The sequence below is a fragment of the Paraburkholderia terricola genome (assembly GCF_900142195.1).
Classification (GTDB): Bacteria; Pseudomonadota; Gammaproteobacteria; order Burkholderiales; family Burkholderiaceae; genus Paraburkholderia; species Paraburkholderia terricola.
On the sequence record NZ_FRAB01000001.1, the window covers coordinates 173,015 to 230,242 of the forward strand.

The 57,228-nt window shown below is 65.0% G+C and carries 48 protein-coding genes (2 of these 48 only partly in view); 14 read left to right on the top strand and 34 right to left on the bottom strand.

All coding sequences use genetic code 11. The features are described from left to right. From BUE39_RS00740 to BUE39_RS00750, 3 genes are all read left to right on the top strand, one after another. On the top strand, nucleotides 1–1,056 hold the 3' portion of the coding sequence (locus tag BUE39_RS00740; protein WP_073426743.1) for an ATP-binding protein. It extends 294 nt beyond the left edge of the window; 1,056 of the gene's 1,350 nt are visible here — the last part of the coding sequence; its start codon lies off the left edge, out of view; the stop codon is at nucleotides 1,054–1,056. A 192-nt stretch (nucleotides 1,057–1,248) separates the two neighbouring features. Beyond that, entirely contained in the window at nucleotides 1,249–1,797 is a 549-nt protein-coding gene (locus tag BUE39_RS00745; protein WP_073426744.1) for a peroxiredoxin, read from the top strand. 75 nt (nucleotides 1,798–1,872) lie between these two features. Then, nucleotides 1,873–2,391, top strand: coding sequence for a carboxymuconolactone decarboxylase family protein (locus BUE39_RS00750; protein WP_006048914.1), 519 nt, complete (start codon nucleotides 1,873–1,875; stop codon nucleotides 2,389–2,391). Between the two features lie 75 nt (nucleotides 2,392–2,466). On the opposite strand, the gene ispF is transcribed toward BUE39_RS00750, so the two are convergent. Then, nucleotides 2,467–2,946, bottom strand: coding sequence for a 2-C-methyl-D-erythritol 2,4-cyclodiphosphate synthase (ispF, locus tag BUE39_RS00755; RefSeq protein ID WP_073426745.1), 480 nt, complete (start codon nucleotides 2,944–2,946; stop codon nucleotides 2,467–2,469). 39 nt (nucleotides 2,947–2,985) lie between these two features. Then, nucleotides 2,986–3,702, bottom strand: coding sequence for a 2-C-methyl-D-erythritol 4-phosphate cytidylyltransferase (gene ispD, locus BUE39_RS00760; protein WP_073426746.1), 717 nt, complete (start codon nucleotides 3,700–3,702; stop codon nucleotides 2,986–2,988). A 121-nt stretch (nucleotides 3,703–3,823) separates the two neighbouring features. Between ispD and mfd the strand changes: the two genes are divergently transcribed. The 4 genes from mfd to mscL all read left to right on the top strand — a co-directional run bounded on the left by mfd (nucleotide 3,824) and on the right by mscL (nucleotide 10,323). Next, the gene (gene mfd / locus BUE39_RS00765; RefSeq protein WP_073426747.1) at nucleotides 3,824–7,306 is read left to right on the top strand and encodes a transcription-repair coupling factor; all 3,483 of its coding nucleotides are present in this window, start codon (nucleotides 3,824–3,826) and stop codon (nucleotides 7,304–7,306) included. Between the two features lie 151 nt (nucleotides 7,307–7,457). Further along, complete coding sequence (gene argE / locus BUE39_RS00770; protein WP_073426939.1) at nucleotides 7,458–8,696, top strand: acetylornithine deacetylase; 1,239 nt, start codon at nucleotides 7,458–7,460, stop codon at nucleotides 8,694–8,696. A 56-nt stretch (nucleotides 8,697–8,752) separates the two neighbouring features. Further along, the gene (locus tag BUE39_RS00775; protein ID WP_073426748.1) at nucleotides 8,753–9,787 is read left to right on the top strand and encodes a threonine ammonia-lyase; all 1,035 of its coding nucleotides are present in this window, start codon (nucleotides 8,753–8,755) and stop codon (nucleotides 9,785–9,787) included. 89 nt (nucleotides 9,788–9,876) lie between these two features. Continuing rightward, a complete protein-coding gene (gene mscL, locus BUE39_RS00780) occupies nucleotides 9,877–10,323 on the top strand; it encodes a large conductance mechanosensitive channel protein MscL (RefSeq protein WP_073426749.1) in 447 nt (148 codons plus the stop codon). A 109-nt stretch (nucleotides 10,324–10,432) separates the two neighbouring features. Here the strand turns inward: mscL and BUE39_RS00785 are convergent, their stop codons facing one another. The 3 genes from BUE39_RS00785 to BUE39_RS00795 form a co-directional block, all read right to left on the bottom strand. Further along, entirely contained in the window at nucleotides 10,433–12,406 is a 1,974-nt protein-coding gene (locus BUE39_RS00785) for a hybrid sensor histidine kinase/response regulator (protein WP_073426750.1), read from the bottom strand. Between the two features lie 109 nt (nucleotides 12,407–12,515). Next, nucleotides 12,516–13,031, bottom strand: coding sequence for a response regulator (locus BUE39_RS00790; protein WP_073426751.1), 516 nt, complete (start codon nucleotides 13,029–13,031; stop codon nucleotides 12,516–12,518). A gap of 78 nt (nucleotides 13,032–13,109) precedes the next feature. Beyond that, nucleotides 13,110–14,720 (bottom strand): sensor histidine kinase, encoded by a 1,611-nt coding sequence (locus BUE39_RS00795; RefSeq protein WP_073426752.1) that lies wholly within the window; start codon nucleotides 14,718–14,720, stop codon nucleotides 13,110–13,112. Nucleotides 14,721–15,094: 374 nt separating this feature from the next. Here BUE39_RS00795 and BUE39_RS00800 point away from each other — a divergent pair, with 374 nt between their 5' ends. Continuing rightward, nucleotides 15,095–15,586 (top strand): hypothetical protein, encoded by a 492-nt coding sequence (locus BUE39_RS00800; RefSeq protein ID WP_073426753.1) that lies wholly within the window; start codon nucleotides 15,095–15,097, stop codon nucleotides 15,584–15,586. 111 nt (nucleotides 15,587–15,697) lie between these two features. Here the strand turns inward: BUE39_RS00800 and BUE39_RS00805 are convergent, their stop codons facing one another. Next, on the bottom strand, nucleotides 15,698–18,226 hold the full coding sequence (locus tag BUE39_RS00805) for an AsmA family protein (protein ID WP_073426754.1): 2,529 nt from the start codon (nucleotides 18,224–18,226) through the stop codon (nucleotides 15,698–15,700). Between the two features lie 101 nt (nucleotides 18,227–18,327). Here BUE39_RS00805 and BUE39_RS00810 point away from each other — a divergent pair, with 101 nt between their 5' ends. Together BUE39_RS00810 and BUE39_RS00815 are read left to right on the top strand one after the other, a co-directional pair. Further along, a complete protein-coding gene (locus tag BUE39_RS00810) occupies nucleotides 18,328–19,038 on the top strand; it encodes an ABC transporter ATP-binding protein (RefSeq protein ID WP_073426755.1) in 711 nt (236 codons plus the stop codon). After that, nucleotides 19,035–19,841 (top strand): ABC transporter permease, encoded by an 807-nt coding sequence (locus tag BUE39_RS00815; protein ID WP_073426756.1) that lies wholly within the window; start codon nucleotides 19,035–19,037, stop codon nucleotides 19,839–19,841. Before BUE39_RS00810 ends, BUE39_RS00815 begins: the two co-directional genes overlap by 4 nt. 25 nt (nucleotides 19,842–19,866) lie before the next feature. On the opposite strand, the gene BUE39_RS00820 is transcribed toward BUE39_RS00815, so the two are convergent. Both BUE39_RS00820 and BUE39_RS00825 read right to left on the bottom strand, forming a co-directional pair. Continuing rightward, nucleotides 19,867–20,415 carry a DUF6013 family protein gene (locus BUE39_RS00820; protein ID WP_073426757.1) on the bottom strand — a complete coding sequence of 183 codons (549 nt, stop codon included), beginning with the start codon at nucleotides 20,413–20,415 and terminating at the stop codon, nucleotides 19,867–19,869. 260 nt (nucleotides 20,416–20,675) lie between these two features. Beyond that, nucleotides 20,676–21,692, bottom strand: a complete 1,017-nt coding sequence (locus tag BUE39_RS00825) for a zinc-binding alcohol dehydrogenase family protein (protein ID WP_073426758.1) — start codon at nucleotides 21,690–21,692, stop codon at nucleotides 20,676–20,678. A 145-nt stretch (nucleotides 21,693–21,837) separates the two neighbouring features. Here BUE39_RS00825 and BUE39_RS00830 point away from each other — a divergent pair, with 145 nt between their 5' ends. Then, complete coding sequence (locus BUE39_RS00830) at nucleotides 21,838–22,803, top strand: LysR family transcriptional regulator (RefSeq protein ID WP_073426759.1); 966 nt, start codon at nucleotides 21,838–21,840, stop codon at nucleotides 22,801–22,803. A gap of 40 nt (nucleotides 22,804–22,843) precedes the next feature. Here the strand turns inward: BUE39_RS00830 and BUE39_RS00835 are convergent, their stop codons facing one another. The 4 genes from BUE39_RS00835 to BUE39_RS00850 form a co-directional block, all read right to left on the bottom strand. Next, on the bottom strand, nucleotides 22,844–23,143 hold the full coding sequence (locus BUE39_RS00835; protein WP_073426760.1) for a hypothetical protein: 300 nt from the start codon (nucleotides 23,141–23,143) through the stop codon (nucleotides 22,844–22,846). 43 nt (nucleotides 23,144–23,186) lie between these two features. Then, nucleotides 23,187–26,096: a DNA ligase D gene (gene ligD / locus BUE39_RS00840; protein WP_073426761.1), complete on the bottom strand. Its 2,910-nt coding sequence runs from the start codon at nucleotides 26,094–26,096 to the stop codon at nucleotides 23,187–23,189. Between the two features lie 118 nt (nucleotides 26,097–26,214). After that, a complete protein-coding gene (gene ku, locus BUE39_RS00845) occupies nucleotides 26,215–27,228 on the bottom strand; it encodes a non-homologous end joining protein Ku (RefSeq protein ID WP_073426762.1) in 1,014 nt (337 codons plus the stop codon). 130 nt (nucleotides 27,229–27,358) lie between these two features. Continuing rightward, nucleotides 27,359–28,612 carry a cytochrome P450 gene (locus BUE39_RS00850; RefSeq protein ID WP_073426763.1) on the bottom strand — a complete coding sequence of 418 codons (1,254 nt, stop codon included), beginning with the start codon at nucleotides 28,610–28,612 and terminating at the stop codon, nucleotides 27,359–27,361. 370 nt (nucleotides 28,613–28,982) lie between these two features. Between BUE39_RS00850 and serB the strand changes: the two genes are divergently transcribed. Further along, nucleotides 28,983–29,822: a phosphoserine phosphatase SerB gene (serB, locus tag BUE39_RS00860; protein WP_073426765.1), complete on the top strand. Its 840-nt coding sequence runs from the start codon at nucleotides 28,983–28,985 to the stop codon at nucleotides 29,820–29,822. A 248-nt stretch (nucleotides 29,823–30,070) separates the two neighbouring features. Here serB and BUE39_RS00865 read toward each other — a convergent pair whose 3' ends face one another. The 11 genes from BUE39_RS00865 to BUE39_RS00915 all read right to left on the bottom strand — a co-directional run bounded on the left by BUE39_RS00865 (nucleotide 30,071) and on the right by BUE39_RS00915 (nucleotide 43,653). Further along, entirely contained in the window at nucleotides 30,071–31,255 is a 1,185-nt protein-coding gene (locus BUE39_RS00865) for a cystathionine beta-lyase (protein ID WP_073426766.1), read from the bottom strand. A gap of 143 nt (nucleotides 31,256–31,398) precedes the next feature. Next, the gene (locus BUE39_RS00870; protein WP_073426767.1) at nucleotides 31,399–32,091 is read right to left on the bottom strand and encodes a hypothetical protein; all 693 of its coding nucleotides are present in this window, start codon (nucleotides 32,089–32,091) and stop codon (nucleotides 31,399–31,401) included. Between the two features lie 82 nt (nucleotides 32,092–32,173). Then, nucleotides 32,174–33,358: a beta-ketothiolase BktB gene (gene bktB / locus BUE39_RS00875; protein WP_073426768.1), complete on the bottom strand. Its 1,185-nt coding sequence runs from the start codon at nucleotides 33,356–33,358 to the stop codon at nucleotides 32,174–32,176. 67 nt (nucleotides 33,359–33,425) lie between these two features. Continuing rightward, on the bottom strand, nucleotides 33,426–34,373 hold the full coding sequence (locus BUE39_RS00880) for a sugar kinase (RefSeq protein WP_073426769.1): 948 nt from the start codon (nucleotides 34,371–34,373) through the stop codon (nucleotides 33,426–33,428). Between the two features lie 3 nt (nucleotides 34,374–34,376). Beyond that, nucleotides 34,377–35,768, bottom strand: a complete 1,392-nt coding sequence (gene rimO, locus BUE39_RS00885) for a 30S ribosomal protein S12 methylthiotransferase RimO (RefSeq protein WP_073426770.1) — start codon at nucleotides 35,766–35,768, stop codon at nucleotides 34,377–34,379. A gap of 228 nt (nucleotides 35,769–35,996) precedes the next feature. Next, nucleotides 35,997–36,614 (bottom strand): polyhydroxyalkanoate synthesis repressor PhaR, encoded by a 618-nt coding sequence (gene phaR, locus BUE39_RS00890; protein ID WP_073426771.1) that lies wholly within the window; start codon nucleotides 36,612–36,614, stop codon nucleotides 35,997–35,999. 133 nt (nucleotides 36,615–36,747) lie between these two features. Further along, complete coding sequence (locus BUE39_RS00895) at nucleotides 36,748–37,488, bottom strand: 3-ketoacyl-ACP reductase (protein ID WP_073426772.1); 741 nt, start codon at nucleotides 37,486–37,488, stop codon at nucleotides 36,748–36,750. 222 nt (nucleotides 37,489–37,710) lie between these two features. Further along, entirely contained in the window at nucleotides 37,711–38,892 is a 1,182-nt protein-coding gene (locus tag BUE39_RS00900) for an acetyl-CoA C-acetyltransferase (protein ID WP_073426940.1), read from the bottom strand. A 146-nt stretch (nucleotides 38,893–39,038) separates the two neighbouring features. Further along, a complete protein-coding gene (gene phaC, locus BUE39_RS00905; protein WP_073426773.1) occupies nucleotides 39,039–40,838 on the bottom strand; it encodes a class I poly(R)-hydroxyalkanoic acid synthase in 1,800 nt (599 codons plus the stop codon). 698 nt (nucleotides 40,839–41,536) lie between these two features. Continuing rightward, on the bottom strand, nucleotides 41,537–42,394 hold the full coding sequence (gene pgeF, locus BUE39_RS00910) for a peptidoglycan editing factor PgeF (protein WP_073426774.1): 858 nt from the start codon (nucleotides 42,392–42,394) through the stop codon (nucleotides 41,537–41,539). Further along, entirely contained in the window at nucleotides 42,391–43,653 is a 1,263-nt protein-coding gene (locus BUE39_RS00915; RefSeq protein WP_073426775.1) for an RluA family pseudouridine synthase, read from the bottom strand. Before BUE39_RS00915 ends, pgeF begins: the two co-directional genes overlap by 4 nt. A 38-nt stretch (nucleotides 43,654–43,691) precedes the next feature. Between BUE39_RS00915 and BUE39_RS00920 the strand changes: the two genes are divergently transcribed. Further along, on the top strand, nucleotides 43,692–44,552 hold the full coding sequence (locus BUE39_RS00920; protein ID WP_073426776.1) for an outer membrane protein assembly factor BamD: 861 nt from the start codon (nucleotides 43,692–43,694) through the stop codon (nucleotides 44,550–44,552). A gap of 126 nt (nucleotides 44,553–44,678) precedes the next feature. Here BUE39_RS00920 and rlmD read toward each other — a convergent pair whose 3' ends face one another. The 6 genes from rlmD to surE all read right to left on the bottom strand — a co-directional run bounded on the left by rlmD (nucleotide 44,679) and on the right by surE (nucleotide 50,973). After that, nucleotides 44,679–46,109, bottom strand: coding sequence for a 23S rRNA (uracil(1939)-C(5))-methyltransferase RlmD (gene rlmD, locus BUE39_RS00925; protein ID WP_073426777.1), 1,431 nt, complete (start codon nucleotides 46,107–46,109; stop codon nucleotides 44,679–44,681). A gap of 170 nt (nucleotides 46,110–46,279) precedes the next feature. Further along, complete coding sequence (locus BUE39_RS00930) at nucleotides 46,280–47,056, bottom strand: 3'-5' exonuclease (protein WP_073426778.1); 777 nt, start codon at nucleotides 47,054–47,056, stop codon at nucleotides 46,280–46,282. 4 nt (nucleotides 47,057–47,060) lie between these two features. Further along, entirely contained in the window at nucleotides 47,061–48,143 is a 1,083-nt protein-coding gene (gene rpoS, locus BUE39_RS00935) for an RNA polymerase sigma factor RpoS (protein WP_073426779.1), read from the bottom strand. Nucleotides 48,144–48,155: 12 nt separating this feature from the next. Continuing rightward, on the bottom strand, nucleotides 48,156–49,079 hold the full coding sequence (locus BUE39_RS00940) for a peptidoglycan DD-metalloendopeptidase family protein (protein ID WP_073426780.1): 924 nt from the start codon (nucleotides 49,077–49,079) through the stop codon (nucleotides 48,156–48,158). A gap of 5 nt (nucleotides 49,080–49,084) precedes the next feature. Further along, nucleotides 49,085–50,218: a protein-L-isoaspartate(D-aspartate) O-methyltransferase gene (locus tag BUE39_RS00945; protein ID WP_073426781.1), complete on the bottom strand. Its 1,134-nt coding sequence runs from the start codon at nucleotides 50,216–50,218 to the stop codon at nucleotides 49,085–49,087. After that, nucleotides 50,215–50,973: a 5'/3'-nucleotidase SurE gene (surE, locus tag BUE39_RS00950; RefSeq protein ID WP_073426782.1), complete on the bottom strand. Its 759-nt coding sequence runs from the start codon at nucleotides 50,971–50,973 to the stop codon at nucleotides 50,215–50,217. The genes BUE39_RS00945 and surE overlap by 4 nt, the downstream gene beginning before the upstream one ends. Nucleotides 50,974–51,221: 248 nt before the next feature. Between surE and BUE39_RS00955 the strand changes: the two genes are divergently transcribed. Further along, nucleotides 51,222–52,196, top strand: coding sequence for an NADPH:quinone oxidoreductase family protein (locus tag BUE39_RS00955; RefSeq protein WP_073426783.1), 975 nt, complete (start codon nucleotides 51,222–51,224; stop codon nucleotides 52,194–52,196). Nucleotides 52,197–52,372: 176 nt separating this feature from the next. Here BUE39_RS00955 and BUE39_RS00960 read toward each other — a convergent pair whose 3' ends face one another. The 5 genes from BUE39_RS00960 to recR all read right to left on the bottom strand — a co-directional run. Then, nucleotides 52,373–53,197 carry an ABC transporter permease gene (locus tag BUE39_RS00960; protein ID WP_073426784.1) on the bottom strand — a complete coding sequence of 275 codons (825 nt, stop codon included), beginning with the start codon at nucleotides 53,195–53,197 and terminating at the stop codon, nucleotides 52,373–52,375. Nucleotides 53,198–53,288: 91 nt separating this feature from the next. After that, nucleotides 53,289–54,101: an ABC transporter ATP-binding protein gene (locus tag BUE39_RS00965; RefSeq protein WP_073426785.1), complete on the bottom strand. Its 813-nt coding sequence runs from the start codon at nucleotides 54,099–54,101 to the stop codon at nucleotides 53,289–53,291. 109 nt (nucleotides 54,102–54,210) lie between these two features. Further along, complete coding sequence (locus BUE39_RS00970; protein ID WP_073426786.1) at nucleotides 54,211–55,251, bottom strand: ABC transporter substrate-binding protein; 1,041 nt, start codon at nucleotides 55,249–55,251, stop codon at nucleotides 54,211–54,213. 158 nt (nucleotides 55,252–55,409) lie between these two features. Beyond that, on the bottom strand, nucleotides 55,410–56,669 hold the full coding sequence (locus BUE39_RS00975) for a CaiB/BaiF CoA transferase family protein (protein ID WP_073426787.1): 1,260 nt from the start codon (nucleotides 56,667–56,669) through the stop codon (nucleotides 55,410–55,412). Nucleotides 56,670–56,769: 100 nt separating this feature from the next. Then, nucleotides 56,770–57,228: the 3' portion of a recombination mediator RecR gene (gene recR / locus BUE39_RS00980; RefSeq protein WP_073426788.1), read on the bottom strand. It continues 138 nt past the right edge of the window; 459 of the gene's 597 nt are visible here — the last part of the coding sequence; the start codon falls outside the window, past its right edge — the gene reads right to left on this strand; the stop codon is at nucleotides 56,770–56,772.

A 57,228-nucleotide genomic window follows, 5' to 3' on the forward strand; every position in this document is an offset into this window, starting at 1 on the left:
CTCCAGCCCGACGAGTCGCTAAACCGGCTGATCGAACACGACATTCGCGGGCGCCTGGGCGACGACACCATCATTGCCCAGAGCGTGAACGACATCCCCGGCGTGTGGATCAGCTTCAAGATCGACGACGACGATTACTGGGTCGCGCTCGACCGCGACCAGCTCGACAACGCAACGGGCCTGCAATGGGCCGGCTGGGGCGTGTTCGCGCTCGCGCTGTCGCTGTTCGGCGCGGCGTTCATCACGAGTCTCGTGAACCGGCCGTTCGCCAGGCTGGCCATGGCCGCACGCAAGGTCGGCTCCGGCCAATCGCCCGAGCCGTTGCCGGAGCGCGGCATGGGCGTCGCCGCCGAAACCAATCGCAGTTTCAACCAGATGGTGCAGGACCTCGAACAGCTCGAGGCCGACCGCGCGTTGATGCTCGCCGGCATCTCGCACGATCTGCGCACCCCGCTCGCGCGGCTGCGGCTGGAAACCGAAATGAGCCCGTCCGACCAGGCGACCAAGGACGCGATGGTCGACGACATCGAGCAGATGGACATGATCATCGGCCGCTTCCTCGATTACGCGCGCCCGGTGCAGCGGGTGCCCGAACCGGTCGACCTGTCCGTGATCGCGGGAGAACTGGCCGCGCGGATGCAAAGCGAGGACAGCATGCGGCTGATCACGCGCCTCGCGCCCTCGGCGGTGATCGAAGCCGACGAAACCGATATGCGGCGCGTGGTCGGCAATCTGCTGGAGAACGCGCGCAAGTACGGTTTGAGCGACGGCGACGGCATTCCGCACGTGATTCTGGAAACGCGGGTGTCGCACTCGCGGGTCGAACTTTCGGTGGTCGACGAAGGTCCAGGTATTCCGGAGGACCAGCTAGCGCTTGTCACACGGCCGTTCTATCGTGTGAATTCCGCGCGCACCCAGGCGAACGGCACCGGCCTTGGCATGGCAATCGTGCAACGCCTGGTGGGCCGCTACCGCGGCGCGCTGCGGCTGCGCAATCGCACGCCAGGACCGGGGCTCGAGGTGACGATCGAGTTCCCGCTCGCGAAAGGCGTTTGACCCCGTCAAGCCAAGCGCGCTGCCGGAACCGCCGGTCATCCGCGTTGAATAATAACTATCCGGGTTGTTAGCGAAAAACTACTGAACGGATAGTTCAATAGAGCTATAGTTGAAAACCTTGCAACGCGCTCGCGATGACGAGCTGATAGCCTCAAACATGCTGTTTTTTCCAACACACGAAGGAGCATTCGCATGAAAACTGTTGGCGACAAACTCGAAGCGTTCACCGTCACGGCTGCCAAGCCGGGCTTCAACAACCACGAAGAAAACGGCATCTCGGCGTTCGAAGAGATCACGGAGCAGTCGTTTCCGGGCAAGTGGAAGATCCTCTATTTCTATCCGAAGGATTTCACGTTCGTCTGTCCGACGGAAATCGTCGAGTTCGGCAAGCTGGCCAAGGACTTCGAGGAGCGCGACGCGGTGTTGCTGGGCGGCAGCGTCGACAACGAGTTCGTGAAGCTGGCATGGCGCCGCGAGCACAAAGACCTGAGCAAGCTGAACCACTATTCGTTTGGCGACGTCAAGGGCGAACTGATCGACCAACTCGGCGTGCGCGACAAGGAAGCCGGTGTCGCGCTGCGCGCCACGTTCATCGTCGATCCGGACAACACGATCCAGCACGTTTCGGTCAACAACCTGAACGTCGGCCGCAACCCGGAAGAAGTGCTGCGGATTCTCGACGGCCTGCAAACGGACGAACTCTGCCCGTGCAACCGCGCGGTCGGCGGCGCAACGCTGTAAGCCGTGGCGCCGGAAGCCCGCCAAGCTTGGAAAAAGCCGCGGGCTTTTTTATCGACAACTTGATAGGAGATGTCAATGGAATTCTTATCTTCGATTAAGGCGCTCGTGCCCGACTACGCCAAGGACATTCGGCTGAATCTGGACGGGACGATTGCGCGCTCTTCGCTGGAAGGCAACGACGCGGTCGGCGTGGCGCTCGCGGCGGCGTTCGCCGCGAAGAGCACGGTCATCGTGAATGCGATTCGCAACGCCGGGGTTTTATCTCCGGAAGAAACGAATGGCGCGCTGACCGCCGCGGCGTTGATGGGAATGAATAACGTCTGGTATCCGTATGTGGAAATGACGGATAACGCGGATTTGAAATCGCAGCCGGCGCAATTACGGATGAATGCCTATGCGTCGCATGGCGGGGTCGATAAGCGGCGGTTTGAAATGTATGCGCTGGCCGCGTCGATTATCGGCAAATGCCATTTCTGCGTGAAATCGCATTTCGACACACTGGTGGCCGAAGGCATGAGCACCACTCAATTGCGCGACGTGGGGCGTATTGCGGCGGTGATCAATGCCGCGGCGCAGTGCATTGCCGCGGAATAAAAACACGTTGACGACGCGCGGCGCGGCGATTACTTTCGCCGCCGCGCGCCTTCGTTTGAAGGTCTGCCCGGCGGCTCAATTCTTGAGCAACAGAACCACGGCCTGCGCCTCGATCCCCTCGCCTCGCCCGAGATAACCCAGCTTCTCATTGGTCTTGGCCTTGACGTTGACCCGCTCGACAGGCAAGCCAAGGTCAGCCGCGATATTGGCCCGCATGCCTTCGATATGAGGCGCGAGCTTCGGCGCCTGAGCCACCACGCTGCTGTCGACGTTGGCAATGGAAAATCCGGCGGCCGTCACGCGGGCAAAACATTCGCGCAGCAAAACCCGGCTGTCCGCGCCGGCAAACTTCGCGTCGGTGTCGGAGAAATGCCGGCCGATATCGCCCATAGCGGCCGCGCCGAAAATAGCGTCGGTAATCGCATGCAACAGCACGTCAGCATCCGAATGCCCGAGCAATCCGCGCTCATAAGGAATCGTCACGCCGCCGATTATCAGCGGACGCCCCGGCACCAGCGCATGCACGTCATAGCCCTGCCCAATTCTGAAATCCATCTGCGTCGAGTCCGGTAATTGAAATTTGAAGTCGTCGAATCAGGAAGCCGATGCGGGCCGGCAGAGAATCGCCTCGGCCAGATCGAAGTCTTCCGGATAAGTCACCTTGAAGTTGCGCAAGCTGCCCTGCACGAGTTTCGGCGCATGGCCCAGCCATTCGATCGCGCTTGCTTCGTCGGTCAGATCGTGACCGTCCGCGTGCGCGCGCAAAATCGCCTCGCGCAACATGCCGATGCGGAACATTTGCGGCGTCTGCGCCTGCCACAAGCCGTCACGCGCCTCGGTGCGGGCGATCCGCCCGTCGGTCGAGGCGGCGTCGATCCGCTTCAGGGTGTCCGCCACCGGCAAGGCCATGATGCCGCCGACCGCATCGTCCTTCAGCGCGCCGATCAGCGTGCGGATCAGCGAGGGCGTGATGCCCGGCCGCGCGGCGTCATGCACCAGCGCCCAGTCGTCGTCGCGCGCGCCGAATTCCGCGAGCGCATGCAGCCCGTTCAGCACCGACGCCTGGCGCGACGCCCCGCCGCAACGGCGCACCGCGAAGCGCAAGCCGCCGAAGCGGCGGGCGTCGAAGTGCTGGTCGTCGGCGGCGATCACGACCAGCGTTTGCGCAAACTCGCTGCACGCGTCGAACGCCGCCAGCGAAAAATGCAGCATGTCGCGGCCGGCGACGGTGCGATATTGCTTGGGCATCGCGGCGCCGGAACGGCTGCCGGTGCCGGCGCACGGAATCAGGGCAAATAGACGGGAAGTCACGAGTGCGGATGCCGCGAAGTGAAAGTAAAGGACGGATTTTATAATAGGTCCTTCGCATCCACGCCCCGACACGCGTAAACTTGCCGGTCACGTGTGAGCCCAAGGCCGCCTTTTCTCTTCTATGCCAGACATCGCCGCATCATCGCAATACTCCCCGCCCGTCGCGCTCGTCAAGGCCGGCCAGCGTTTCGTCTTCGACGGCACGCACGGCTCGTCCGACGCGCTGCTGATCGCCCGCTACCATCTCGCCTATCGCGAGAAGGTGCCGCTCCTGGCGGTGGTGTGCGAAAGCGCGGTCGACGCGCAGCGTCTGTCGCAGGAAATCGGCTTTTTCGCACCCGAGGCCCGCGTGCGCTTGCTGCCCGACTGGGAAACGCTGCCTTACGACAGCTTTTCGCCGCACCAGGATCTGGTCTCCGAGCGCCTCGCCACGTTGCACGATCTCGGCGAGGGCCGCTGCGACATCCTGCTCGTGCCCGCCACCACGGCGCTCTACCGGATGCCGCCGGCGTCGTTCATGGCGGGCTACACGTTCGCGTTCTCGCAAGGCGAGCGTCTGGACGAAGCGAGGCTGAAGGCGCAATTGACGCTCGCCGGCTACGAGCACGTGAGCCAGGTGGTGCGCCCGGGCGAGTACTGCGTGCGCGGCTCGCTGCTCGATCTGTTCCCGATGGGCTCGCCCTTGCCGTACCGCATCGACCTGTTCGACGATCAGGTCGACTCGATCCGCGCCTTCGACCCCGACACGCAGCGCAGCCTCTATCCGGTGAAGGACGTGCGCCTCCTGCCCGGCCGCGAATTCCCGTTCGACGAAGCCGCGCGCACCGCATTCCGCAGCCGCTGGCGCGAAACCTTCGAGGGCGATCCGAGCCGTGCGTCGATCTACAAGGACATCGGCAACGGCGTGCCGTCCGCGGGCATCGAATACTATCTGCCGCTGTTCTTCGACGAAACCGCGACGCTGTTCCACTACCTGCCCGAAGGCGCGCAACTGGCGTTCGTCGGCGATCTGGACGCCGCGATCCGGCGCTTCACCAACGACACGAAGCAGCGCTACAACTTCCTCTCGCACGATCGCGACCGGCCGATTCTGGAGCCGCAGCGTCTCTTTCTGTCGGATGAGGACTTCTTCACGTTCGCCAAGCCGTTCGCGCGGCTCGCGCTGCCCGGCAACGCCGGCGGCGGCTGGTCGCTGCCGCTGCCGGATCTGGCGATCGACCGTCACGCCGACGATCCGGTCGCGGCCTTGCGCGCCTATCTGGAGACCACGCCGAACCGCGTGCTGTTCGCCGCGGAATCGGCGGGCCGTCGCGAAACGCTGCTGCAACTGCTGGTCGACAATCATCTGAAACCCGTTTCGAGCGACAGCTTCCAGGACTGGCTCACCGGCGACGAGCGTTTCTCGCTGGGCGTCGCGCCGCTCGCGAACGGTTTTGCCGTGCCGCTCGACGGCATCGCGATCATCACCGAGACGGAGCTATACGGCCTGCTCGCGCGCCGCGCGGGACGCCGCCGCCAGGAACAGGCGAGCAACGTCGATTCGATGGTGCGCGATCTGTCCGAGTTGAAGGTGGGCGACCCGGTCGTGCATTCGCAGCACGGCATCGGCCGCTATATGGGTCTCGTCACGATGGATCTCGGCGAAGGCGAAACCGAGTTCCTGCACCTCGAATACGCGGGCGACAGCAAGCTCTACGTGCCGGTCGCGCAACTCCATGTGATCTCGCGCTACAGCGGCGCCGATCCGGAAAGCGCGCCGCTGCACTCGCTCGGCTCCGGCCAGTGGGAAAAGGCCAAGCGCAAGGCGGCGCAACAGATTCGCGACACCGCGGCCGAACTGCTGAACCTGTACGCGCGCCGCGCCGCCCGCGAGGGCCATGCGTTCGCGCTCGAACCGAAGGATTACGTGAAGTTCGCCGAGAGCTTCGGCTTCGAGGAAACGCCCGATCAGGCCGCGGCGATTGCCGCCGTGATCGGCGACATGACGAGCGGCAAGCCGATGGACCGGCTCGTGTGCGGCGACGTCGGCTTCGGCAAGACCGAGGTGGCGTTGCGCGCGGCCTTCATCGCGGTGATGGGCGGCAAGCAGGTGGCGCTGCTCTCGCCCACCACGCTGCTCGCCGAACAGCACACGCAAACCTTCTCCGACCGTTTCTCCGACTGGCCGGTGCGCATCGCCGAACTGTCGCGTTTCAAGTCGACCAAGGAAGTCAACGCGGCCATCCAGCAGATCAACGAAGGCAGCGTCGACATCGTGATCGGCACGCACAAGCTGCTCTCCTCCGATGTGCAGTTCAAGCGGCTCGGGCTCGTGATCATCGACGAGGAGCACCGTTTCGGCGTGCGTCAGAAAGAAGCATTGAAGGCGCTCAGAGCGGAAGTCGACGTGCTCACGCTCACCGCCACGCCGATCCCCCGCACGCTCGGCATGGCGCTCGAAGGTCTGCGCGATTTCTCGGTGATCGCCACCGCGCCGCAAAAGCGCCTCGCGATCAAAACCTTCGTGCGCCGCGAGGAAGACAGCGTGATCCGCGAGGCCATGCTGCGCGAGTTGAAGCGCGGCGGCCAGGTCTACTTCCTGCACAACGAAGTCGAGACGATCGAGAATCGCCGGCAAATGCTCGAAGCCCTGGTGCCCGAAGCGCGCCTCGCGGTCGCGCACGGGCAGATGCACGAACGCGAGCTGGAGCGCGTGATGCGCGACTTCGTCGCGCAGCGCGCCAACGTGCTGCTGTGCACGACGATCATCGAAACCGGCATCGACGTGCCCACCGCCAACACCATCCTGATTCACCGCGCCGACAAGTTCGGTCTCGCGCAGTTGCATCAGTTGCGTGGCCGGGTGGGCCGCTCGCATCACCAGGCGTATTCGTATCTGCTGGTGCACGATCCGCAAGGTCTGACCAAGCAGGCGCAACGCCGGCTCGAGGCAATCCAGCAGATGGAGGAACTCGGCTCGGGCTTCTATCTCGCCATGCACGACCTGGAGATTCGCGGCACCGGCGAAGTGCTCGGCGACAAGCAGTCGGGCGAGATTCACGAGATCGGTTTCCAGCTTTACACCGACATGCTGAACGACGCCGTGAAGGCGCTCAAGGAAGGCAAGGAGCCGGACCTCACCGCGCCGCTCGCCGCGACCACCGAGATCAATCTGCACGCGCCGGCGATTCTGCCCGCGGACTATTGCGGCGACGTGCAGGAGCGTCTGTCGCTGTACAAGCGCCTCGCCAACTGCGAACACAACGATTCGATCGACGGCATTCAGGAAGAACTGATCGACCGCTTCGGCAAGTTGCCGCCGCAAGCGCACGCGCTGGTGGAGACGCATCGTCTGCGGCTCGCGGCGAAGCCGTTGGGCATTTCGAAGATCGACGCGGGCGAAGCCGTGATTGGTTTGCAGTTCATCCCCAACCCGCCGGTCGACGCGATGCGGATCATCGAGATGGTGCAGAAACACAAGCACATCAAGCTCGCGGGCCAGGACAAGCTGCGTATCGAAACGCGCAGCCCCGATCTGGCGGTACGCGTCGCGACGGTGAAGGAAACGCTGCGCGCGCTCGGCGCGCCGAGCCGCGGCACCGCGGCCCCGGTCGCCGCGCGCTGACGTCCGCTTTCGGCGCCGATCGCTCGAAGTTCGGGAATACGCGCCACGTCCCGCGTTTTTGCTCATGTTGCAACGCGCAAACGCGCGCCGCGGCGCACGAAAGGGGCATATTTTGGGATATGATCGAAAGACTCAAATGCCGGAGTCCGTCATGTCCCATGTCGCTGAATCAGCGCAGCCCTCTTCCCTATCCGCTTCCGCACAGAACGCTTCGTCGCCGGTTTCGCTTCCCTGGGTCACCCGTCTCGTGTCGATGGACACGGTCAGCCGCAACCCGAATCTCGGCCTGATCGAAACCGTGCGCGACGAACTGCGCGCGGCCGGCATCGAAGCCACGCTCACGCACGACGCGAGCGGCAAATGGGCCAACCTGTTCGCGACGATCCCCGCGCACGACGGCGAAACCAACGGCGGCGTGGTGCTCTCGGGTCATACGGACGTGGTGCCGGTGGACGGCCAGCAATGGGACAGCGATCCGTTCAAGCCGGAAATTCGCGGCGACAAACTGTATGGCCGCGGCACGTGCGACATGAAGGGTTTCATCGGCGCGGCGCTGGCGCTCGTGCCCGACATGCAGCGCGCGAAGCTCGCAAGGCCGATCCACCTCGCCCTCTCGTTCGATGAGGAAGTGGGCTGCGCCGGCGCGCCGCTCATGATTCAGGACCTGATGAAGCGCGGCGTGAAGCCGGACGGCTGCATCGTCGGCGAACCGACCAGCATGCGCCCGATCGTCGCGCACAAGGGCATCAACGCTTACCAGTGCTGCGTGCGCGGCCAGGCCGCGCATTCGTCGCTCACGCCGAAGGGCTTGAACGCGATCGAGTACGCCGCGCGCCTGATCTGCTACATCCGCGACATGGCCGATCAGTTCCGCGAGCAAGGTCCGTTCGACGAACTGTACGACGTGCCCTTCACCACCGCGCAGACCAGCACGATCGTCGGCGGCAATGCGATCAACACCGTGCCGGCCGAATGCAAATTCCAGTTCGAATTCCGCAACCTGCCCACGCTCGATCCCGAACCGATCTTCGCGCGCATCGATCAGTACGCGCGCGAAACGCTGCTGCCGAAGATGCTGCGCGAGCATCCGTCGGCGGCCATCGAGATCACCAGGATCGCCGCGGCGCCGGGGCTCGATTCATCGGAACAGGCGGCGATCACGCAACTCGTGCGCGCCCTGACCGCCGATCAGGACAAACGCAAGGTCGCGTACGGCACCGAAGCCGGTCTGTTTTCGCTGGCGGGCATTCCGAGCATCGTATGCGGCCCCGGCGACATCCAGCAGGCGCACAAGGCCAACGAATTCGTCGCGCTCGATCAGCTCGTGGCATGCGAGCGCTTCCTGCACAAGTTCATTCACAGCATGTCGGTCGAGGCGCACGCACACTGAAACCGTCCGCCGCCACGCACCGTTTCACCCATACCAAACGAACGAGCGCCCCCGCCATGTCCACCGCCACGCCACTGCATACCGACCACACGATCGACGGCGAGCCGATCCCCACGCTCGACGACATCGCGACGCAACACTTCGCGTTGACGCCGTGGGTCGCGCGAACGCCGGTGTTCGACAGGCTCGACTTTCCGTCGATGGAAGGCACGGTGGTGAACTTCAAGTTCGAGCTGCTGCAAGCGGGCGGCAGCTTCAAGGCGCGCGGCGCGTTCACCAACCTGCTGGCACTCGACGAAGCGCAACGCAGCGCGGGCGTGACCTGCGTGTCGGGCGGCAATCACGCGGTGGCGGTGGCGTATGCGGCCATGCGTCTTGGCATCGGCGCGAAGGTCGTGCTGTTTCGCGCGGCGAACCCGGCGCGCGTGGCATTGTGCCGGCAGTATCGCGCCGAGATCGTGTTCGCGGAAAACATCGCCGAGGCGTTCGAACTGGTGCGCCGTATCGAGGCCGAGGAAGGCCGCTATTTCGTGCATCCGTTCAACGGTTATCGCACCGTGCTGGGCTCGGCCACGCTCGGCTATGAATGGGTCACGCAAACGCCCGACCTCGAAGCGGTGATCCTGCCGATCGGCGGCGGCGGTCTCGCCGCGGGCGTCGCCACGGCCATGCGGCTCGCGAATCCGCGCGTGCATGTGTACGGCGTCGAACCCGAGGGCGCGGATGTGATGGGCAGGAGTTTTGCGGCCAATCACACGGTCAAGATGGGCCAGATGCACGGCATCGCCGATTCGCTGATGTCGCCGCATACCGAGGAATACAGCTACGAGTTGTGCCGCCGTCATATCGACGATCTCGTCACCGTTTCCGACGACCAGTTGCGCGCGGCCATGCTGACCTTGTTCGGTCAACTCAAGCTGGCTGTGGAGCCCGCCTGCGCCGCCGCCACGGCGGGCTTGCTCGGACCGCTACGCGAAAAGCTGCAAGGCAAACGGGTGGGCGTGCTGCTGTGCGGCACCAACACCGATCCGGTCAGTTTTGCCGCGCATATCGAACGCGCCCGCCACGGCGAGTCACAGTTTCCGGGCTAAAGACCGCGCCTCGTTTTCCCTGCCCGAAGCACTCGCCTATTCGTCCGACGTTGGTATGATTCGTTTATCGATTCTCGGGAGGAACCTCAATGAGCATGGTCAAGGAATTCAAAGAATTCGCCCTCAAGGGCAACGTGGTGGATCTGGCAGTCGGCGTGATCATCGGCGGCGCGTTTTCCACCATCGTCAATTCCGTTGTTAAAGACCTGATCATGCCGGTTGTCGGCGTCGCCACCGGCGGCCTCGATTTCTCCAACAAGTTCATTCGCCTCGGCGATATTCCGCCCAGCTTCAAGGGCAGCCCCGAGTCGTATAAAGATCTGCAGACGGCAGGCGTCGCGGTGTTCGGCTACGGCTCGTTCATTACCGTGGCCATCAACTTCGTCATTCTCGCGTTCATCATTTTCCTGATGGTCAAGTTCATCAACAATCTGCGCAGGCCGGCCGAGGACGCAGCGGCAGAGCCGCCGCCCCCGCCGGAAGACGTGCTGCTGCTGCGTGAAATCCGCGATTCACTGAAGAACTCGCCGCGCTAGGCCGCGAACCCGCGGATCGGGCGGCGCCAATAAAAAGGCCTGTTGCGATTTGTCGCAACAGGCCTTTTTTCACGCTGTCCACTTTCATGCCGGGCGCTACGCGCAACCCCTAAGCGCCTTGCTGCGCCTTTCGGTTCACCGCGCCCTCGATCATCGTCTCCAACTGGCCGAAATTAACGGGCTTCGTCAGATGGGAAGTGAAGCCGGCGCTCAAGCAACGACGCACGTCTTCATCCGTGCCGAAGCCGGTCAACGCGACCGCCGGCGCATCCGAATGCTCGCGGAACGCCTTGATGAAATCGAGGCCGGTGCCGTCGGGCAAGCCCACGTCGCTGACAACCAGATCGAAGCGCTGCAACTGTGTGGCGGCCAACGCATCGTCCACGCGGCCGACCGTCGTGACTTCGTGGCCGAGGCTGCGAATCAGTTGCGCCATCACCTCGGCGGTATCCACGTGGTCCTCGATCAGCAAGATGTTCAGCAGGCCGGCCGCATGCACTTCGTCAGGCACGGCGACGGACGGCGTGCCGGCCGGCGCAGCGGCGGTCGGCAGCGTGATCGTGAAGGTCGCGCCGCAATGCGCGCCGGGGCTCTGCGCGGTGACGGTGCCGCCGTGCACATCGGTCAACGCCTTCGTGATCGCGAGACCGAGGCCCAGGCCGCCGAATTGCCGTGTCATGTTCTGGTCGCCCTGCTCGAACGCGTTGAAGAGCTTGCCGATCTGTTCCGGCTCGATGCCGATGCCCGTGTCTTCGACCGATATCTGCACCTGCATGCGTTCGTCGCGCGTGCGCACGTAAATGTGGCCGCCATCGGGCGTGAACTTGGCGGCGTTGCGGATCAGGTTCCATAGCATCTGCTGCAAGCGCGCGCGATCGGCCAGCACGTAATGGTGCTTCGCGTTCTTGTGCACGTGCACGTCCTGCTGCTTGACCTGGATCTCGCTGCGGAAAAGTTCGAGCACGCTGTCCATCACGTCGTGCACGTCGACGGTTTCCAGCGACAGACGCAGCTTGCCGTTCGCCACGCGCGTGAGATCGAGCAGGTCGTCGATCAGCCGCGCCTCCAGCTCGACGTTGCGGCGAATCATGCGCACGCTCGCACGCGCCTGATCGGGCAGATCGGGAATCATCTCCAGCACGCTCGCGCCCGCCAATACCGGCGTGAGCGGCGTGCGCAACTCATGCGAGAGCATCGCCAGAAAACGGTCCTTGGCGCGGTTCGCTTCCTCGGCGATCTGACGGGCAGCCTGCTCCGAGGCAAGCAGGCGTTCGCGCTCCTCGATCGCCTCGCGCTGCGAATGAATGTCCGTGCAACTGCCGAACCATTTGCTGACCTTGCCCTCGGCGTCGCGCATCGCCACCACGCGCGCGTCGAACCAGCGGTATTCGCCGTCGTGGCGGCGGATCCGCAGTTCGTGCTGGTAGTCGCCCGCGTTGTTCGCCACCGTGTTGAGCCACGTGCGGCGGATTTCCTCGCGGTCGTCCGGATGCACGGCATCCAGCCACGCGAGGCCGTGTGAGCTGTTGTCGGGCAAGCCGGTGTAGTCGAACCACTGCTTCGAGAGAAAGTCGCAGTCGCCCGTGGCGTTGCAGGTCAGCACCAGATGCGGCAGCGTCTCCGACAAGGTGCGGTAATGCTGTTCGCGGTCGCGCAACAGCAAGGCTTCGTCCGACGCTTTTTGCAAACGCACTTGCGACAGCACGCGCTCGACCGCCTCGGGCAGGTAATTGAGGTATTCGCCGGATTTGGGCACGACGTCGGAGACGCCCGCGCGCAGCGCTTCGATCACGCGCGATTCGTCGGTGAAGCCGGTCACCAGAATGGCGGGAATCCGCACGCCTTCGGCGCGCAAGCGGCGAAAGAAGTCGAGTCCGGTTTCCGGTCCGCTGAGCTGATAGTCGAGCACCAGCAAATCGGGGCCGCCCGCGCCGAGCCGCTCGTGGGCCGCCTCGACGCTGGCGCAGATCGCTACCCGGCAGCCGGCGCGCTCCAGCGACTTGCGCGCGAGCCGCAAAATGCCTTCGTCGTCGTCGACGACCAGCACATAGGCGGCGGGCAGCGTGGACACGTCTTCGATCATGCGAATCTTCTTTTAGGCTAGGTCTGGTGGTTATGTTGTCACGAGCGACTTTCGGGTGACTTTCAGGTGACTTCCAGCGGCGGCTGTGCGGCTTCACATGAACGTTACCTCAAGGCACCGCGAAACGATGGCCCGGCGGCAGCTTGACGACCTGCAGGAAGAAGCCGAGCCGGCGCACGGCTTCGATGAACGCGTCATATTCGACCGGCTTGGTGATGTACACGTTGCAGCCCAGCTCGTAGCACCTGGCGATTTCGCGCGGGTCGTCGGTGGTGGTCAGGACGATCACCGGCACCGCGGCGGTCCGCGGCGACTCTTTCAGACGCCGCAAGACTTCGAAGCCGTCCACTCGCGGCATCTTCAGGTCGAGCAGCACGACGAAATTCGTCAGATCGTCGCGCGACGGATAAGCGCTCGCCGCGGGCTCGGAGGCGCCGCCGCCCGCGCCGCTGGCAGCGGCCTCGGCCGGCGCGGGGCCGAAAAAGTAATCGAGTGCCTGCTGGCCGTCGCGAAAGCGCAGGAATCCGTTCGAAACGCCGGCACGGCGCAGATTGCGCTCGACGAGCGTGGCATGGCCGTCGTCATCCTCGATCAGCACGATGCCGACCGTTTCCCCGTGACTCATACGCCCTCCGTGCTAACGATCCGTATCTATGTTCATGGCGTTTCCGCGGTGTGTCCCGTTGCCGCGACCCGTCTCGCATCAGGCGCGCGCGGGCTGCTCGGGCAACACGACGAAGAAGGTCGACCCCGCGCCTTCCGCCGACTCCACCCACACGCGCCCGCCGTGCCGCTCCACCATGCGCCGCACCACCGCGAGACCGATGCCGTCGCCGTTCGCGACGTCGCCGTGCAGACGCTGAAACGCGCGGAACACCTTCGACATATACGCGGCCGGAATGCCGAGGCCGTTATCGCGCACGTAGTAAGTGCGCATGCGCACCGCGCGCGGGTCGGTCGCATCGACCGGATCGGGCTCCAGCGCACCGATCTCGATGCGCCCGGTGCGCGCCGGGTCGAGGTAGTTGAGCGCGTTGCCGATCAGGTTGCTGAATATCTGTTCGATCGCCGTCGGGTCGCCCCACACGGGCGGCAACTCGCGCACGGTGACCGACGCCGCGCGCTGACCGATCGCGCCTTCCAGCGCATCCACCACCCGGCCCACCACGCGGCCGACGCTCACCCGCTGCCAATGGTATTCGAGCCGGCCGGCGCGCGAAATCCGCAACAGCGCGTCGATGATCGCCGCGGCCCGCGTCACCGCGGTGCGCAGATATTGCAAGGACTCGCGCACGTCCCCTTTCAGAGTATGCGCCATGCGCCGATGCTCGGCTTCCGGCAAGCCGGCGGCATCGACGATGCTGTCCAGCTCGTCGCACGACACCTGAAGTTCCTTCGAAAAGCCTTGCAGATTCACCAGCGGCGAGCGCAGATCGTGCGACACGCTGTAGATGAACATTTCGTTGTCTTGCGTCTCCTGGCGCAATTCCTCGTTGACCACCGCAAGTTCCTTCGCGCGCGCCTCGAGCCGCGCCTTCAGCGTGGCCTGTTGCACGTCGGCCTCGGCGAGACGCGCGCCTGTCTCGTGCAGCACCGTGTCGAGCGCGGCGATTTCGTCGTTGCCCGACAGCGGCGCGGCGAGCGGCCGCCCGTTGCCCAGACGCTCGGCGTTATCGGTCAACACTTCCAGCCGCCGGCCGATGTTGCGCGCGAACACCACCGCCGTGGCCGCCCAGATCAGCATCGAACCCAGCACCGCCGCGATCAGCGCGTATTGCTGGCGCTCGCGCCGCCGCGCGAGCGCCGCGCCGCGTTCGGCGTCGAGCCGCGACGCCTCGTTGCCGAACGCGGCAAGCTCGTCGCGAAACACCGCGACCTGGCGCGGCAGCGCGCCGGTTTCGAGCGCCGCGAACGAAGCCACGCCGCGCCCCTCGTGCAGCGCCTGCGAGATCATCACGGCCTGGGCGCGATAGGCGTCGACCGCCTGCCGCATCTTGCGTACTCGCTCGACCTGCTGCGGCGTGCCGCCGACCAGCGCGTCGAGTTTCTGAAGACGGTCGCCGAGATCGATCCATACCGTATGCCGGTCGATGAACGACGGATCGCCGACCGCCATGCCGGTGCGCACGCGCGCGGCCTGACGCAGCAACGGATCGACGAGGGCCGACGACTGATAAAGGATCTGCTTGCTGTTGGCGACCCATCGCGCGGCCTGCGCCGTCTCTTCCTGGGTATCGAAGACGAAGCCGAGAAGCGCCAGTTCGACCACGCTCGGCACCGCAATCAGCAGCAGCCCCTTGGTGAATAGTTTCATGTTCGCCCGAAGGGTCGCGAAGGGTCATTCAAGCCGCGGCAACTCAGGAGGACCGGTCGCGCCCGCCAGAGCGGCGAGTGCGACGCGGCCGGACGGGCCATTATCGGCGTGATTTAGAGATATTTCAACGTAGCCGCAAGAGGCGCCCGGCCCACACAAAAACGACTTTTTTATTGGTGTGAGATGTTTTTTCGGCGCCTCGTGCGTCTATGATGGAAACAGATGTGCTGGGAAGCGAAAGCGCGCGGCGAGGCGGTTCGGCATGATTCGTGCGGGAGAAGGTGATACGGCGCAGACGTCGAATCATCGTGAATCCAGCCTTGTCGTATGCTATAAAAGATCGACGTGCGGCGCGCGAAGCCGGGAGTTGTCGCATGAGGACGCTGCGTTTCTTGCAATTCTTTTTCAGGCGAATTTTTATGTCCTTCCCGAAAAAGCGTAGACGCGCGAAGGTGGACGGCGATGAGTCGTTCCTCGCGGTACTACGGCATTTCAAGCCGTTCGGCCAGCTCGACACCAAGATTGCGCGTGCTCGCGCGCAAGACGAACCGGTGCTCTATGCACACGTGCTGCCCGGACTCGATGTGCTCCTGTGCAGCGTGCGCGGTGCGCAACCGCCTTATCCCGCGCCGGCCGAGTTGCGGCGGCGCTGTATCGAATCCATCACCAACGCGTTGGAACAACCGCTCGACGGACTGGAGAACGGCGGCTACTGGTACGAGGCCGACGGCTTCGGCTTCCTGGTGTTTGCCAGCCGGGCTCGCGGCAAGATCCTGACGGAGTTCGGCGCCACTCGCATCGGTGCCCGTCGCGGGGTTCGTCGGCAAGATGCCGCTGGAGACGCCGCTCCGCGCTCGCTGAGATAGCCGAGGCAGGTTCTTCATACAGGCCTCTTACAGGCCTGTTCCCGAGGCCTTTTTCACATCGACCCGCTCGTCCTTGGCAACGCCGCTGTCGGTTCGCAAGCGGCGTGGGTCTCAGCTTCCCTTGTATTCAACCGCGCTCGCCGGCGCCGTGACCGCCGGCTGCTTCTTGCCGGTCGCGGCAGGCGACGAAGCTTCCCCTGATGATTTATTCACCGGCGCGCCCTCGAGCGAAATGGCGGCCTTGGGCTTCTGCTTGACCCCGGGCGGCGGCGCCGTCGGCGCCTGACGCACCTGCGCGAGCAAGCGCGCACAAGGCAGCGGCTTGTTGTTGCTGGGCGCCAGCAGCGGAATCAGCGCCGCGAACGGATTGACGAGACCGAGCCCGACCGCCGCGCCGCCTCGCAGCGCCAGCGCGGCCGGATTCACGCCCACGTGCGGGTCCTTGAAGGTCCCCTTCACATAGAGGGGCGAGCGCAACGAAAACACCCGGAACCCCTTGGTATGCGGATGCACGCCGAGGTCCATCGACTCGTCGCGCAGATTCACCTTGCCGTCGATGTCAATCACCGCGTCGCCCGTATCGAGCGCGAACACGCGCGAATCGAGCACGCCGTTGGTGGCGACGAAATCGGCGGCCGCGCAATTGATCTTCACGTCGCGATTGCCGAACAGCTTTTCATACACGACGTTCGCCACGTTCAGGCCCGCCGCTTCCATCAGGAGGCGGCTCACGGTGCCGTCGGTGACGAGCGCCTTCACCTCGCCGTTCGAGGTCGCCGCTAGCGCGGCCGGTGAATTGCCGGTCGCGGTCAAGGCGGCGTCGCCGTTGATTTCGCCGAGCGCGTTCTGCATCGTCTTGAAGTTCGGCAGCAACTGCTTGAGCTTCAGATGCCGCGCCGACGTCGACACGCGGCCCTTGAGCGGCATCGCGCTGCCGTCCAGATGAATGTCGGAGGCCAGCGAGCCGCCCGCCACGCCGAACTTGAGCGGTTCAAGCGAGAGCACGCCATTGGTCATCACGATATGGGTGTACAGGTCCGTGATCGGCAGGTCCACGTTCTTGATGATGCGCCGGCCCGAGAACTTCACGTCGGCGTCGATCGCCTTCCAGCGGTCGGTGTGGAATTCCTCGACCGGAAGCGCCTTGTTTGCCGGCTGCATCTTCGCATCGCCGCGCCTGGCCTTGCTCGCGTTCGAGTCCGCGCCGATCACCGGCGCGAGATCCGAGAATTGCAGCAGATGCGACACCACTTCGCCCTGCAACAGCGGACGCGGCTCGCGCGCCGTATAGATCAGCGACCCGTTCAGATCGCTGCCGCCCACCCGGCCTGTAAAGTTTTCATACTTGAAGACGTTACCGCTTTGCTTGAACTGCCCGATGAGACGCCCCTCGGTCGCATAAGGCGGCGTGTCGGGCAAGGTCACGCCGGTCAGCGAATAGAGCCGCGACATGCTGTTGCCTTGCAGCCAGAGGCGCAGATCGACCGCGGCGAGATGCGCCGGATCGGTGACCGTGCCCACCAGACCGATATGCAGATCGCCCGCCTTCACGTCGGCCTGCACCGGGAACGGCCGGTTCGCGTCCTGCAACGCGAGCACGCCGCCCACCTTGCCGCTGCCCGCCACCGGCGTCTTGTTGTAGGTGCCCTTGACGGTCCAGCCGATCGCATACGACGGCATCTGCGGTTTCGCGCCGCCCGCGTCGCCGGCTTCACTGGCGCTCGAGGCCGGCACGGAGGCCGCCGCGGCGGCGCTGGTTTCCGCGCTAGCGCTAGCGCTAGCGCCGACGCCGACGCTCGCGCTCGCCGCCTGGCTCGCGCCCTTCGAACCGCCCGCGATCAACGCGCCCGAAGCGCCCGTGGCCGCCGTCGCGCCCGACGCCTTGATGTCGGTCGACGCAGCCCCCGACGCGGCCGCCGCCGCGGCCGCCGAAGCCTCGGACGCCGCCTGAGCATTGGCCTGCGCGGACAGCTTGTTCGCGCCCGACTTGCCGACCGCCTCGGCCGACGCACGGCGCGACGCCGCTTCCTGCTGCCGGATCGCCTCGCCGAGCGGAATCGGCTGACCGAGCGTATCGACGACCGTCTGCACGTCGATCTTCTTCTGCTGGTCGGACAGTGCGATGTTGCCCTTCTCAAACGCGATATCGTGCAGATCGAGCTTCCACTCGGAAGGCTCGCGCGGCTTCAGTTTGAAGGTCCAGTTGTTGCGCCCGTCGAGCAGGCGTTCCAGATCGACGGAAGGATTCACCAGATTGATCGCCGGAATCACGATGTCGCGGGTGAGCAGCGGCAGCACCTTGACCTGGAAGTCGATCTCGTCGAGCGTGGCGAAATGCGGCTGTTTGGCCCAGTCGGGATTGGCCACCGTGATGTTCGTCGCCGAAAAGCGCGGCCAGGGCACCCAGCCGCGCCAGCCGGTCTCGCCGACCGGATGCCGCCAGCCCACTTTCAGATCGCCGTTGATGACGAACGGCCGGCCGATCGCCTGCGTGACCTTGTCGTTGACGTAAGGCCGCGCGTGGTTCCAGTCGAACGTCAGGAGAAAAACTGTCAGCGCGACAATCAGAATGACGATGATCGCCAGCAGCCATGCGATGATTTTCCCGATCCGTCTTCCGGTCGTGCTCCACGCTGCCATCGAGGGGGCTCCGCTATTTTTTCTGCGTTGCCCTTCGCCCAGCACGTAGTGTGCCCGAACGACGGCCTTCGACATGACGCCCACTCTCCACCCTACGACTCATGACCGATGTTCCGTTCGTGCTCGCCGACGGCATCGTCCGGCGCGACGCCTTGCGCGGCCAGACGCTGCTGCAGCCCACCATCTTCGCGTTGCATGCGGGCGACCGCGTCGCGATCACGGGGCCGTCGGGCTCCGGCAAGAGCGTGTTGCTGCGCGCCCTCGCCCTGCTCGATCCGCTCGATGCGGGGCGCATCGTGTGGCATGGCAGGCCGGTCGAACGCGCGGCGATTCCGCGCTACCGGCGCAACGTCGCCTATATTCGCCAGCGGCCCGCGCTGCTCGACGGCAGCGTTGAAGACAATCTGCGCTACCCGTTCGAGTTGCGCACCTATCGCGACGTGCGCTTCGATCGCGCGCGAGCGGCAAGTCTCGTGGCAGCGGCCGGCCGCGGCGACGATTTTCTCGACAAACGCGCGAGCGAACTGTCCGGCGGCGAGGCGCAGATCGTCGCGCTGATTCGCGTGTTGCAGCTTGCGCCGGAAGTGCTGCTGCTCGACGAGCCCACCGCGTCGCTCGACCCGGAGTCGTCGCATGCGATCGAGGGTTTGGTGCGCGCCTGGTTCGATGCCGATCCCGGCCGGCATGCGTCGATCTGGGTATCGCACGATCCGGCCCAGGCCGCGCGCATGAGCGAGCGGCGTCTGACAATGCGCGCCGGCATGCTCGACGAACCCACGGTCACGCCCGCGCAGGAGGCGTTCCGCCAATGACCTTGCAAACCCTGAGTCTCTGGGACCTCGCGATCGCGGCCTTGCTGATCGTCGTGAACGGCGCGGTGTCGGTGGCGCTCAAGCTCGATCTCGAACGCAAGCTCGCGTGGGCGGCGCTGCGCACCGTCGTGCAGTTGGTCGCGATCGGCTACGTGCTCGGCTGGGTGTTCCGCTACAGCCACTGGTTCGTGGTGTTGCCGCTGATGATCGTGATGACGCTGATCGCCGGCTTCGCGGGCGCGCAGCGCGGCAGCCGCTCCTATGCCGGACAGCGCGCGGATAGCGTGCTGTCGATCGGGTTCAGTTCGTGGCTCGTCGCCGCGATCGGCCTCTTCGTCGTGATCCGCATTCATCCGTGGTACGAGCCGCAGTATGCGATTCCGATTCTCGGCATGATCCTCGGCAATACGCTGACCGGGGTCTCGCTCGGCATCGAACGGATGACCGAGGAATTGACCGCGCGGCGCGACCGCGTCGAGATGGCGCTCGCGCTCGGCGCGACGCGCTGGGAAGCGGCGCGGGCGCCGGCGAGCCAGGCGGTGCGCGCGGGCATGATGCCGACGCTGAACCAGATGGCCGTGGTCGGCGTGGTGAGCCTGCCCGGCATGATGACGGGCCAGGTGCTGGCCGGCCAGTCGCCGTTGCAGGCGGTGCGTTATCAGATCGTGATCATGTTTCTGATCGCCGCCGCGTCGGCGCTCGGGACGGTCGGCGCGGTGCTGCTCACGTACCGGCGGCTCTTTTCGGCGGAGCACCGGTTTCTGTCGTCGCGGCTGGTGGAGCGCGCCGCGGCGCCGCGCTGAATGCCGGCTCGCCGCGGACGGGGCTTCAACGCTTCGCGCTGACCGTCACTTCGGTGCCGTCGGCCAGCGTGAGCTTCTTCGTGCTGCCGTTGGTCGGCATCGTAAAGCGCAGAATCTGGCTGACGGCCACGTCGTTCGGACATTGGAGCGTCTTGCCGCCGCTCGTCACCGACTTCACGCCGCGCGGCGTGCGCGCCTGGAAGCTCAGTTGCACGGTTGCGGTGCCGTCGCTGGCCACCACCGGCGCGAAGCGGATCTGCGTCTGACGGATCATCGCGCCGTTGGTGTCGAGTGGCAGCGACGAATAGCTCGGGCACGCATCGCTCACCGGAACCGGCCCGCCCGGCGGTACGGTTTTCCACGTGAAGTCGTCCGATTCGCCGGAGCGGATCGTGCGGGTTTCCTGTGAATTGCCGAACTGTTTCGACGTGACGCGAACCGTGTAGCGGATCGGACCGTCGGGCGCGGACTGCGACGTCACCGTGATCGGCGTGGCCGCGTGGGCCGCCGGCACGAACGCGCAAGCGAGAGAAGCGACAACTGAAACGGCGGAGAGTTTGAAGCGGTAGCTCATACTGTCACCTCGTTGTTGTGCCGCTGCGCGCTCGCGTGAGTGCTGCGTGGGTGCTACCGCCTGAGCGAAGCATCGTGGCTGCGCAGGTTCATGCCGGGTCGATGGGTGCTTGCGCATTCACCAGCCGGGCCGCGAGACACGCAACTGTTTTTGCATGATGCCCCGCCAGTCTAACGCCAAGCGACGCCGCGCGCGCTGCGCGCGGATCGGGTGTTAACCCCCTTGCGGCAAGCCGTTTTTTGCCGGCCGATCGCGACGCTTCAGAAGCCCGTCAGCACCAGCTTGCCGATCGCGCGGCCTTCTTCCAGCAGTCGATGCGCGCGGCGCAGATTCTGCGCGTCGATCTTGCCGAGCTGCTGGCCGACGGTGGTGCGCAACGTCCCGGCATCGACGAGACGCGCCACTTCCGTCAACAGCTTGTGCTGCTCGATCATGTCGGGCGTGCCGAACATCGAACGCGTGAACATGAACTCCCAATGGAATGCGGCGCTCTTCGCCTTCAACAGTTCGACCGGCACCGGCCGGCTGTTTTCGACGATCGTGCAAATGCCGCCCTGCGGCGCGACGACCTCGGCCGCGGCGGGGAAATGGCGGTCGGTGTCGTTGAATATCAGCACGTAATCGACCTGCCCGATGCCGAGCTGTTTCAACTGCGCGGGCATGTCGCCGAAGTGATCGACGATGTGATCCGCGCCCAGCTCCGTCGCCCACTTCGCCGACTCGGGACGCGAGGCCGTCGCGATCACCTTCAGCTTCGCCAGTTGTTTGGCCAATTGAATGCCGATCGAGCCGACTCCCCCCGCGCCGCCGACGATCAACACCGTGCGGCCTTCATCCGCGCCTTGCGGCGATACGCCGAGGCGATCGAACAGCGCTTCCCATGCGGTGATCGCGGTCAGGGGCAGCGCCGCCGCGTGCGTGAAATCGAGCGACGCCGGCTTGCGCCCGACGATGCGCTCGTCGACCAGATGGAACTCGCTGTTCGCGCCCGGCCGCGTGATGCTGCCGGCGTAGAACACGGGATCGCCGACCTTGAACAGCGTGACTTCCGGTCCGACCGCGACCACGGTGCCGGCGGCGTCCCAGCCGAGAATGCGCGGCGCCGTTTCGACCGTGTCTTTCGGCGCGCGCACCTTGGTGTCGACCGGATTGACGGAGATCGCCTCGACCTTCACGAGCAGGTCGCGGCCGGTGGCTTGAGGTTGCGGGATCTCGACATCGACCAGCGCTTCGGCTTGATCGATCGGCAAGTAGCGATAGAGACCTACGGCTTTCATAAGAAGCTCCTGTTGGTTCGGATGAAGATGCGCTTGAGAATCGGGGACGGCGACGGCAACCGATCCCATCGGCGTCATCCTAGGCGCCTTCTTATTTTTATAAAACCGTCATAATGACTGAAACATCTTTTTGAATTTCAGAAGAATGAATCGTCCTGCTCCATCCGCCCATGCACCTTCCACTGAACGCGAACGGCTCGATCTGCTCGACGTCGCGTTGTTCGTGCGCGCCGCCCTGCTCGCCAATGTGTCGGCGGCGGGCCGTGAGTTCGGTTTGTCGGCGGCGGTCGCGAGTTCGCGCATCGCGCAACTGGAAAAGCTGCTGGGCGCGCGGCTTTTGCACCGGACCACCCGCCGCATCAGTCTCACGCAGGACGGCGAAGTGTTCATGACGCGCGCCGAGGCGCTGCTCGACGCGGCCGCCGCCGCGCGCGCCTCGGTGGGCCGCGCGCAGGCCGAACCGCAGGGGCGCGTGCGAGTGTCGATGCCGTCCTCGTTCGGGCGGCAGCACGTGTCGCCGGTAATCAGCGAATTTCTGCGCCGCTATCCCGGCGTGAGCGTCGATTTGCGGCTGACCGATCACCTGGTCGATCTGGTCGACGCGGGAATCGACGTGGCGATCCGCGTCGGCGTGCTCAAGGATTCATCGCTGGTGGCGCGGCGCCTGGCGGTCAACCGCCGGGTGCTGTGCGCGGCGCCCGCTTATCTGGCCGCGCGTGGCGCGCCGCATCATCCGTCGGATCTCGCGCGGCACGAATGCATGATCCTGTCGGACCAGCGCGACTGGGCGTTCATGACGCCCGCCGGCCCGCTCGACGTGCGCGTGAGCGGTCGGCTCGTCACTGATAACGGCGAGGTGATTCGCGACGCGCTATTGGCCGGTTTCGGCATCGCGCTCAAATCGACCTGGGACGTGGCGCCCTATCTGCGCAGCGGCGAACTGGTGCGCGTGCTCGACGCGTATCCGCTCGCCGAGGAAGTGGCGATCTGGGCGGTGTATCCGAGCCGCGCGTTCGTGCCGCCGAAGACGCTCGCGTTCATCGAATTCCTCGCGGCGCATTTCGGCGATCCGCCGTATTGGGACGCCGAGCCGAGCGGCGGGGCTCGCTGAAGGATTACCGCTGCGCTCACTGCTGTGATCACTGCGGCGATCACCGCTTGCCGCGCCCGCCGCCTCCCGCCTTGCCCTCGGAGTTCACATCGGCGTGCGCGTCGTTCTGCGTCTTTTGCTGATAGTCGCCGCCGCGGCGGTCGGTATCCCGCAGTCCCCGTTCGATGTCGCGATGCGCCTGCTTGCCGACACGCCGCGGATCGTCCTCGTGCTGCGATTCCGGGCTCTGATCGGTTTCATGCGGCAGCGGCGCGGCCACGTCCTCCAACGAACGCGGATGCTTTCGGGCATGCGGATCGGCTTGCTTGTCGCCGTCCGACGATTGCGGTGCGGTCTTCATGGCTTGCTCCTTTGCGTATGCGTTGAGAACGGCGGCAGCGCGCTCACTTCGCGCCGTCCAGACGTTTTTTCATCGCCGCGGTAATCCGCTGACGCGTCGTCGGGTAGTCCGCCCAGGGGTCGCCTGCGAGGTCGGCGAGCCGCTCGTGCAGGTTCTCGATATTCCATTGATCGCCGGCCGTGGTGCTGGCGACTTCGTCCCACGACAGCGGCACGGACACGCCCATGCCCGGCCGCGCGCGCGCCGAGAACGCGACGATCGTGCTCGACCCGCGGTTGTTGCGCAGATAGTCGACGAAAATTTTCTGCTTGCGATTCTGCGCGCCCATCTTCGCGCTGAAGTACTTCGGCAGCGTGGCCGCCATATGCTGCGCGACGGCTTGCGAAAAGCCCTTCACTTCATCCCAACCCGCCTGCCTGGCGAGCGGCACCACCACATGCAGTCCCTTGCCGCCGCTCGTCTTGCAGAACGACGTGAGACCGAGCTCCTCCAGCAGCGAGCGCGTGAGCTGCGCGGCCTCGATCATCCGCTCCCAGCCGAGCGACGCGTCGGGGTCGAGATCGAACACCATGCGATCGGGCTTCTCGATGTTCGACGCCACCGCATTCCAGGTATGAAACTCGACGGTGCCCATTTGCGCGGCGCCCACCAGCGCCCCGATCGTTTCGACGGTGATCAGCGGCGGATGGCCGGGGTCGAGCCCGGGATGCTGCGTGATGTTCGGGATCGACAGCTTCTGGCTGTGCTTCTGGAAAAACAGCTCGCCGCCGATGTCCTCGGGCGCGCGCACCAGCGATACCGGCCTGTCCCGCAGATACGGCAGCATCCAGTCGGCCACCGATTCGTAGTACCGCACGAGGTCGATCTTGCGCGTGCCGGTGCTTTTGTCGATCACGCGATCGGGGTGAGAGACGCGCACGCCGGCGACTTCGGAGGCAGTCGAGGCGGCTTTCGACTTCGCCGTGGCGGTTTTGGCGGCTGCGGTTTTGGCGGCTGCGGTTTTGGCGGCTGCGGTTTTGGCGGCTGCGGTTTTGGCGGCCGAGGTTTTGGCGCCGGAGGTTTTTCCTGCCTGCTTCGCACGCGTGTCATCCGGCTCGGACACGGCGTTTGCTTCGGCCCGTCGCGCCGCGCGTTTCTTCGGCGCGGCGGCGGACGCGGTATCGGTTTGCTGTTGCACGTCGGCTCCTTTGCGGGGTGCTTCCTTGACGATCTGGCTCGCCGGCTTGTCGTTGCGCAGACTCACGAACGACGCCTGGCGCACGATGCCGTCGCTCGTCCACTCGGCGAAGTTGCATTCGGCGACGAGCACGGGTTCGACCCAATGCACCGGCGTGCGACTGCGCTCGCGCGGCGGGGCCGCGAACGGCATGCGTTGGGTTTCGTGCGCGTCGAGCTCCTTCTTCACCGAACGCAGCAACGCGGCGTCGAAGCCCGTGCCGACGCGCCCGGCGTATTGCAGCTTGCCCTTGCTGTCGTGAACGCCGAGCAGCAGCGCGCCGAACGCCGCGCGGCTGCCGGACGGTTCCGAATAGCCGCCGATCACGAACTCCTGGCGACGCCGGCACTTCAGCTTGATCCACGCGGACGAGCGTCCCGACATATAACCGCTGTCGCGCCGCTTGCCGATGATGCCTTCGAGCGCCATGTCGCATGCGCTCTTGAGCAGGTCCTCGGCGCTGAATTCGAAATCGTTCGAGAAGCGCAGCACGTTGTCGTCGACGCCTTCCAGCAACGCGCGCAGGATCGCGCGGCGCTGTCGCAGCGGCACGCCGCGCAAGTCGTAACCGTTCAGAAAAGGCACGTCGAACAGATAGATGGTGATGTCCTGCGGACGGTTCGAATCGAACGCGTTCTGCAGCGCCTGGAAACTCGGCACGCCGTTCTCGTCCAGCACCACCGCCTCGCCGTCGAGCCATGCGGTTTCGAGGTCGATCTGTTCGAGCGCCTTGACCTGCTTGCTGAACTTCGTGGTCCAATCGTTGCCCGCGCGCGTGAATACCTTCACCGCGCCGCCCTTCGTGCCGTGGTCGATGCGCGCCAGCACGCGGTAGCCGTCGAACTTGATCTCATACGACCATTGATCGCCGGGCGGCGCGCTGTCGACCAGCGTTGCCAGTTGAGGCTTGAAGGTGGCGGGCAGCTTCGCCTCGACCGCGCCTTCGATCGACGGCGACACGGCGAGCTCACGCAGCGACTGCGCGCTGCGCGTCGCCACGATGTCGGGTCGTTTCGGATCGCCGCGGCTCGCGCGGTTCGATGAAGCGGTCCTGGCGGCGGCGCTCCTGCCGGTCCGGCTCGTGCTCGTCGCTTCCTTCGCCGCGGACGCGCGTTTCGCCGTCTTCGCGCCCTTCTGCGCCGGCGCGCTTCCATCGAGCACGCTGCCGGGTCGCTCCTTCAGAATGTCGTACTCGCTTTCATCGCGCGCTTCGTCGTCGCGTTCCTTGATCAGCAGCCACTGCTCCTTGTCGCCGCTGCCGCGCATGTGGCTGCGCACCAGCGTCCAGCCGCCGTGCAGCTTGTCGCCGTGCAGGATGAATTTGAGCTTGCCGGCCGCGTAGGTTTTGGCCGCCTGCGCCGCGCCGCCGACCGGCTCCCAGGTGCCGCGGTCCCACACGATCACGGTGCCCGCCCCGTAGTTGCCAGGCGGAATCTCGCCTTCGAACGAGCCATACTCGACCGGATGATCCTCGACATGCACGGCGAGCCGCTTCACCGACGGGTCCAGACATGGCCCCTTGGGCACCGCCCACGACAGCAGCGTGCCGTTCAGTTCGAGCCGGAAGTCGTAGTGAAGCCGCCGTGCGTGATGCTCCTGAATCACGTAGGACAGCGCCTCGTTCGACTCGCGCGCACTCGTCTTGCGGCCGGCGCGCTTGCGTGCGCTCGTGCCCGCGGGCTCCGGCGTTTCGTCGAAGCGGCGCTTGCGGTTGTAGAGATCGAGCCTGTCGTTCATGGGGATGACGTCATCGCGGGTTGGGTGGCGCGGTTCATCTCACTGTTCCTCTCACTGTTCCTCTCGCGGTTCCTCTCGCGGTTCCTCTTTCTAACCTCCAGGATCGGGCGCTCCGTGCTCACGCGGCCGCGCGGCGTTTGCGGGCCGCCGGCGCGGTCTTGGCGCTGGAACGGCCGCCGGCGCGAGTGCCGCCGCCGCGCGTCGCGCGCGTCGTCTTCGGCTTCTTGCGAGCGGGCGTGGCGCTGGCATCGGTATCCTCGTCGGCCTCTTCGTCGTTGGCCTCAGCTTCCTCATCGTCCGCGGCACGCTTGCGTCCACCGGACGCCGGCTTGCCCTTGCCGCGCCCCAGGCTGCGCTTGAGCAGATCGGACAGATCGAGAATGTCCGCCGATTGACGCGACTCGCGCGGCGTTTCGACCTCCGTGATTTCCTCGGTCTTGCCCGCGCGAATCTTGCGATCGACGAGCGCCATGATGTCGTCGCGGAAGGTGTCGTGGTACTGCGACGGATCCCACTTGTCGCTCATGTCGTCGATCAGTTTTTTCGCCATGTCGAGTTCGCGCGCGCTGACGCCCGCCGCCTTCACGCCTTCGACCGGCAGCTTGAACTGGTCGAAGTCGCGCACTTCGGCGGCCCAGCGCAGCGTGTTCAGCGCGAGGACCGGACCGAGCGGAATCAGCGCGGCGAGATGCTGCTTGTTGTGCAGCACGACGCTCGCCACGCCGACCTTGCCCGACGCCTTCATCGCTTCGCGCAGCAACGCGTAGACCTTTTCGCCTTTGCGATCGGGCGTGAGGAAGTACGGCGTGTCGAGAAAGAGGAACGAGATGTCGGCGGCGTCGACGAACGCAAGGATGTCCACCGTCTGCGTCGACTCGGGATTCGCCGCGCGAATCTCCTCGTCCGAGAGCACGACGTACTTGTCCTTTTCGTACTCGAAGCCGCGCACGATGTTATCGCGCGTCACATCCTTGCCGGTGCGCTTGTTGATCTGCTTGTAGCCGACCGGGTCGATCGTGCGCTTATCCAGCAGATTGAAGCCGACCTTCTCCGGCTGCGTTGCCGGGTACAACTGCACCGGCACGTGAACGAGGCCGAAGCTGATTGCGCCCTTCCAGATCATGTGTGCCATCGTGCGCTCCCCAAGGCCCAGGTCTTTACGTGAAGCAGCAAGCGTGCCACGGGTTTTGCGCTGACGCGGGACGCCGCGATGCCGGGCGCGCCGCGCATCGGCTGTAAGTCTTGCGCCGCGTCGGCAAAAGCTACGGCGTTCGGCGTGCCGCCGGGTCGAGTTCCACCGGCACTTCGGCGAAGCCGCGAAACCGCACGCGACCGCCGCGCGTCGGCTCGCCGTGCAGCCGATAGGCCGGAAAGCGCTGCACGAAGCGTCCGATGGCAATGCGCGCCTCGAGCCGCGCGAGCGACAGCCCGGCGCACTGATGAATGCCGAAGCCGAACGCCAGATGCCGGTTCGGAGCGCGGCGGATATCGAAGCGGTCCGGCTCCGCGAATTGCTCCGGGTCGCGATTGGCGGCGCCGATGCACAGCGTGACGGGCGTGCCGCGCGCCACGGGAACGCCGCCGATTTCGGCGTCGAGCGCCGCCATGCGGTTGCCGAGCTGATTCGAACTCTCGAAACGCAAACATTCCTCGACCGCCGATTCGATCAGCGACGGCTCGCGCAGCAACGCGGCGCGCTGTTCAGGCCACTCGGCGAGCGTGACGAGGCCGTTGCCGATCAGATTGGTCGTCGTCTCATGCCCCGCGTTCAGAATGAAGATGCAGTTTTGCAGCAATTCGGCTTCGGACAATTGCTCGCCGCCCTCCTCGCCCTGGATCAGACGCGTGAGCACGTCGTGCAGCGGGTCGCCCGGCTCGCGCCGACGTTGCGCCACCAAGCGGCGCAGATAGTCGACGAATTCGCTCACCGCGCGATTGCCGCGTTCGAGTTGCGCGTCGCTGAGCGACGGTTCGAGCGCGCCGAGTATCGCCAGCGACCAGTCGCGCAACGGCGCGCGCTCGGCATGCGGCACGTCGAGCAGATTGCCGATGATCTCCACCGGAATCGCCGACGCGAATTCGCCGATCAGATCGATGCGGCCGCGTTCGGCGGCGGCGTCGAGCAAGCCGTCGACGAGACGTACGAGCCCCGGCTCCATCGCGGCGATCGCGCGCGCCGTCAACGCGCCGGCGATCAGCTTGCGCACCCGCGTATGACGCGGCGGATCGTTGAACACCAGACTCGTCGTGTGATGCGCGTAAAGCGGCGAGTCGCCGTACTTCGGCCTGAATTCGACGGTCTTGTCGGAACTGAAGGTTTTCGCATCGCGGTAGACCGCTTGAACGTCGCGAAAGCGCGTCAGAAACAGCGAACCGTCGGGCATGCGCTTGACCGGCTCATGCGTGCGCAGCGCGTGGTAGACCGGATAGGGGTTTGTGTAGAACTCGGGACTGAGCCGGCGCAAATCGAAGTCGCGCGCGAGGGCGGCTGCGTCGCTGGTGGTCGCGGGGGGCATGCGTTGTCTCCGTGCTTGTCGTGGTTTTGATTTTGCGCCTGGTTTGCGCAACGCTACTCGCGCCGCTGTCTGCCCTGCGCAACTTACCGCGCGCGATGCGCGGCGACAGACAGGCTCGACGCGTCCAGGCGCTGCGGGCATGGTTGGCTGCGTTGGCTGCGTTGGCTGCGTTGGCTGCGTTGGCTGCGTTGGCTGCGTTGGCTGCGTTGGCTGCGTTGGCTGCGTTGGCTGCATTGGCTCGTCAGTATGAACCGGCTGCCGAGGGATTGCATAGGCGGGCCGCCGTGGCGCACCTCGTCGAACCGTTACAATAGCGGGATTTTCCGCGCGCGCCGCGCGCCCGTCCTGTCCTGCGTCACTCGCGTCGCCAATGAACCTCGTCATCCAAAGTCCCGCGCCTCTTTCCGCCGATCATCACAAAACGCTCGTCGCGCTCGCGCGCGGTACGCATGCCGCCGCCATCGACGCGAACGCGATCCGCATCGCCGGCGCAAGCGAAGCGCAGCGCGCCGACCTCGACGTGTATTGCGGCACGCATCAACTGGACTACGCGTTCGTCGAAGCGGGCCGCAAGTTGCAAGACTTCGGGCTGGTCGCGATGGACATGGATTCGACGCTGATCACGATCGAATGCGTCGACGAAATCGCCGATTTCTGCGGACTGAAAGCGGAAGTGTCCGCGATCACCGAGGCCGCGATGCGCGGCGAGATCAAGGACTTCAACGAAAGCCTGACGCGCCGCGTGGCGCTGCTCAAGGGCCTCGACGCAAGCGCGCTCGAGCGCGTTTACGAAGAACGGCTGCAACTCTCGCCGGGTGCGCTGCAGATGCTTGCAGGCGCGAAGGCCGCCGGTTTGAAAACGCTGCTGGTGTCGGGCGGGTTCACGTTCTTCACCGAAAAGCTGAAGGCCCGTCTCGGCCTCGACTTCACGCGTGCGAACACGCTCGAAATCGTGGACGGCAAGCTGACCGGCAAGGTAATCGGCGAGATCGTCAATGCAGACGTGAAAGCAGCGATGTTGCGCGAGACCTGTGCCCAACTGGGCATCGAGCCGACCCGCGCAATCGCGATGGGCGACGGCTCGAACGATCTGAAGATGATGGCCGCAGCGGGACTTTCCGTTGCATTCCGCGCGAAGCCCGTGGTGCGCGAAGCGGCCAGCGTGGCCTTCAATTTCGTGGGACTGGACGGGCTGCTGCGCCTGTTCTAATGCCGATGTGCTGCGCTGGCCGTGGCGATGACGGCCAGCATCAGAAGCGCATCCAGAAGAAAAGTTTCATCGAAGCTCACCATCGTGCCGCAACCGTTAGTCGGGATGCGCACCATCGTAGCGGCGTGATGGAAGGTTGAACATTCAGCCGAACGGCCAGGCTCGATGGCTATATCGACAAAGAAAAAACCCCATCGGGAACACGTCTCGACGGGGTTGCTCGACGACCGGCCGAGAGCGTCGGAAGTCTACCCAAGCGCCGTCAGACAACGTTCGATATCCGCGCGCAAATCCGCTTCTTCCTCCAGGCCGATGTAGAAACGCACCAGCGTGCCGCGGTGCGGCCACTGCCCTTCGGCGCGCATCGACGCGACCTCGTAAGGCATCGCGAGACTGTGCGCGCCGCCCCAGCTCCAGCCGAGCGAAAAGAGTTCGAGCGACTCACAGAAGGTATCGATTTGCGCCGCGCTATACCGGCCGTCGAACACCACGGAGAACAAGCCGCCCGCGCCCGTGAAATCGCGCTTGAAAAACTCGTGTCCCGGACAGTCGGAGAGCGCCGGATGCAACACGGCGGCGATCTCGGGCCGAGTCTTCAGCCAGTTGGCGAGGCCGAGCGCCGCGCGGTCATGCTGTGCGAAGCGCAGTTGCATGGTCGGCAGGCTGCGCAGAATCAGCGAGCAATCGTCCGACGACACGCCGATGCCCATGCGCATGCGAGCCGCCTTCAGCTTCAGGTGCAAGTCGCGCTCGACGGTGATCGTCGCGCCCATCAGCACGTCGCCGCCGCCCGATTGATACTTGGTGAGCGCCTGCACCGAAATGTCGACGCCGTGCTCGAACGGCTTGAAGCCGAGCCCGGCCGACCACGTATTGTCGATGGCGGTGACGACGTTGCGCGCACGCGCCACGGCGGTGATGGCGGGCACGTCGGCCACTTCCATCGTCACCGAGCCGGGGGCTTCGAGCCAGATCAGGCGCGTGTTCGGCTGGATCAGAGCGGCGATGCCCGCTCCTATCATCGGGTCGTAGTAGCGCACCGTCACGCCGAAATCGCGCGCCAGCCAATCGCCGTGATCGCGGTTCGGCGAGTAGACGTTATCGGGAATCAGCACGTCGTCGCCGGCCTTGCAGAGACCGAAATACACATTCGAAATCGCCGACAGACCCGAGGGCTGCAGCAGCGCGTGATTGCCGCCTTCGATCGTGGCGAGACGCTGCGCCAGCGCGAGCGAGGTCGGCGTGGCGTGCAGGCCGTAGCGCCACTGCGCGTCGTTTTTCCAGTCGAGCGCGCGCATGGTGGCGAGGTCGGGGAACACGACCGTCGAGGCCCGCGTAACTGGCATCGAGAACGACTCGAAGCCCGGCGTGAGCTGGTCCTCGGCATGCACGATGCGGGTTTGCAGAGCGCGTTTGAGTTTGGATTGCGTCATGGTGAGATCGAATTAGAAGCTGACAAAAATGATGGAGGCGCGCCGCGTCGGGCCGCGCGCGCCGTACCCGCAAGAGTAGACGAGCCGGCGGCATGTCGCCTGAGCTTGAGCGCGCGAGCCGTCCGGCTCGCGCGGCAGTGGCTTCACTCGCCGGTTTGCAGGTTGCTGACGCCGCCCACGGGGTGACCGCCGGCTGCAGCCGCCGAAGCGCCATGGGGGGGAGCCACAGCGCCGCCGACCGGGTCTCGCGGCGCCGCGACGGCCTTCTTCGCTGTGATCGCCGCGATCGCCGGCGCGCCGGCAGCCGGCACCGCCTGCCCCGCTGCCAGCCGCTTCAGATCGAACGGCTGCGGATCGGAATCGTCGACGTTCATCCGCTCGCCCGCCACCGAGCCGTCGGCGGCGAACCTGCCGACCCAATTGCCGGTGATATGCGTGCCGTCGTTCGACTCCTCGACTTCGAGGGTGTCGCCGTCGCGATCGCCCGCGATCAGGATCACTTCGCCGCTATCGGTGTACTGATACTCGCCGTGCACGCCGGACGGATCGTCGGTTTTCGCGCCGAGCCGCAGCACGATCTGACGCGCGCCCAGCATGCCGGCGTAGCGCGGAAATCTGGCGAATTCAGGGCTCGGCTTGAGCGGCAACTGAATCGGCGCAGGCGCCGCCAGTTCCTTGACGGCGTCGCTTTCCGCCCATGCCTGCGCGGGCACCCAAGCCACCGCGCCCGCACACAGCAAGGCGGCGGCACCGAGCACGCGCCGAAGAAAGTGCCCTTGTGCGGCCGTCCAACCGCGCCGACGCACCGCGCGCGACATCGCTTCCAATTCCCGCATCCGTTTCTTCCTTATTGCTGACTTATTGCTGACACTGCCCGATACCTGTGACGGCATGCGTTCCGCGCATTCCCGACGAGCCTCAGATTCTTTCGAAGATCGCCGCGATGCCCTGCCCGCCGCCGATGCACATCGTGACGAGCGCGTAACGGCCGCCCACCCGTTGCAATTCGTAGAGCGCCTTGACGGTGATCAGCGCGCCGGTCGCGCCGATCGGATGGCCGAGCGAAATGCCCGAGCCGTTCGGATTGACCTTGGCCGGATCGAAGCCGAGTTCCTTGCTGACCGCGCACGCCTGAGCGGCAAACGCTTCGTTCGCCTCGATCACGTCGAGGTCGGCGACCGTCAGCCCGGCTCGCTCCAGCGCCTTGCGGGTGGCCGGCACCGGGCCGATGCCCATATAAGCCGGATCGACGCCGGCATGCGCATACGACACCAGGCGCGCCAACGGCTTGATGCCGCGCTGCTCGGCCACGCCGCGTTCCATCAGCACGACGGCGGCCGCGGCGTCGTTGATGCCGGATGCGTTGCCGGCCGTGACCGTGCCGTTTTCCTTCGCGAACACCGGCTTGAGCTTCGAGAAGTCTTCGGGCGTGGCGTTCATGCGCGCGTGCTCGTCCGTGTCGAACACGACGTCGCCCTTCCTCGACGCAATCGTGATCGGCAGGATCTGTTCCTTGAAGTAGCCGCTCGTGATCGCATTGGCCGCGCGGCGATGCGATTCGAGCGCGAGCGCGTCTTGCGCCTCGCGCGAAATGTCGTACTTGCGCGCGACGTTTTCGGCGGTCACGCCCATATGGATCGACTGGAACGGATCGTTCAGCGCGCCCACCATCATGTCGACGAGGCGCGCGTCGCCCATGCGCTGACCGAAGCGCGCGGCGGGCATCGAATAAGGCGCGCGGCTCATGTTTTCCGCGCCGCCGCCGATCGCGATGTCGGCGTCGCCGAGCAGCACGCTTTGCGCGGCCGACACGATCGCCTGCAAGCCCGAACCGCACAGGCGGTTCACCGTCAACGCGGGCGCGTGCTGCGCGACACCGCCGTTGATCGCGGCCACGCGCGCCAGATACATGTCTTTCGCTTCGGTATGCACGACGTTGCCGAACACCACGTGACCGACTTCGTCGCCCGAAACGTTCGCGCGCGCCAGCGCTTCACGCACGACGCGTGCGCCGAGATCGGTCGGCGGAAAATCCTTCAGGCTGCCGCCAAAACCGCCGATTGCGGTACGCACACCGCTCACCACCACTACGTCCCGTTGCATCGCTCGCTCCTCTTCAGTCTCCGAGATGAATGTGCCTTGGCGGGCCGCACGTCGCGGTACGTTGCGATCAGCCCGCCAGGATGTGTTCGACCGTGGCCCGCGAAGGAATCGGCGCAACCGCGCCATAACCTTGCGTCGACAGCGCGGCGGCGACGTTCGCGTAACGCGCCGCTTCAAAGGGATCGTCGCCCGCGACGAGGCGCGCGATGAACGCGCCGCCGAAGCAGTCGCCCGCGCCGGTTGCGTCGACCGCGTTGACGAGGTGGCCCGGCACCACACGCCGTTCGTCGGGCGTCGCGATGTACGAGCCTTCCTTGCCGAGCTTGAGCGCGACCACGCGCGGACCGTGCGACAGCAGGTAATCGACGATCTCGTCGCGCCCGGTCAAGCCGGTGAGTTCGGTGACGTCGTCCCAGCTCGGCAGGCAGATGTCGGTCTGACGGATCGCTTCGAGCATCACCGCACGCGCTCTCGCGAGCGGCCACAGCTTCAGACGCAGGTTCGTATCGAAGCTCACGCGCACGCCGTTCGCGCGCGCATGCGCGATCGCTTCCAGCACCGCGTCGCAAGCGCTCAGGCTGATCGCAAGGCTGATGCCGGAAAGATGGACGACCTTGGCCGCGGCGATCGCCTCGAGCGGCAGATCGTGCGGCGCGTAGCGGCTCGCGGCGGAGCCGGCGCGCAGATAGTCGAACGCATGGCCGTTGGGACCGTGCGAGACGAAATACACGCCGGTCGACGCGCGTTCATCGACGCGCACGAGCGATGTGTCCACCTGCTCGCGCTCCCACAGATCGATCAGCAAACGCCCGAAATGATCGCTGCCGACCGCGGACACGAAGCCGGTCCGCGCGCCCTGCCGTGCGGCCGCGATACAGAAGTTCGACGTATCGCCGCCGAAGCCTTGCAGATAGTTCGGCTGGTCTTTCGCCGACTGGTTGAATTCGATCATCGCCTCGCCGAGCGCGAGGATGTCCGGGGTATGGGTTCCCGGCATATGAAGGCTTGCCGTCATCGCTTATACCTCGCCCCACAGATCGTGGCCGTCGGCGCCGGTGATCTTCACCGAGACGAAATCGCCCACCTTGTAGCGCTTCGACGCCTTCGTGGTCGGCGCGATATACACGACGCCGTCGATCTCCGGCGCATCCGCCGCGGTGCGGCCAATGCCGCCGTCGGCGTTGATCTCGTCGACCAGCACCTTCAGCGTCTTGCCGACCTTCCTTGCGATGCGCTTCGCCGACACTTCCTCGGCGACTTCCATGAAGCGCGCGCGGCGCGCTTCACGCACTTCGTCGGGCAACGCGCCGTCGAGTTCGTTGGCGGTGGCGCCTTCGACCGGCGAATAGGCGAAGCAGCCGACCCGATCCAGTTCGGCCTCGCGGATGAAATCGAGCAGCGTTTCGAACTGCTCCTCGGTCTCGCCCGGAAAGCCGGCGATGAACGTGCTGCGGATCGTCAGGTCGGGACATGCCGCGCGCCAGGCCTTCACGCGCTCCATCACTTTTTCGGCATTGGCCGGACGCTTCATGCGCTTGAGCACTTCGGGATGCGCGTGCTGGAACGGCACGTCGAGATACGGCAGGACGTGGCCCTTATACGGGCCTTCGGCCATCATCGGAATGACTTCGTCGACGCTCGGATACGGATACACATAATGCAGGCGCACCCACGCGCCGTATTGCGCGGCGAGTTCGCCGAGCGCGCCGACCAGATCGGTCATGCGCGTCTTGATCGGCTTGCCGTTCCAGAAACCGGTGCGGTATTTCACGTCGACGCCATAGGCGCTCGTGTCCTGCGAAATCACCAGCAGTTCCTTCACGCCCGACTTGAACAGATTCTCCGCTTCGAGCATGACCTCGGCGACCGGGCGCGACACGAGGTCGCCGCGCATCGACGGGATGATGCAGAACGTGCAGCGGTGGTTGCAGCCTTCGGAAATTTTCAGGTACGCGTAGTGGCGCGGCGTGAGCTTCACGCCCGCGGCCGGCACCAGATCGACGAACGGATCGTGCGGCTTCGGCAAATGGTTGTGCACCGCCTGCATCACCTCGCCCACCGCGTGCGGGCCGGTCACGGCCAGCACCTTCGGATGCACTTCCTCGATCAGGCCTGAGCCGCTCGCGCTTTTCTTCGCGCCGAGGCAGCCGGTGACGATCACCTTGCCGTTTTCGCTGAGCGCCTCGCCGATCGCGTCGAGGCTTTCCTGCACTGCTTCGTCGATGAAGCCACACGTGTTGACGACCACGAGGTCGGCACCGTCGTAAGTGCCGGAAATTTCGTAACCTTCGGCGCGCAACTGCGTGATGATCTGCTCGGAGTCGACCAAAGCTTTAGGGCAGCCGAGGCTGACGAATCCGACCTTCGGAACGGAAGGCGTCGGCGTGGCGGGGGAACGGGTTTGCGACATAGGTGGGGTCCGGCGTATAGCGGTGGCGATGGCGACAATGGGGACGGCGCGTCGAGGCAAGCGAGGTTCAAGGGTCACGAGCGACCCACCTGCGAGAAACACTCCGCGACGCCCCGCGCAATCAACCCGCTATTGTACCGTGCCGATGGCCGCGCAATCGCGCGGCGCGGCTGGGCGCGCTGCGCGCAATCGACGCCCGCCGGCCGCCGATTGGTCCGGCTCACGCCCTTACTTGTTCTCCGGCTCCGGATTGTTTTGCGGATTGGCCGGCGCGCCCGGCGCGGCAGCCGCATTGCCCGGCCCGCCCGGCGGAAACGGGAACGTGGCGAACATCGTCTTCGCCTGGTTCTGCATCTGCTCCTGCATCTGCACGAACATATTCTTCGACTGCTCGATGTAGCTGGTCATCATGCCCTGCATCATCGGCGCCTGCATGTTCATGAACTGCGACCAGACCTCGGGATTCATCGCCTTGCCTTCGTACAGATTCTTCGACTGGTCGGCGAGCTTCGCCTGAATGTCGATGAAGGCCTGGATGTTCTTCTCCAGATAGGTGCCCATCATGCCCTGCATCGCATGACCGTAGAAACGGATGATTTGCGAGAGCATCGACGACGAGAACATCGGCAAGCCGCCGCTCTCCTCTTCCAGAATGATCTGCAACAGGATGGCGCGCGTCAGGTCCTCGTTGCTCTTGGCATCGATGACCTTGAAATCCTCCTGATCGAGCACGAGCTGTTTGACGTCCGTCAGCGTGATGTACGTGCTTGTCTCGGTATCGTAGAGCCGACGATTCGGATATTTCTTGATCAGTCGTTCGGCTGTTTTCTTTGTAGTAGTAGTCATGTAACGCCTTTGAGCGCGAGTTGCGCGCGAAAACGGCGTCTTGCCGGCTGCGCAATCGGGTCATTGCGCAGGCGAGACGCCGCCGGAACCATCCGAGCCGAAGCGCGCTGCCTTGTGAGCGGCGCGCCGTGACTCAGCCCATATGCAAACCGCCGTTCAGCGAAAAATCCGCGCCCGTGGAGAAACCCGATTCGTCCGAGGCGAGCCACGCAACGATGGAGCCGATTTCGTCCGGCTGACCGAGACGGCGCACCGGAATCGTCGCGACGATCTTTTCCAGCACGTCCGGGCGGATCGACTTGACCATGTCGGTGCCGATGTAGCCGGGCGACACGGTGTTGACCGTCACGCCCTTGGTGGCCACTTCCTGCGCCAACGACATCGTGAAGCCGTGAATGCCGGCTTTCGCGGTCGAGTAGTTGGTCTGGCCGAACTGGCCCTTCTGCCCGTTCACCGACGAAATGTTGATGACGCGGCCCCAGCCGCGCTCCACCATGCCGTCGATCACCTGCTTGGTGACGTTGAAGAGGCTCGTGAGGTTGGTGTCGATCACCGCCGTCCAGTCTTCATGCGTCATCTTGCGGAACACCACGTCGCGCGTGATGCCGGCGTTGTTCACCAGCACGTCGATCTCGCCGACTTCGGCCTTGACCTTGTCGAACGCGGCCTTGGTGGACTCCCAGTCGCCGACGTTGCCTTCGGACGCGATGAAATCGTAGCCCAGCGCCTTCTGCTCCTCGAGCCACTTCACGCGGCGCGGCGAGTTCGGGCCGCAACCCGCGACGACCTTGAAGCCCTCTTTGTGCAGCCGTTGGCAAATGCTCGTGCCGATGCCGCCCATCCCGCCCGTTACGTACGCAATTCGCTGTGTCATAACCTACACTCCATTATCGTTTTCGAGGCGCCGACCGGCTGCCTCTTCCCTCGTCCTTGCTTCATCTCCGCTGCCGCCGGGCGACCGGCCGACGAGGCCACTGCTGAACGCGCGCCACCTGCTGCAATGCCACCGGCTGCAATGTGACGCGCGGCAACGCTCATGCTCGATGCCGGCTTACGGCGCTTACCGCGCCACGTCCGGCATCTATGGACGTGCCTCTCAGGCGCGCTCGACCGCCAGCGCCACGCCCATGCCGCCGCCGATGCACAGCGACGCGAGACCCTTCTTCGCGTCGCGCTTCTGCATTTCGTGCAGCAGCGTGACGAGAATCCGGCAACCGGACGCGCCGATCGGATGACCGATCGCAATCGCGCCGCCGTTCACGTTGACCTTCGACGTGTCCCAGCCCATCTGCTGATGCACGGCGAGCGCCTGCGCGGCAAACGCCTCGTTGATTTCCATCAGGTCGAGGTCGGCCGGCGACCAGCCCGCGCGCTCGAGGCAACGGCGCGACGCCGGCACCGGGCCCATGCCCATCACCTTCGGATCGACGCCCGCGTTCGCATAAGCCTTGATGCGCGCGAGCGGCGTGAGGCCCAGTGCTTCCGCCTTCTTCGCCGACATGACGAGCACCGCCGCGGCGCCGTCGTTCAGGCCCGACGCATTGGCCGCCGTGACCGTGCCTTCCTTCGAGAAGGCCGGCTTCAGGCTCGCCAGCGACTCGGCCGTCACGCCGTGACGCACGAACTCGTCCGTCGCGAAACGCAGCGGCTCGCCCTTGCGTTGCGGGATCTCGATCGGCACGATTTCGTCGTTGAAACGGCCGGACTTTTGCGCGGCCTCCGCCTTGTTCTGCGACAGCGCCGCGAACGCGTCCTGCTGCTCACGGGTGATGCCGTGTTCCTTGGCGACGTTTTCCGCCGTCACGCCCATGTGATACTGGTTGTAGACGTCCCACAAGCCGTCGACGATCATCGAGTCGACCAGCTTCGCGTCGCCCATGCGGAAACCGTCGCGCGAGCCCGGCAGCACGTGCGGCGCCGCGCTCATGTTTTCCTGACCGCCGGCGATCACGATGTCCGCGTCGCCCGCGATGATCGCGTTGGCTGCGAGCATCACGGCCTTCAGGCCCGAGCCGCACACCTTGTTGATCGTCATGCCGGGCACGGCCGAGGGCAGCCCCGCCTTGATCAGCGACTGACGCGCCGGGTTCTGGCCCGAGCCCGCCGTCAACACCTGACCGAGGATGACCTCGCTGACCTGCTCGGGCTTCAGACCGGCCCGCTCGAGCACGGCGCGAATCACCGCGGCGCCCAGATCGGGCGCGGCGATCTTCGCCAGCGACCCACCGAATTTGCCTACTGCCGTACGAGCGGCCGATACGATCACAACATCAGTCATTTCCATGTCCTCCGGGCACGTCGGCCGAATGCGCCGCAGCCCGTCAAGTTAAAAATCTGGTTGTTCCCACGCCCTTGCCGATTCGAACCGACGCTCCTCGCACCGCGAAAAGCGCCGGGCGGGCGCGCCAAGCCCGCGCAAAAGCCCTACTCCCGCTGCCGCACATAACGCCCAGGCGCCGGCTCGATTACCGGAAACTCAGCTGAGCCGAGGCTGGCGCGCGGCTTCACCTTCTTGCCGCCATACTGATCGAGCCACGTGGTCCATTCGGGCCACCAGCTGCCGGGGACCTCGGTAGCCGCGTCGAACCATTCGTCCGGGCTTTCGGGAAGGGTCTTCACGTCGCCTTCCAGCGTCCAGTAATTGCGCTTTTTCTTCGCCGGCGGATTGATGACGCCCGCGATGTGACCGGACGCGCCGAGCACGAATTTCATCGGCCCGCTCAGGAGCGGCACCGATGCATAGGCGGTTTGCCACGGCACGATGTGGTCGTCGCGTGAACCGTAGATGAAGGTGGGCACGTCGATCTTCGAGAGGTCGATCGGCTCGCCGCAGGTGGTCAACGCACCCGGCTCGCGCAGACGATTCTCGTGATACGTATTGCGCAGATACCAGACGTACATCGGACCCGGCAAGCTGGTCGAATCGCTGTTCCAGTAGAGCAGGTCGAACGGCACCGGCGTGCGCCCCTTGAGGTAATTGTCGACCACGTAGTTCCACACCAGATCGTTCGGGCGCAGGAACGAAAACGTATTGGCGAATTCGATGCCGCGCATCAGCCCCGGCGGCGCGCCGTTCTTGCCGCCGATGGTTTGCTCGCGCATCTGCACGTGCGCCTCGTCGACGAATACGTCGAGCACGCCCGTGTCGGAGAAATCGAGCATGGCGGTGAGCAGCGTCATGGACGCGGCCGGATGTTCGCCGCGTGCCGCGGCGACCGCCAGTGCCGCGGCGAGCATCGTGCCGCCCACGCAGAAACCGAGCGTGTTGATCTGCTCGCGGCCGCTGATCTGGCTGACCGTGCCGATCGCGGTGAGCACGCCCTCGCCGATATAGTCGTCCCACGTCTTATGCGCGATGGAGGCGTCCGCATTGCGCCACGAAATCAGAAACACCTGGTGCCCCGAATCCAGCGCGTGAGCGACCAGCGAGTTTTCCGGCTGCAGATCGAGAATGTAGAACTTGTTGATGCAAGGCGGCACGATCAGGAGCGGCCGCTCGCGCACGGTGGCCGTGCGCGGCTTGTACTGGATCAACTGCATCAGCTCGTTTTCGAACACCACGGAACCTTCGGTGTTCGCGAGATTTTCGCCGACCACGAAACGCGATTCGTCGGTCTGCGAGATCTTGCCGCGCTGCATGTCGTTGAGCAGATTCATCACGCCCTGCCGCAAGCTCTCGCCCTGGCTTTCCAGCAGGGTTTTCTGCGCCTCGGGATTGAGTGCGAAGAAGTTGCTCGGCGACGCCGCGGCGGTCCATTGCTGAACGGCGAAACGGATGCGCTCGCGCACCTTCGGATCGGCTTCGAGCGCGTCGACCATTTCCTGCAGATAACGCGCGTTCAACAGATACCAGGCGGCCGTGAATGCATAGGCCGGCGTGGAACTCCATGCGTCGGAACTGAAACGGCGGTCCTTGAGTTCCGGAGCCTTGCTGGTGGAAGTGGCGGCCTGCTGAAGCAGCTCCATCGCTTCACGCGAATAGTCGGCTTGCAGTTTCTGCAGACGCTCCGAGGGAATCGCGGCGCTCGGTATGTTGAGACCGGCGAATGAAGGCATTGACGGCATCGTTCCCGCCGCCAGCTTGCTGAAGTCGGGCATGCCCGGAAAGGACGGCATCTGCGGCATGGACGGCATTGGCGGCACCGCGAAAGGCGTGCCGTTCGCGCCGGGGGCCGCGCCGAGCGAACGCCATGCGTTCATCCAGGCGTTGAATAATTGCTGCATGCCGGCGGCCGGCGCAGCGCCGCTCGTACCGGCCTGCTGCGTTTTCTCCTTCGGGGAGTCCGTGCTGGGGGAAGCTGAGGAATGTGATGCTGCCATACCTGCTTTTGACCGGTAAGTCCTTGCGGACGGGTTGAGAGGCAGGTTCATGCGCACGTGGGCGATTGCTCGCGACCTCGTCACGCCCTGTCCTATGTACGAGGAGCTCGTGAGGAACATTCTTGCTCCCCATCGCAAGGCATGTCAATGCTTGTTCCCGATTTTGCCGCAGTGCGATAGTTTTTTAATTATCGTTTTCCCTGTGTAGCAGATCGCGCTTTTGCGTCATGAATCAACGAGCATGGCCGCAAGCGAAAAAACCTCCTATGTCGCATGAGTTTATGGGCATTTATCCATTCGCCCGAACCAACTTTCAGCGGCGGATTTGCGCAGTGCGGCGAATTCCGGCAGCGCAGCAAAAAAGCGCGCCGCGCGTCGGAACAAACCCGCATATGCATGCTGCCAGGGACGGTGGGAGAGCCGCGCAGAGGTCGCTGGCGGCACGGCTTCATGATCGTGCTCAACGTCCGAAACGCCATTCGATGCCACGGTTCGCGCCTCAGCAGTTGAATAACCGAGGCGCCTCGCATGCCACGCGTGGACGCGGGACTTCGGTCGCGTTGCCCTGGCAGCGAGCGTGCCAGTCGCGCTCATGCGCAGGGCTAGTCGGCGATCGTCTGCGCCTCACCGTCGAGCCAGATGAGCGCCGCCATGCGGCCCGTCTCGCGATCGCGGCGATACGAGTAGAAACGTTCGCGTTGCGTGACCGTGCAAAGGTCACCGCCGACGATCCGTGTCACCCCGAGCCGCTGCAGCCGCAAGCGCGCGAGCGCCGCGAGATCGGCCAGATATTTGCCCGCGTTTTGCGGATGCTCGACGAACGCGTTCGCGGTGGCCTCGCGTTGCGTGCCGTCGACGCCGTTCATGAAGGCGTCACGCACATCAGGGCCGACCTCGAACGCATCGGGTCCGATCGCCGGACCGAGGTATGCGTGCAATGCACCGGCGTGCACACCAGCCAGCTCCGCCACGCGCCGCGCGGTCTGTTCGACGATGCCCGCCGCCAGCCCGCGCCAACCCGCGTGCGCCGCGCCCACCGCGCGCCCCGCTTCGTCGCACAACAGCACCGGCATGCAATCGGCGACCATGACTACGCAGACCGTGCCCGCGCGATCGGTGACGCTGGCGTCGGCCCGCGTCGGCGTGCCGCTCGCATGAGCCTGCGCGAGCGCGTCTTCGGCGCGCACGATGTCGGCGCCGTGAATCTGCTGGAGCCACGCGGCCTCGCTGACGCCAACGAGGCGCAGCAGCCGCTCGCGATTGGCGGCGACCGCGGCCGGATCGTCACCGGATTTCAGGCCCAGATTCAGGCCGCCTGGCTGGTCGGCGCCGTTGCGCCAGCGGCCGAACGGCGGTCGACTCACGCCGCCGTCGCGCGTGGTGACGAGCGCGCGCACGCGCGGCGACACATTCCATGCGGGTTGCACAACGTCGTCAAAGCTCAGCGCAGGCAAGCTCATGCGTGACCGTCCTCGTCGTGTTCGTCGGTGTCGTGATCGAGTTCGCCGTTTTCGTCGGCATCCTCGTCGAGCGACGCTTCATAGCCCTCTTCCTCATAGTACGTCCCGTCGAATTCGCCTGCATCGTCGCGGCCGAGACCGAGCGCCGCCGACAGCGCCGCCATGTCTTCCGGCACGTCGGCGCGCCACTGCATCGTGCGGCCGGTTCGCGGATGAACCAGACCGAGCCGCCATGCATGCAGCGCCTGGCGCGCGAAGCCGTCCGGCAGCGGCGTGACCGAACGCTTGCCGCGTGCGCGCCCATACACCGGATCGCCGAGCAGCGGATGGCCGATATGCGCGCAATGCACGCGAATCTGATGAGTGCGGCCGGTTTCGAGGTCGCAGTGAATCGCGGTAACCGGCTGCCGCTGCCAGATCGCCGTATCGACGCGCCGGAAATGCGTGCGTGCCGGTTTGCCAGATGCGCCCGTCACGACCGCCATGCGCGTGCGTTCGCGCGGGTCGCGGCCGATCGGCGCGTCGATCGTGCCCTCTTCCGGCATGTTGCCCCACACCAGCGCGAGGTAACGGCGCTTCACCGTGCGCGCCTGCAACTGGCGCACGAGGTCGGTCTGCGCCTCCAGCGTGCGCGCGACCACCATCAGCCCGGAGGTTTCCTTGTCGAGGCGATGCACGATGCCCGCGCGCGGCAAGCCCGCGGCCGCGTCGCCATAGCGGTACAAAAGACCATTCAGCAGCGTGCCGCCCCAATTGCCGGCCGCCGGGTGCACCACCATGCCGGCGGGCTTGTTGATGACCACGAGCGTGTCGTCCTCGTACACGATGTCGAGCGGCACCGGCTCGGGCGTGAACGCGAGTTGCTCGGGCAGCAGATCCGGCACCAGTTCGATGGTGGCGCCGAGCGGCACCGGCTGGCGAATCTTCGCCGGCTTGCCGTCGATACGCACCCGCTCGGCTTCGATCCAGCTTTGCAGGCGGTTGCGGGAAAACTCGGGAAATACCCGCGCCAGCACCTTGTCGAGGCGTTCGCCGGCCAGTTCGTCCGGCACCACGACGCTGCGCGGCGACTCGTCCGCCACGGGGCTCGCCACGGTCGGCACCAAGCTTTGCGCGCCGGCGGCGGCAAGCGCATCGGTGCCCAGATCGTCGTCGAGGGAATCGACGCCCAACGCGTCGGAGGGGTCAGCGCTTACGCTATAATCTTCGTTGCTATTCCCGGCGCCGGTTGCGGCGCCTGGAGTATTTGAGCGGGTCATTGAGTCTGGGTCACCTGGACGTAAAGCTAGACTGGAAAATGCGAGCCTTGAACACCATCACTAAAGCGGCGATCAATTTGGCGGCCATCAAGAAGGCGGCCCGGAAAGTGGCCGGATACATTGCGTGTGCCGCGGCGGTCGTCGTTGTCGCGGCTTGTCACGGCCTGCCGGAAAAGACCGACGAAACGGCAACGTGGAACAACAACAAATTATATACGGAGGCGAACGACGCCTTGACCGGTGGTGACTACGGCAAGTGCGCGAAGTACTTCGAAATGCTCCAGGGCCGCGATCCGTTCGGCCACTTCGCACAGCAAGCACAGATCAACGTTGCGTATTGCAACTGGAAAGACAACGAAAACGCCGCCGCCGACCAGGCGATCGACCGCTTCATCCAGTTGCACCCGGATCATCCGGACATCGCTTACGCGTACTACCTGAAGGGCATGATCCACTTCAACGACGACCTGGGTCTGTTCGGCCGCTTCTCCGGCCAGGACATGAGCGAGCGCGATCCCAAGTCGCTGCGTCAGTCGTATGACGCGTTCAAGGTCGTCGTGGACCATTATCCGAACAGCAAGTATGCGCCGGACGCCGCGCAACGCATGCGCTATATCGTGAACGCGCTGGCGTCGCACGAAGTTCACGCGGCGGATTACTACTACCGCCGCGGCGCCTATGTCGCCGCGATCAACCGCGCGCAACTGGCGTTGACGGAATACAAGAACGCACCGGCTATCGAAGACGCGCTGCACATCATGATGCTCTCGTACCAGAGGTTGAACCAGCCGCAACTGGCCGACGACACCAAACGCATTCTCGCCGGCACCTTCCCGGACAGCCCGTACATCACGGGCCATGCAAGGCCGGGTAAGGAAAAATCGTGGTGGCAGTTCTAAGCCGCACGACACCCGGAATTTAGCGGGAAACAAAAACGCCACGACTTCGGTCGTGGCGTTTTTGTTTGTGCTGGCGCAAAGACCGCCGCCCGGCTTGCATCCAGCGCGGGCCGGCAACGAACTCGCTCAATTCCGCTCGAACAACGCAATCGACTCCACATGCGACGTGTGCGGGAACATGTTCACCACGCCCGCGCCCACCAGCCGATAGCCGGCTTCATGCACGAGCAGGCCGGCGTCGCGCGCGAGCGTCGCCGGATTGCACGATACATAGACGATGCGACCCGGCAGCGGCCCATTGCCGCTCTGCGCGATTTCCGCGAGCGCCTTGGCGACCGCCAGCGCGCCTTCGCGCGGCGGGTCGACGAGGAACTTGTCGAAGTGGCCGAGCGCGCGCATGTCGTCGGCGGTGACTTCGAACAGATTGCGGCAGGCGAACGACGTATGCCCCGCCACGCCGTTCAATTCCGCATTGGCGAGCGCACGCGAAGTCAGCACCTCGCTGCCTTCGATACCCACGACTTCCTTCGAAATCCGCGCGAGCGGCAGCGTGAAGTTGCCGATTCCGCAGAACAGATCGAGCACGCGGTCGGTACGCGCCGGCGCCAACAGCCGCAGCGCCCGGCTCACCAGCACGCGGTTGATCGCGTGATTCACCTGAGTGAAGTCGGTCGGCTTGAACGGCATGCGGATGCCGTATTCCGGCAGCGTGTAGTCGAGCTGCGCGTCGAGCGGATAAAACGGCGTGACCGTGTCCGGCCCCTTCGGCTGCAGCCACCACTGCACCTTGTGCTCGTCGGCGAAATCGCGCAGCACCTGTTCGTCCGCGGCGGTGAGCGGCTCGAGATTGCGCAGTACCAGCGCGGTGACCGATGAGCCGACCGCGACCTCGATCTGCGGCATGCGGTCGTAGATGGACAGCTTGCGGACCATGAAGCGCAGCGGCATGAGCATGGCGGAGACGTGCGGCGGCAGCACCTCGCAGGTCTTCATGTCGGCGATGTAGCTGCTCTTCTTCTCGTGAAAACCGATGCGCATGCCGCCTTTTTCCGGCAGATAACGCACGGCCAGACGCGCGCGATAGCGATAACCCCAGGACGGTCCGTGAATCGGCCGGAACACCGTTTCCGGGCGCACCTTCGCGAGATGTTGAAGATTGTCCTCGAGCACGCGCTGCTTGACGGCGATCTGGGCGCGAATATCCAGATGCTGCATCGAACAGCCGCCGCAGATATCGAAGTAGCGGCATTTCGGCGTCGTGCGGATCACGCTTTCGCGGAACACCTGCACCACTTCCGCCTGCTCGAACTTCGGCTTGCTGCGATGCGTGGCATAGCTGACGCGTTCGCCGGGCAACGCGCCTTCGACGAAAATCACCTTGCCGGGCGTGCCGTCCTCGCTTTCGACGCGGCCGACGCCGCGCGCTTCCATATCGAGCGAGACGATTTCGATGATCGGCTCGTGACCGGTAATGACGGGCGCCGGCGCCGAAGCGGGGGCCTTGTGGTACTTGGACGGGCGCTTGGGCGAGCGACGATGGGGGGCAGTTCGGGACACCTGCGACTTCCTGACAAACTTTGGGGAAAGGCGAGATTGTAGACGAAGCGCCGCGGTTGCCAACCGCGGTTGCGGCGGCCCGGCACGGCAAGGACGGGCATGACGCGCGCCAGGCGCTTCTATTGTGATTAGCGTGCGCCGAACCGCTTCGTCACCTGCCCGAAAGCGGATTACTGTTCGAATGCCGCCAGATACTCGGCCCATTGCGGCGCCGTTTCCAGCGCCAGCGCATTTTTGACCAGATTGATTTCGTCAGCATACTCTTCAGCCGAAAACGCGCCGCGAATCAACTGGAAGCGGCAATAGAGCAAGTACGTATTGACGACGTCGGTCTCGCAATAATTACGGATTTCCTCGACGCGGCCTTGCTGGTACGCATGCCACACCTGGCTGCCGTCCATGCCCATCTTGCCGGGGAAGCCGCACATCTTGGCGAGCGCGTCGAGCGGTGCGTTGGCGCGCGCCTGATACATCGCGAGCACGTCCATCAGATCCGTGTGGCGCGCGTGGTAGCGGCTGATGTAGTTGTTCCACTTGAACTCGCGGTCGTCCTCGCCGAGATCCCAGAAACGGTAGGCGGGAATACCGTTCACGAGCGCCCGGTAATTCAGCACCGGCAAGTCGAACCCGCCGCCGTTCCACGACACGAGTTGCGGCGTGTACTTCTCGATCACGCGATAAAACGACTGCACCAGCGCCGCCTCGCCGTCCGCGAGCGTACCGAGCGAGCGCACCCGGAAACCGTTGTTGTCGCGGAACACGCAGGAAATCGCCGCGATCCTTTGCAGATGATGCGGCAGGAAATCGCTGCCGGTCTTTTCGCGGCGCGCGGCGAACGCGTGCTCGGCGACTTCGGCGTCGCTCATCGTGGCGGGCAGATCTTCGAGGCGGCGGATGCCGGCGACATCGGGAATCGTCTCGATGTCGAAAACAAGAATCGGTGTCATCAGGTTAGAGAACGGCGTCCTTGCGAACGCCGTTGGAGGCGAAGAAGCGCTTTAACCGCACGAGCGCTTCCTGTTGGATCTGGCGCACACGTTCGCGCGTGAGGCCCATTTCGTCGGCCAGTTCCTCGAGCGTGGCGGGTTCGATGTGATTGAGCCCGAAGCGGCGCTCGATCACATGACGATGCTTGTCCGACAAGCGCGCGAGCCATGCGCGCGTGAGGGTTTCCAGTTCGCGATGCTGCACTTCGGCGTCCGGCGACTGGCTTTGGTCGTCGGACAGCAGATCGAGCAGGCTGCTCGCCGGATCGAGGTCGAGCGGCGCATCCAGCGACGCGGTGTGCTCGTTGAGCGCGAGAATGTCGGTGACTTCGTCGGTGGTTTTGCCGGTCAGATAGGCAATGTCGTCGATGCTGGCGTCGCGGCGCTCGGCCGCCTCGCCCGAATTCATCGAATTCTTTTCGAGATGGCGCTTGGCGCGCAGCACCTGATTGAGTTCACGAATCACGTGAACCGGCAAACGCACGGTGCGCGCCTGGTTCATGATCGCGCGCTCGATGCTCTGACGGATCCACCACGTGGCGTAAGTGGAAAATCGGAAGCCGCGCGTGGGGTCGAATTTCTCGATGGCGTGCATCAAGCCGAGGTTGCCCTCTTCGATCAGATCGAGCAGCGGCACGCCGCGGTTCAGATAACCCTTCGCAATGCTGACGACGAGCCGCAAATTGCGCTCGATCATCACTTGCCGGGCGTCGAACTCGCCCGCCTTCGCGAGCCGCGAATACTTCTGCTCTTCCTCGACGGTGAGGAGCGGCTTGACGCTGATCCGGTTCAGGTAATGCTGGATCGTGTCGGCCGTCAACTCGGCTTGCAGGAGCGCGCGGAAATCGTCGGCGTCGGGCACGACCTCGCTCGCACCTTCGCGGGCGTCGACGGCTTCCTCCGCGCCGCCCTGGCGATCGTCGAGTTCGCGCTCTTCCGCGATCTCGTCTTCCGCTTCCGAAGCGCTGCTTTCCTCCACCGAAGCGGACGTGGCACGGCTGATCGTCTCAGATTCGGCTTGCGGCAGGCGGCGCTTCGATTTCGGCATGGTCGTATCGCTCTATTGCGGCGGCAAATACTTCAGTGGGTCGACCGGCTTACCCTGCCGGCGAACTTCGAAATGCAACATCACACGGTCGGAATCGCTATTCCCCATCTCAGCGATCTTCTGCCCCTTCGTCACCGCGTCCCCCTCTTTTACCATCAAAGAGCGGTTGTGTGCATATGCGGTGAGATAAGTTGCGTCATGCTTGATGATAATGAGATTGCCGTAACCACGCAGCCCATTTCCTGCATAAACCACACGTCCGTCCGCCGATGCCTTGACAGCGTCGCCGGCAGCGCCGCCGATGTTGACGCCCTTGTTGGTCGAATCGTTGAACGTGCCGAGGAGCGGCCCGCGCACCGGCCAGGAGAATGCGACGTTGCCGCTTGCGCCGGCCGTCGAGTCGCTGGCCGCGCCGGGCGTGGCCGGCGGCGTGAGCGCCGCGTTATTCGCGCTGGAACCATAGATCGGCGGCGCCGCGGCAGCGCTCGACGGCGGCGTGCTGCTGAGCGGCGCGGTCTGCACGGCGCCGCTGTTGCCGATCGGCGCGGTGGCAACGCCCGGCGTCAAGGCCGCGGTATTCGCACCAGGCGGCACCACGCGCAGCAACTGATCGACTTCGATCTGATTCGGGTTGGTGAGATTGTTCCACGCCGAAATATCGCGGTAGTTCTGACCGTTCTCCAGCGCGATCCGGTACAGCGTATCGCCAGGCTTCACGCGGTAGTAACCCGGAGGCGGCGGACCGAGCGGCACGGCCGGCTGCGCTGCCTGCGTGCCGAGCACGCCGCCACCGGAGCGGTCGACGACCGGCGCCTGATCGAGCCGGGATGCACAGGCCGTCATCAACAGGGACAAGGCGAGCACGCACACGCTACGCTGGGTTACGGTCATGGGGACATTCAGTGTGGTTCTTTGCATCGCGCGCAACATACTCATCGGTGTCAAATCACTCCGGATTTTAAGGGTACAAAGAAAACGCGATCAAGCCGCGACTCGCGCCACTGCGCGGGTCCGAGGCGCTCGACGAGAGTCAGCACCTGGCTGTGCCCCTCCTGCGAGCCGACCGGCGCGACCAGACGGCCGCCGATCGCGAGTTGTTCAAGCAAGGCCTGCGGTACGTCGAGTCCCGCCGCCGCGATCACGATCGCGTCGAACGGCGCCGCCGACGGCAAGCCCAATCGTCCGTCGCCGTAGTGCAGCCGAATGTTCGGAATGCGCAGCGGACGCAAGTTTATCTTCGCGCGCTCGGACAACGGCTTGATGCGCTCGATCGAATACACCTCGCGCGCGACCTGGCTCAGCACCGCCGCCTGATAGCCGCAACCAGTGCCGATTTCCAGCACGTTGTTCAACGCGCGGCCGGCTGCCGCGAGTTCGATCATGCGCGCGACGACCGAGGGCTTCGAGATGGTCTGATGGTGGCCGATCGGCAGCGCGGCATCTTCATACGCCTGGGCCGCGAGCCCCGGATCGACGAACATGTGGCGCGGCACCACCGACATCGCGTTCAACACGCGCGGATGGGTGACCCCGTTCGCTCGCAGGCGTTCGACCATCCGTTCGCGAACCCGTTCCGAAGTCAGCGCCAGGGCGCCGTTCAGGGCGACGCTCGGCGCGGCGGCGCGGTCGCTGAGTTTGGCGGCGGGCTTACTCGACGGCGCGCCGTTGGGCGCGGTGCGCGGTGCGAGGATTTGCGCGGCGGCTTTCGCCAGGGGTTTGGGTTGCGATTGAAGCTGCGGCTTGGACTGAGGTTTGACCGCGGTGTGGGCCGGCCCCCTTGCTTGAGGCTGAGCTGGCGGCCTGGCCTGCGCCTTGACCTCCGACTTCGCCTGGGCCGGAGCTTGCGCCTCGGGCGTCCTGGCTTGAACTGGCTTGGCCTGAACCGGCTTGGTGTGAGCGCCTTTCACCGACGAAGCGGATGACGCGTTTTTCGCCGACGGCTTGCGAGCGTTGAGCGCCGCGCTCGCGGCGAATGCCGCCGCGCGGATTTCTCCCGGACGGCCTTCGGGCCGGCGCGGTTCGCGCACCAGGTCCTCGAGGCCGAGCGGAAAGCGCTTCGCGCGCTCGTTCGTCATGAAGCGCTGCTGCCGGCGCGCGCCCAGTCGCGCGCGGCGGGCAGCATTTGCGTGTGGGTCAGATCGAGCTGCAACGGCGTGATCGACACATGGCCGTTGGCGACCGCATGAAAATCCGTGCCTTCGCTCGCGTCGCGCGCGCTGCCCGACGGCCCGATCCAGTAGATCGGCTCGCCGCGCGGGTTGGTCTGGCGGATCACCGGCTGCGACGGATGCCGCTTGCCCAGACGCGTGATCTGCCAGTCACGCAATTGCTCATACGGCAGATTCGGAATGTTGACGTTCAACAGCGGATGCCCCGGCAGCGGCTGCGCGAGGTAATGCGCGACGATCTCGGCGGCGACGCGCACCGCGTCTTCGAGATGCACCCAGTCCTTGTCGACCAGCGAGAACGCGATGGCCGGCACGCCGAACATGATGCCCTCGGTGGCGGCGGCGACGGTGCCCGAATAAAGCGTGTCCTCGCCCATGTTCTGGCCGTTGTTGATGCCCGAAACGACGAGGTCCGGCGTATGGTCGAGCATGCCCGTGAGCGCAATATGCACCGAGTCCGTAGGCGTGCCGTTCACGTAGTAAAAACCGTTCGCCGAACGCAGCACCGAGAGCGGGCGTGACAGCGTCAAGGAATTCGACGCGCCGCTGCAGTTCTGTTCGGGGGCCATCACGGTGACATCCGCGATCGGCTTGAGCGCTTCATGAAGCGCGGCAAGACCAGGCGCCAGATAACCGTCGTCATTGCTGAGTAGGATTCGCATGCGGCGATTGTAACCGAGGAAAGAAGACGCGCGAACGACACCGCGCCCGGTCTGCAATGCACGGGCGGATTGTCCGGGGTGGGCGGTCTCGGGTCGGGTTTAAACCAGGTTTGAGCCGGCTCGGATCGCGTTGCGAGCGCGTGCGCGGCGCCACAACCGTACGGTCGTGCGGATTGTTTTACACTCGATAGGATTGCAACGCCCCGAAGCAAGTCCCCGTGCGGGACGCTGATCGATACGGAGACACGATGCGCGCGATTCGCTGTAAGCAATACGGGCCACCGGAAAGCCTGGTGGTCGAAGATCTGCCGGACCTCCAGCCGCCGCCCGGCCACGTCGTGATCGACGTCAAAGCCGCGGCCGTCAATTTTCCCGATGTGCTGATCATCGAAAACAAATACCAGTTCAAACCACCTCTGCCCTTTACGCCCGGCTCGGAAGTCGCGGGAATCGTGCGGGCGGTCGGCGCCGATGTCACGCGGTTCAAGCCGGGCTCGCGCGTGGTGGCGTTCACCGGTTCGGGCGGCTTCGCCGAGCAGGCGCTGGCGCCGGTCGACGCGTGCGTGCCGCTCGCGGACGATGTCGATCTGGAACTGGCCGCCGCGTTCACGCTGGCCTACGGCACGTCGCATCACGCGGTGGTCGATCGTGGCGCGTTGCAGGCGGGTGAAACGATGCTGGTGCTGGGCGCGGCCGGTGGCGTCGGGCTGGCGGCGGTCGAGATCGGCAAGGCGCTCGGCGCGCGCGTGATCGCGGCGGCGTCGAGCGACGAGAAACTCGCCGTCTGCGTGAAGCATGGCGCGGACGCCGCCATCAATTACGGCACCGAGGACCTGCGCGAGTGCATCAAGGCGCTCACCGACGGCAAAGGCCCGGACGTGATCTACGACCCGGTCGGCGGTGTCTATGCGGAGCCGGCATTTCGCAGCATCGGCTGGCGCGGGCGTTATCTCGTGGTCGGCTTTGCGAACGGCGAGATTCCGAAGCTGCCGCTCAACCTGACGCTGCTCAAGGGCGCGAGCGTGGTCGGCGTATTCTGGGGCGACTTCGCGAGGCGCGAGCCGCAGCGCAATCACGCCGCGTTCGAGCAGATGACCGGCTGGATCCGCGAGGGCAAGCTCAAGCCGTACGTGTCGGCGCGCTATTCGCTCGAGGATACCGGCCGTGCATTGCGCGATATGGCCGAGCGTCGCGTGATCGGCAAGGTGGTGATTACGCCGTAGGTGTCGGGTGGTTGAGCGGTGTTTCGTTCGGCGGCCGTCCAGGCGGCAAAGGAAAACGGCGTGCGGCTCGCGAACCGCGCGCCGTTTTTTGTGGCTTGCACTTGTTCAGCCGCGCGCTGGTTGAATGCGATGCTCGTCGAGGCCGGCGCGCCTGTCAGCGCCCCGCCCTCGAACGCTTACAACTTCTCCGTATCGCCCGTCTTCGGTTGCCACTTCATCAGGCGCCGCTCGCCGATGCCGACAAGCGCATCGAGAATCAGCGCGAACGCGGTCAACACGAGAATCCCCGCGAACACGGTATTGATATCGAAGGTGCCTTCGGCCTGCAGAATCAGGTAGCCGACGCCGCGCGCCGAGCCGAGATACTCGCCCACCACCGAACCGACGAACGCCAGTCCCACCGAGGTGTGCAAGCTGGAAAACACCCAGCTCATCGCGCTCGGCAGATAGACGAAGCGCAGCAACTGCTTGCGGTTCGCGCCGAGCATGCGCGCGTTGGCGAGCACGACCGGGCTCACTTCCTTCACGCCTTGATAGACGTTGAAGAACACGATGAAGAACACCAGCGTGACGCCGAGCGCCACCTTCGACCAGATGCCGAGGCCGAACCACACCCCGAAGATCGGCGCGAGAATCACGCGCGGCATCGAATTGGCGGCTTTGATGTACGGATCGAACAGCGCGCTCGCGAGCGGCGAGAGCGCGAGCCACAAGCCGACGCCGAGCCCGAACGCGGTGCCGAGCGCGAACGCGAGCACCGTCTCGACGAGCGTGATCCACAGATGCAGATAGATCTCACCCCCCGTGAACCATTCCCAGATCCGCTGCAACACCTTTTGCGGCTCGCCGAAGAAGAACGCGGCCTTGTTCGGGTCGTCGAAATAGAACGCCGGCAGCAGCGTCGGGCTGGTCAGCACGTACCAGAGCGCGAAGCACAGCACGAGCAGCAGCCATTGCCAGATCACCAGATTCGCCCGGTTCGGGCGCAACGTCTTCCACATGTCTCGATTTGCCTTGGACGATTGATTAGCGATAAGCGCAAATGCCGAACGCGACGACCGAACGCAACGGCGCGAAGCGCTGAACGCGCGGTTAAACCGCGGTCAGTTGCTGCTGGTAACCCTTGAGGACCTCATCGCGCAGCACGCTCCAGATCTGCGCGTGCAATTCGACGAAGCGCGGATGCGCGCGAATCTCGGCAACGTCGCGCGGACGCGGCAGATCGATCGTGAATTCGCCGATCGGATGCGTGCCCGGCCCGGCCGAGAGCACCACCACGCGGTCCGACATCGAGATTGCCTCGTCGAGATCGTGCGTGATGAACAGCACGGCTTTGCGTTTGGCCGCCCACAGATCGAGCAGCTCGTTTTCCATTAGCTGGCGCGTCTGGATATCGAGCGCCGAAAACGGCTCGTCCATCAGGATGATGTCGGGATCGAGAATCAGCGTCTGCGCCATCGCCACGCGCTTGCGCATGCCGCCCGACAGTTGATGCGGATAGCGGTCGCCGAAACCGCCGAGGCCGACGCGCTTGAGCCACTCGTCCGCCTTGCCGCGCGCTTCGGCCGGCGGCACGCCCTGGAACGCGAGGCCCGCCATGACGTTGTCGATAGCGGAGCGCCACGGCATCAGCGCGTCCGCCTGGAACATGTAGCCGGCGCGCCGGTTGATGCCCTTGAGCGGCTCGCCGAACACGCTGACCGTGCCCGACGACGGCCCCAGCAAGCCCGCGCCGACGTTCAGCAGCGTGGACTTGCCGCAGCCGGTCGGGCCCACCACGGAGACGAACTCGCCCGGCGCGATGCGCAGCGTGGTGTCCTTCACGGCCGTATAGCGCTGCGCGCGGTTGTCGCGCGCGGCGAACGTGCAGGTGATGTTTTCGAGCGCCAGGGCGGCAACGGTCATCGTTCGGCTCGCTTCGAGGATCGGTTTCGGTTTGTGACGTCGACAGTCAGGGGCCGCTTGCTCGGGACGAACGCGGCGCGTGTCGCGCTCGTCCCTCCCTGCCCCTGGTTTATGCCTTGACGGTGGCCAACGCCTTCTTGACGAAGTCGTTGGTCCAGGTTCTCGACAGATCGATGGGCTTGCCTTGCACGTTCGGGTCGAACGCCTGCAAGGTTTTCAGCGCGGTCGCCGGGCCGTCCGTGGGCATCAGCCCGTCCGGCGACATGGCTTCCTTCACGTGCTGCCACGCGTCCAGATACACCGCGCGGTCGCCGAGCAGGTAGCCTTCCGGCACCGTGTTGATCAACTCGGTGCCGGTTGCCGTTTGCAGCCATTTGAGCGCGCGCACCATCGCATTGGTGAGCGCCTGCGTGGTGTTCGGGTTCTTCGTGATGAAGCTTTGCGACGCGTACAGGCACCCTGCCGGCATGTCGCCGCCGAATACGCTGCGCGTGTCGGCGAGCGTGCGCGTGTCCGACACGACGCGAATCTCGCCGGTGCGCTCGAGCTTGGTCATCACCGGATCGAGATTGGCGAGTGCGTCGATCTGGCCGGACTGCAACGCGGCGATCGCGCCGGCGCCCGCACCGACGCCAATGAACGCGACGTCTTTCGCGGTGAGCCCCGCCTTACCGAGCACGAAGCTCGCCATGATCGAAGTCGACGAACCCGGCGCGGTCACGCCGATTTTCTTGCCCTTCAGATCAGCGATCGATTTGTAGTTCGGCATCGTCTTCTTCGACACCGCGAGCACGATCTGCGGCGCGCGCCCTTGCAGCACGAATTCGCGGAACGACTGCTTTTGCGCCTGCAGCAGCAAGGTGTGCTCGAACGCGCCGGACACCACGTCCGCGCTGCCGCCGACCGCTGCCTTCAACGCTTGTGACCCGCCGGCGAAATCGGAGATTTCGACGTCGAGCCCTGCTTCCTTGAAGTAGTTGCGGCGCTCCGCAATGGTGAGCGGCAAGTAATAGAACAGGTTCTTGCCGCCGACGGCGATCGCCACCTTGGTGGTTTCAGGTTTGCCCTGCGCGAAAGCGAGCGGCGCGGTGGTGGCGAGCGTGGCGCCAGCGAGCGCGGCGGTTCCGGCGAGGAAGGTTCTGCGTTGCATGTCGAGTAGTCTCCAGCTTTCGTTGTTCAGCTTTTTTCTCTTCTTGCCGCGGCGTTCGTGGGCGCCATGCCCGCGTTCGGGTTCGCGTCACCGCGTGCGGCAAGTTGCGCACGCCGTCGCTGGTCACGCGCGGCGGGCCTTGCCGGGCACGCGCTCATTCAAACGATCTGTTGCGCGTGCAAGCTTGCAATGTGGTCAGCATCATAACCTAGCGACTGTAGGACTTCATCGGTATGTTCACCCAGTTCGGGACCGAGCCAGCGCGTTTCGCCGGGGGTTTCCGAGAGCTTCGGCGTGACCGACGGCAGCGTGATGTCCTGGCCGTCCTGCCATTTGAAGCGCTGGATCATCTGGCGCGCCATGTACTGCGGATCGGTGAACATGTCCGCGACACTGTAGATGCGGCCGGCCGGCACGTCGGCCGCATTCAGCACCGCGAGCGCTTCGTCGATGGTGCGCGTCGCGAGCCATGCGGCAATCGCGCCGTCGATCTCCTGGGTGCGCGGCACGCGGCCGTCGTTGTGCGCGAGCGCCGGATCATTCGCGAGATCGTCGCGCTCGATCGCCACCATCAGCCGCTTGAAGATCGGATCGCTGTTGCCGCCGATCACGATGCTGCCGTCGCGGCACGGATACGTATTCGACGGCACGATACCGGGCAACGATGCGCCGGTGCGCTCGCGCACCATGCCGTACACGCCGTACTCGGGCACCACGCTTTCCATCATGTTGAAGACGGCCTCGTACAACGCGACGTCGACCACTTGCCCCTTGCCGCCGTTCACCTGCTTGTGATGCAGCGCCATTAGCGCGCCGATCACGCCGTGCAGCGCGGCGATCGAATCGCCGATCGAAATGCCGATGCGCGGCGGCGGCAAATCCGGATAGCCGGTAATGTGACGCAAGCCGCCCATCGATTCGGCGATCGCGCCGAAGCCGGGCCGGTCGCGATACGGCCCGGTCTGGCCGTAGCCGGATAGACGCACCATCACGAGGCCGGGATTTTCCGCGGATAGCACGTCGTAACCGAGCCCGAGTTTCTCCAGCAAGCCCGGCCGGAAATTCTCGACAACGATATCCGCTTCTTTCGCGAGGCGCCGCACGATCTCCTTGCCCTCTTCGGCCTTCAGATTGATCGTGACGGATTTCTTGTTGCGCGCCTGCACCGCCCACCACAGCGACGTACCGCCCACCTCGGGATAGAGCTTGCGCCACTTGCGCAGCGGATCGCCGCCTTTGGGATCCTCGATCTTGATGACGTCCGCGCCAAATTCGCCGAGAAAGCGCGCGGCGAACGGGCCGGCGATCAGCGTGCCGAGTTCCAGCACCTTGACGCCGGCAAGCGGGCCGGGTCGGGTGGCTTGATCGGGTTGACCTTCATGCGCGGCGCTCGTGTCTGATTCAGGGGTGACGCTCATGTGTCTCCTTTCTTCTGTCTTCGAGGTGTGCAGTGGTGGAGCGCATCAGGCGGCGATGCCTCGCCTCGCTGAAGCTGCGTGCGGCGGCGGAAGCCTCGTGCTACATCGAACGACGGTCGAGCATCGCGCGGGCGATCGTGCCGGCGTCCACATATTCGAGTTCACCGCCCACCGGCACGCCGCGCGCGAGGCGCGTGACGGCAAGACCGCGCGCCTTGAGCGTCTGCCCGAGGTAGTGCGCGGTGGCTTCGCCTTCGTTCGTGAAATTGGTCGCGAGCACGACTTCCTTGACCACGCCGTCGGACGCGCGTTTGACCAGCCGGTCGAAATGGATCTCCTTCGGGCCGATGCCGTCGAGCGGGCTCAAGCGTCCCATCAGCACGAAATAGAGACCGCGATAGGTCATCGTCTGTTCGAGCATGATCTGGTCGGCGGGTGTTTCGACGACGCACAGCAGTGTGGGATCGCGTGCGGCATCAAGGCAGACCTCGCAGATTTGCGCCTCGGTGAACGTGTTGCACTTCTCGCAGTGCTGCAGATGCTCGGTCGCGAACAGCAG

What these genes read in the sequence shown, in the direction of transcription:
- BUE39_RS00745 (WP_073426744.1), top strand. Translation starts at nt 1,249, where the DNA reads ATGAAAACTGTTGGCGACAAACTCGAAGCGTTCACCGTCACGGCTGCC.
- BUE39_RS00750 (WP_006048914.1), top strand. Translation starts at nt 1,873, where the DNA reads ATGGAATTCTTATCTTCGATTAAGGCGCTCGTGCCCGACTACGCCAAG.
- ispF (WP_073426745.1), bottom strand. Translation starts at nt 2,946, where the DNA reads ATGGATTTCAGAATTGGGCAGGGCTATGACGTGCATGCGCTGGTGCCG.
- mfd (WP_073426747.1), top strand. Translation starts at nt 3,824, where the DNA reads ATGCCAGACATCGCCGCATCATCGCAATACTCCCCGCCCGTCGCGCTC.
- argE (WP_073426939.1), top strand. Translation starts at nt 7,458, where the DNA reads ATGTCCCATGTCGCTGAATCAGCGCAGCCCTCTTCCCTATCCGCTTCC.
- BUE39_RS00775 (WP_073426748.1), top strand. Translation starts at nt 8,753, where the DNA reads ATGTCCACCGCCACGCCACTGCATACCGACCACACGATCGACGGCGAG.
- mscL (WP_073426749.1), top strand. Translation starts at nt 9,877, where the DNA reads ATGAGCATGGTCAAGGAATTCAAAGAATTCGCCCTCAAGGGCAACGTG.
- BUE39_RS00785 (WP_073426750.1), bottom strand. Translation starts at nt 12,406, where the DNA reads ATGATCGAAGACGTGTCCACGCTGCCCGCCGCCTATGTGCTGGTCGTC.
- BUE39_RS00790 (WP_073426751.1), bottom strand. Translation starts at nt 13,031, where the DNA reads ATGAGTCACGGGGAAACGGTCGGCATCGTGCTGATCGAGGATGACGAC.
- BUE39_RS00795 (WP_073426752.1), bottom strand. Translation starts at nt 14,720, where the DNA reads ATGAAACTATTCACCAAGGGGCTGCTGCTGATTGCGGTGCCGAGCGTG.
- BUE39_RS00800 (WP_073426753.1), top strand. Translation starts at nt 15,095, where the DNA reads ATGAGGACGCTGCGTTTCTTGCAATTCTTTTTCAGGCGAATTTTTATG.
- BUE39_RS00805 (WP_073426754.1), bottom strand. Translation starts at nt 18,226, where the DNA reads ATGGCAGCGTGGAGCACGACCGGAAGACGGATCGGGAAAATCATCGCA.
- BUE39_RS00810 (WP_073426755.1), top strand. Translation starts at nt 18,328, where the DNA reads ATGACCGATGTTCCGTTCGTGCTCGCCGACGGCATCGTCCGGCGCGAC.
- BUE39_RS00815 (WP_073426756.1), top strand. Translation starts at nt 19,035, where the DNA reads ATGACCTTGCAAACCCTGAGTCTCTGGGACCTCGCGATCGCGGCCTTG.
- BUE39_RS00820 (WP_073426757.1), bottom strand. Translation starts at nt 20,415, where the DNA reads ATGAGCTACCGCTTCAAACTCTCCGCCGTTTCAGTTGTCGCTTCTCTC.
- BUE39_RS00825 (WP_073426758.1), bottom strand. Translation starts at nt 21,692, where the DNA reads ATGAAAGCCGTAGGTCTCTATCGCTACTTGCCGATCGATCAAGCCGAA.
- BUE39_RS00830 (WP_073426759.1), top strand. Translation starts at nt 21,838, where the DNA reads ATGAATCGTCCTGCTCCATCCGCCCATGCACCTTCCACTGAACGCGAA.
- BUE39_RS00835 (WP_073426760.1), bottom strand. Translation starts at nt 23,143, where the DNA reads ATGAAGACCGCACCGCAATCGTCGGACGGCGACAAGCAAGCCGATCCG.
- ligD (WP_073426761.1), bottom strand. Translation starts at nt 26,096, where the DNA reads ATGAACGACAGGCTCGATCTCTACAACCGCAAGCGCCGCTTCGACGAA.
- ku (WP_073426762.1), bottom strand. Translation starts at nt 27,228, where the DNA reads ATGGCACACATGATCTGGAAGGGCGCAATCAGCTTCGGCCTCGTTCAC.
- BUE39_RS00850 (WP_073426763.1), bottom strand. Translation starts at nt 28,612, where the DNA reads ATGCCCCCCGCGACCACCAGCGACGCAGCCGCCCTCGCGCGCGACTTC.
- serB (WP_073426765.1), top strand. Translation starts at nt 28,983, where the DNA reads ATGAACCTCGTCATCCAAAGTCCCGCGCCTCTTTCCGCCGATCATCAC.
- BUE39_RS00865 (WP_073426766.1), bottom strand. Translation starts at nt 31,255, where the DNA reads ATGACGCAATCCAAACTCAAACGCGCTCTGCAAACCCGCATCGTGCAT.
- BUE39_RS00870 (WP_073426767.1), bottom strand. Translation starts at nt 32,091, where the DNA reads ATGCGGGAATTGGAAGCGATGTCGCGCGCGGTGCGTCGGCGCGGTTGG.
- bktB (WP_073426768.1), bottom strand. Translation starts at nt 33,358, where the DNA reads ATGCAACGGGACGTAGTGGTGGTGAGCGGTGTGCGTACCGCAATCGGC.
- BUE39_RS00880 (WP_073426769.1), bottom strand. Translation starts at nt 34,373, where the DNA reads ATGACGGCAAGCCTTCATATGCCGGGAACCCATACCCCGGACATCCTC.
- rimO (WP_073426770.1), bottom strand. Translation starts at nt 35,768, where the DNA reads ATGTCGCAAACCCGTTCCCCCGCCACGCCGACGCCTTCCGTTCCGAAG.
- phaR (WP_073426771.1), bottom strand. Translation starts at nt 36,614, where the DNA reads ATGACTACTACTACAAAGAAAACAGCCGAACGACTGATCAAGAAATAT.
- BUE39_RS00895 (WP_073426772.1), bottom strand. Translation starts at nt 37,488, where the DNA reads ATGACACAGCGAATTGCGTACGTAACGGGCGGGATGGGCGGCATCGGC.
- BUE39_RS00900 (WP_073426940.1), bottom strand. Translation starts at nt 38,892, where the DNA reads ATGACTGATGTTGTGATCGTATCGGCCGCTCGTACGGCAGTAGGCAAA.
- phaC (WP_073426773.1), bottom strand. Translation starts at nt 40,838, where the DNA reads ATGCAGCAATTATTCAACGCCTGGATGAACGCATGGCGTTCGCTCGGC.
- pgeF (WP_073426774.1), bottom strand. Translation starts at nt 42,394, where the DNA reads ATGAGCTTGCCTGCGCTGAGCTTTGACGACGTTGTGCAACCCGCATGG.
- BUE39_RS00915 (WP_073426775.1), bottom strand. Translation starts at nt 43,653, where the DNA reads ATGACCCGCTCAAATACTCCAGGCGCCGCAACCGGCGCCGGGAATAGC.
- BUE39_RS00920 (WP_073426776.1), top strand. Translation starts at nt 43,692, where the DNA reads ATGCGAGCCTTGAACACCATCACTAAAGCGGCGATCAATTTGGCGGCC.
- BUE39_RS00930 (WP_073426778.1), bottom strand. Translation starts at nt 47,056, where the DNA reads ATGACACCGATTCTTGTTTTCGACATCGAGACGATTCCCGATGTCGCC.
- rpoS (WP_073426779.1), bottom strand. Translation starts at nt 48,143, where the DNA reads ATGCCGAAATCGAAGCGCCGCCTGCCGCAAGCCGAATCTGAGACGATC.
- BUE39_RS00940 (WP_073426780.1), bottom strand. Translation starts at nt 49,079, where the DNA reads ATGAGTATGTTGCGCGCGATGCAAAGAACCACACTGAATGTCCCCATG.
- BUE39_RS00945 (WP_073426781.1), bottom strand. Translation starts at nt 50,218, where the DNA reads ATGACGAACGAGCGCGCGAAGCGCTTTCCGCTCGGCCTCGAGGACCTG.
- surE (WP_073426782.1), bottom strand. Translation starts at nt 50,973, where the DNA reads ATGCGAATCCTACTCAGCAATGACGACGGTTATCTGGCGCCTGGTCTT.
- BUE39_RS00955 (WP_073426783.1), top strand. Translation starts at nt 51,222, where the DNA reads ATGCGCGCGATTCGCTGTAAGCAATACGGGCCACCGGAAAGCCTGGTG.
- BUE39_RS00960 (WP_073426784.1), bottom strand. Translation starts at nt 53,197, where the DNA reads ATGTGGAAGACGTTGCGCCCGAACCGGGCGAATCTGGTGATCTGGCAA.
- BUE39_RS00965 (WP_073426785.1), bottom strand. Translation starts at nt 54,101, where the DNA reads ATGACCGTTGCCGCCCTGGCGCTCGAAAACATCACCTGCACGTTCGCC.
- BUE39_RS00970 (WP_073426786.1), bottom strand. Translation starts at nt 55,251, where the DNA reads ATGCAACGCAGAACCTTCCTCGCCGGAACCGCCGCGCTCGCTGGCGCC.
- BUE39_RS00975 (WP_073426787.1), bottom strand. Translation starts at nt 56,669, where the DNA reads ATGAGCGTCACCCCTGAATCAGACACGAGCGCCGCGCATGAAGGTCAA.